The organism is Enterococcus sp. DIV0213h, assembly GCF_051711285.1.
In the GTDB taxonomy this organism is placed as follows: domain Bacteria; phylum Bacillota; class Bacilli; order Lactobacillales; family Enterococcaceae; genus Enterococcus_D; species Enterococcus_D casseliflavus.
This window is the reverse complement of the sequence record NZ_JBIOMH010000001.1, coordinates 1404559-1462229: the sequence shown is the minus strand read 5'-3', so window position 1 is coordinate 1462229 and position 57671 is coordinate 1404559. Positions and strand designations below refer to the sequence as shown.

Below are 57671 nucleotides of genomic sequence, written 5' to 3'. Positions count from 1 at the left end.
TAGAACAGTAAATGATTTCATCTAGGCACCCCTTTCCTTTGATTACTCCAACAGTTCTTGTCCCGTTTCAAAGCTCGATAGATAATACAGCTTGATAACGATACTTGCCGAAAACGCATCTGCTCCTGACGTATTGTTTCCTTGCCGGTATTCGACTGATTCAACTTTTAAAAAGCGATTCAGGTTTTCCATCCGATCAATAAAACGCACGATTCCTTCATTCGTGTCACTCAGGAGATCAAAGCCGATCCTTGTGACCCGAAATTGTGTGGCTAAAGGATTGTCACCAGTCTGATCCGCCATTTGTTCTGGTGTAGGATAAAGCATCTCCTCATTAAAGGTCGATTGCAAAATCGTGATCGGCAATTCCGTTTCAAGAGCAGCGAGATCAGTAAAATAAGACTCGATCGCCATGCCATTGGGAATGATCGGCACCTCATTGACCGTCTCTGATGAAAGAAGGTCTGGTTCCCCTTGCAGGTAGACTAGCTGTTCTTGAATGTCGCGGATCTCAGCTTCGATCCCAGCTAATTCCTGAGCCAATTCGATCCCTTCGGCACGTTTGGGGTTCAGTAAAAATAGCCAAAATATGAGTACGGAGGTAGCGAGAACTAGTGCAATCACCGCGGAGATGATGATGTGTTTTTTGGAGAAAAAGACTCTAGTCATCCGCTTCCACCTCGCTTTCTTCTTCGCTGTCTTCACTGATCACTTGTGGTGCATCGATTCGTGAGAGATAGACAGTGATGCGCCCATCTTGCGGCGTTGAACTATGAGAGAAGGATTGATAGGTCACATGATGTACCCAATCGATTGCTTCAAAAGCTGATTTGAGGCGAATCAGACTTTCATAAACATCCCCTTGGACCGCCAAGTTCACCGAAGGAAACAATGGCGTGCCGTCTTGGGCTGTTTCGGACGTTCCCGCATCGCTATTTAGCAGCAAATTATACGAATTGATGGTCACATCGATCCCTGATGCCACTTCCTCAAAGGTTTCCATAATAGGCGCTGTGAAATATTTCTCTTGCTTTTGCAGGGCGATGAATTCTTGTAGGTCTTGAGATTTTGACGCCAGCATCTCTTCTAACTGGCGCTGAAAGACGATACGCTCTGCTTGACTAGACATGATATTGCTTTGATTATTGGTGACCAAACGTTGATAATACCAAAAGCCTAACCCGCAAACCCCAACGACAACTAACGAAAGGAGAAGCGACACCGAAAGAATGACTTCAAACGCCCGATTACGAATAAACTTATTAGGCAATAGATTGATGTTCATAGTTACACCTCTTTCGTCGCTAATCCCGCAGCCAAGACATAGCGGTCGGGAATTTTTTTCTTGCTGGTTTCACTTACTTTTGCAGAAATCATTTTGACTGGCAAAGAAGACACGTCATGAAATATTTCTTGGACTTCTTTGCGCAGCATTGGATGACCGCCGACTAAGTAGATTTTTTTCAATTCACAATCAGGCGAGATTTCCTGATAATAGTAAGCAATGACCGAATTCAGGGTTTCTGCCAACCCTTCCAGTGCTTGGATCTCCGCGCTTTCCCTAAAGTTCACTTGCACAGATTGGGCTTTTTCAATATATTTCCAATTGGCTTGATTATAATCTTCATACTGCAAGTATGTCGGCACCAATTCTTCAAAAAAGGTAATATTGGCGATGCCAGCATCTAACTCGACCAGCACGAAATTTTCACTCCAGTTGATCTGTCGCTGAAACATACGACTATACGCCAGAAAACTGCAATCGACGCCCATCAGCTGATGGCCGCCTTTTTTCAATGTGTCGCCGAGTTGAATCAAAATCGGCTCGGATGTGACCACGACTGGCACATTGCCATTGATGGTAAACCGATTCCGCTGGATGACCACAGCTTGCGGCTCTGCTTTTTCTTCCTTCTTGCTGGCCCTTTTCTTTTTCTCTTTTGGCACTTTTTGCTTGTTGCCTTTGCCTAGGATCAGCAAATCAAAAATCGGGTTTTCAAAAGGCAAGGAGATGGACTCCCCCAATTCAAAATACAAGTACTCGCGAATCTCTTTTTCCGAGTTCATCTTGCCGATAGGTATCTGTTTGATCAGCAGACGAGAATTCAGCGCCGTGATCACCACACTCATCGTGCGTAATCCCAAGCGTTTGGCGATCTCATTGAAGGCGGCTTCAAGACTATCAGGATTGCGCAGCTTATCATCTTTAAAAATCGTACCATTCACGACCAGCTCGCCGTATTTGAGACGGTCACCTTTTTTGGTACAGTAACGGATGCAGTTTTTTTGGATGTCGATCCCAACTAAGCGGGGAATTGTTTTTTTGCCAAACATACGAGGACCTGCTTTCTTCTTGTTGGTTTTTATGAAGGAACCAACGTTATTTCTATGTACAACGCTTGCTTAGCAAATCAAGCAAACGCCAAGGTCAGCAACCCGATTCAAAGGAACCAGCCGCTGCCAAGATAAACCATGCCAGTAGCAATGGCGATAAAGGGACCAAAAGCAATGTAGCGGCTTTTGACTTTGCCCCGTAGCATTTGGATCACGTAAAAGATCACTGCCAAGCAAGAAGCGACAAATAAAACGGTCAAGACTTGCACTGGGCCGATATACACGCCTAAGACGGCAAATAATTTGATATCGCCGCCACCCATGCCTTTTTTACTGAGCTCCGCTAAGAGATACAATGGCAAGAAGCCAGCAAAGAAGCCAACGAGCCAATACCACCAAAATTCATTTTGCGGTTGGATCAACCGTAAACCGATCCCTCCGGCGAAAAAAGGGGCTAACACTTTATTGGGGATCAGCTGATAGAAGATGTCGCTGGCAGAAATAATGGCTAATAAGGCTAATAAACACCAAGCGGCAATCACTTCAGCAGTGCCCCAAAACAGCAAGGTCGTACCCGTAAATAGCATGCCGATCAACACTTCATAAAGAAAAGCAATCAACGGGATCTTTTTTTGACACTTGCGGCACTTGCCTTTTAAAATAAGGTATGATAAAACTGGAATGAGGTCCCTTGCACCTAATGTCTGTTGGCAGTCATCACAGTGCGAGCGAGTCAGCAGGGATTCCTTTTTGGGAACCCGCCAACCAACCACTAGGAAAAAAGAACCTAGACACATTCCTATGATGAAAAGATAACCAATGATTAGGCCCATTGGGATCTGTTGCAAAATTTCGTTCATAAAAAACTCCTTTTTTCCTGGGGGTTGAGTTGCCGTACACCTTAGGTCAGGTTAGTGACTTAAGGTGTTTTTAGTTTCTTTAGTCATCTGACTCTGATGGAAAGACCTGATCTCTTGTTAGACCAGTGATAAAGGCTTGGTCTACAGGCGCATCAGACTCTCCAATTTCAGCATTTCCTTTTTGACCGGCTCTTAAAATTCCAGCAGGAATATATACTCTCAATGAACCATCATCAGTGATGGAAAACTCCACATTATTTGGCGAATGCGAAGTTCCTGGTGTACCATCTGTATTCGGAGTACCAACCCAAGAATTACTATTAAGTAATCCATCGTCCATTACATCTTGTAAGGTAAATTCCAAAATTGAATCCGCTGTTCCATCATTCAAATTACTATTAGTTGATTGGTAGAGTACTGCTGCTGAGAAAGCTTGCTGAATATCAGAAACTGCTGCATCTTCACGAGCATTTTGAATCACGTTGCCGATCGCGATAACCCCGATCCCAGCGATGATCGCTAAGATAACGACTACTGCAAGCAACTCGACCAAGGAGAGGCCGCGCTCGTCTTTCAATAATTTATTCAATCGATTGTCTGTTGTTTCTTCTGCTAAAATTGCATCAATCATAGTTTGTTTACTCCTCCTGTTTCTTCCATATATATTAAACAAGCCGTCTAGGTGGCTTGATAATACCAAAATCATTACCCCTGAATCGCACCGAATAAATCGAACATCGGAATCATGATCGCCGCAACGATCAAGCCAACGATCACACAGATTATCAAGATGACAATCGGTTCCATGATCGTCTTCAGTCGCTTACTGGTTTCATCAACTTCTTTTTGATAGATGATACTCAATCGTTTCAGCATGTCCTCTAGGGAACCAGTACTTTCGCCAATCTCGACCATCTGGGTCACTAACATCGGAACCATCATGTTGCCGCGAAAGACATCGCTCATCTTGCCACCTTCTTCAATTTGAAAGGTACAATTATCGATGATTCGCTTGATGTATTTATTGGAAACGACATCCCGACTCATATTCAAGGCAGTCACCATACCGACGGAGCTGCTGAGCAGTGTCGACATGGTTGTCATAAATAATGAAAAACTATTTTTGGTGATCATATCGCCAATCAGCGGAATGCGTAATAGAAAACTTTGAAAAGCGAAATCGAAGGTTGGATTGCGTCGCGCGATCCACAGTCCGACGAAAAATCCGACGATCAAGACGGCTAAAACCCACCCTCTGGTCTGAAGGAATTCGCTGATCGCCATCGTTGCGACGGTGATCGTCGGCAGATCGGCATCAAATCCTTCAAATACTTCCACGAACATCGGAACGATCATCACCAATAAAATGATTCCTACGATAAAGGTTAAAATCACTAAAATAATCGGATAGACCATCGCGGTGACGATCCCACTGCGGTTTTCGGCGCTTTTTTCATAGTAATCCGCCATATCCGTTAAGTTTCCTTCCAGTGTTCCAGACATCTCGGAAACAGCGATGACACTGGTCAAAAGTGTCGGAAAGGCATTGGGATGATCTTTGTAAGCTTCTGAGAGCGGGCGTCCGCCGTCAATCTCATCCCGAACTTCACCGAGAATTCTCTTGAAATTTGGGTTTTTTTGCTGTTCTTCCAGCATTCGTGAAGCATCAACGATCGTGATCCCCGAAGCGATCAATGTCGAAAACTGGCGCAAATACCCTACCAGCAGTTTTAACGAAACTTTTGTAAAGAGTTGAATCTCTTTATTCGCCAAGGTTTCTGGCTGTTCGATCAAGCTGCTGACTTTGATGTGCTTTTGGCGCAGTTTTTGGCGGGCTTCGACGGAGGAATTGGCACGTAAGCTGCCAGAAAACGTTTCGCCACGGACATTGGTGCCTTGATAGGCAAAGAGTGCCATCGGCTATTCGCCCCCTTCCTCCATTAAGTTATCTGCCACATCGGCATCGACCCGTTCCGCAGCAACCAGTTCTTCTAAAGAAGCGCTCATGGTATGCATGCCTTCGTTTTTTCCCATCTGCAGCATATTATGGATCTGGTGGGTTTTCCCTTGACGGATCAAGCTGGCGATCCCTCGGGTATTGAGCATCATCTCAGTTGCTGCTACCCGTCCGTTGCCATCGATCGTGGGCAGCAAGCGTTGGGACAAGATCCCTAGTAATGCGCCAGCAAGCTGTGTGCGAATCTGAGTCTGCTGATCGGCAGGAAAGACATCGACGATCCGTTCAATGGTCGCAGGGGCACTTGACGTATGCAAGGTTCCTAATACCAAGTGTCCCGTTTCCGCTGCCGTCAAGGCAATTGAGATCGTTTCAAAATCCCGCAGCTCCCCTACTAAGATGACGTCTGGATCTTGCCGCAGGGCTGCTCGTAAGCCATTGCCAAAGGACATGGTGTCGCTGCCGACTTCCCGCTGGGCAACGATGCTTTTTTTGTGGTTATGGATGTACTCGATCGGGTCTTCCAACGTCAAAATATGCGTCTTTTTGGTGTCATTCAAATAGTCCAGCATCGCAGCAAGTGTCGTTGATTTCCCTGAACCGGTCGGCCCTGTAACTAAGAACAAGCCTTGGCTTTTATGGATCAGGGTCCGCAAGACGGTCGGCATACCGAGTTTGCTTAATTTCGGGATCTCGATGGGGATCTGCCGCAAGGCGATCGAAACGGTATCTTTTTGACGGAAAATATTGACCCGAAAGCGGCAGATGTCGCCTAATTCGTAGGCCAAATCGGTTTCGCCTTTTTCCTTGAATTCCTCCCATTGCCGTTGGTTGCAAAGGATTTCGGCAATGGCTTCGATGTCCTTGGTGTCGATGGTCGGGACCCCTTCGATCGGTAGCAAGTCGCCGTGGCGACGAAAAATCGGCGGTACGCCTTCGACTAAATGGATATCTGATGCTTTTTGTTCCACAGCGATCATCAGCCAATGATCGATCCGCTCTTTAGGTGACATGGCAGCAAACTGCGCAGCTTCGTTGCGATTGACGCCCTGTGTACTGCTGGCAGTCGTCGTTTTTGTTGCTGCTTGCCGTTCTGCTTTTTGAATGATCTCCCGCGTTGAGACAGATCGGTCTTGATCGCTCTGGCGATTGCGGGCACGTTTTTTTTCTCTCAGTTCACGATTTTCACGGATGCGGGTACGGGTCGGAGCTGTTTTTTCTCTCGTCGCCCTTTTGGTTGCTCGCTCTTGTGTTGCCACTCTCGTTTGATCCATTAAACCAGCCCCTTTCTATGTGCATTTCCCTTTAAAACAATGTATGTAGTTCTTCGGTGATCCCTAGATCACCGATAAATCAATCCGTGCCTCACTCTTCTGCGGCGACCACCTTCAAGACTTCTTCGATGGTGGAAAAGCCTTGTTGCACTTTGTCTAACCCATCATCCAACAAAAAGCGCATCTTTCGTTCCTGAACATAATCCATCAGCTGGTCGTTGGTCGCTTTGTTCGTGATCATACGGCGCAGCTTGGCATCGATCGTCAACAGCTCTTGGACGGCCATTCGCCCTTTGAATCCTGTATTGCCACACTTTGGACAGCCCACAGGCTGTGCCAGTTCCGTAACCGTGATGCCATAGGATTCAAATAACTGCTTGTCCTTGTCGCTGGCTGGTCCCACTGTCTTACAAGAAGAACAAAGGGTTCGGACGAGCCGTTGAGCTAAGATGCCTTCTAACGCATTGGCGACCAGAAACGGTTCTACCCCCATATCGACTAAGCGATTGATGGTACTGACGGAATCGTTGGTATGAAGGGTGGATAATACCAAGTGTCCAGTCATGGAAGCCCGAATCGCAATCTCCGCCGTTTCGCCATCCCGAATCTCTCCCACCATCACGACATTGGGGTCTTGCCGCAAGATCGACCGTAACCCAGCGGAAAAGGTTAAACCGACGTTGCTGTTAACTGCCACTTGGTTGATACCTTGCAGCTGAAACTCTACTGGGTCTTCGACGGTGATAATATTGATCTCGGGCGTGTTCAACTCTTGCAGCGCCGCATACAAGGAAGATGATTTCCCTGATCCTGTCGGCCCAGTGACAAGAATGATCCCGTGGGGTTTATGCAAAATCGCTTTAAAGGTTGCCAATACATTCGGTTCAAAGCGAAACTCATCTAGGCGTCGAATGCCACTGGAGCGATCCAGCACCCGAATCACGACTTTCTCCCCATGAATGACAGGTAAAACCGAGACCCGCAAATCAACCACGTTGCCCCCGTTACGAATCATTGCCCGACCATCTTGTGGCACACGTGTTTCGGTGATATCCAAGGAGGAAATGATTTTCAGTCGTGAAGTAACCCCAGTCTGAATACTCTTAGGCAAGTTTTCATGGGTACGAAGCTCCCCATCGACCCGTAAGCGGACGACTAATCCTTTTTCTTGGGGATCGAAATGGATATCACTGGCGCCCCGATCCACCGCATCTTGCAGCAGGGTATTGACCAATTTGACGATCGGCGAATCATCTAATTTTGAGTCGCCTTCTGGATCGACGGTTTCAACGAGAGAGTCGTTCAAACCATCCAAACTGATCTCAGAAGGGTAATCGCGAACGATCAGTTGTTGGATATCGGCATTGTGGGCTTTTTGCGGACGAATCAATAACCCAGTGATCAAACGCATTTCATTGATCGCCGCATAATCCCCAGGGTTTGCCATCGCAACGGTCAAACGATTGCCTTTTTTCTCTAACGGAAAGACGCTGTGCTGTTTGGCAAACGAGCGGGGGATCAGGGACAAAACCTCTGAGCTGATCTCTAAGTCAAACAGGTTGCCCGTTTGTGTTTTCTCAGCGGTGGTTGAACTTGGACTACTCTCTGACTTTTTGAGAGGCCTTCTAGGTTTTCTACGTGGCGTTCTTTCACTTGATTGCGGCAACTGGCGCCCTCCTTTCAATAATCGAGTTTGTTGATATAGTCAAACATTCGTGTAACGGTTAAATATGCTTCATCATCAGACCACATGTTTCGATCCAAAAAACTTCTGAGGACCGTTACCTCCCCCGGTTGCGCCTGGCTTTCAAAGTCGCGGACGCGATAATTGACGCCTAATTGTTGCAGTTGATTTTCCAGTTCCACCTGGTCATCCATATAGTAAGGTACGAGAACGACCGTCCCTTCAAGACGACGGTTATGAGCCCCTGTTGCTAAAAACGTCGGGTCAAATAATGCCAAATCTGGCAGGATTTCCATGACAAAGGTCGACTCTCTATCCACAGCTAAATGAAAGGGTTCAACGCCTGTATGACCCAAGATCAGCTGGGCACCATTTTTTAAGGTGATTTGATTCCAATACGCTGGATCTTCATAGTAAGAATCAAAAACCGCTGAGCTGCCTGCTTCTGCTAATGCCAGTCTTCGAGCAGTCTTCGGCGCATCGATAAATGAAAGCCCGTGAACCTCCATCATGGTATTGCTGCCATCCAATGTGATTCTTGACGGGTCATGAGGCACTGTGAATTGATTTTGATTCTGAAAATACGAGAAATCATCGATCGTTCCACCACTAGGCATCATCGTATTCGTCAGCATAAAATCACCATAAACAGTAATCCTTCGTTCCGTATCTTCGGTACTATGCACGATCGAGCCTTCCGTGACTGGCCCTGCATAAAAATTGCTGCTCGTCAGAACCATCGACGGCTTCATAAACGTCAAACTACCATCTGCAGCAGGGTTTTGTTTCGTGGCTTCTCGATGATAGAAATTAAAATAATTGCTATTTAATTCGCCTAATCCAGAGCCCGCATCTGGTGAATTTGCAGAAACATTCAGATGACCTTCAGCAAAGAGAACTCCTTCTTGCTCAACTCTCGAAGCCGAACTATTGGTATTGTTGATCCAAAGGTTTCCAGCAGAAATATCCGTATAGGCTTGTGATAAGACCAAGCGGCTGCCAGCTCGACTGCCCAAATCGATATACATTCCTAGACCCGCTTGCAAGAAGACGTCTTTGATCAAGTTCAACCCGTTGCTAGGCTGCCCGCCGTCATTCTGGATCGCAAGCAGACTTTTTGCCGAAAACTGCCCGCTTCCCTGTCCTTCCATCTGGATCCCATGATTAAAGAAAAAGGAACCATCGAAATGCAGCCAGTTAAGAATCGGCTTTGTTCGAAAATCTAAAAATCTGCCGTCTTGAAAATCTTGCAGGACATTGTTGGCAAACCCGAATTGCAAGAAGTCATCCGATTCAAAGGCGAGATAATCAAATGATGGGCGTACGCGCTGGAAATCGGCGACTTCGAATAATTTTCGAACCCAAGTATCGGCGGATACCGCTTGTCCTACTGTAGAGGGTAAGTAATAGGGATAAAAAATGTTTCGCCAAATATCCAGCTGTGTTTGTCTTTGTTCGAGGTCTTCTTCTTCAAGCTGCATTTCATAGATATATTCGGCAGAAGCTGTATGTACTCGCGGCTGTCCCTCAGCCAGTTGCGTCTGATCCGTGACTTGTGATTGAATTTGAATAATGATTTGAAGATTGGTTTTATCTGGCAGCATCGAGGCTGCTTGGATCCATCCTTGCTCCCCACCAGATTTCGTCATTACATAAGGGGCGATCTCATTATATTCATAGTCAACGATAGAGGAGGTAAAAGAAAATTTATTATCGATGGTCTCATTCACATCGACTTCGTCCAGCACAGATCTCAATTCGTTATCCAGATTGTCTTGCCAGTCATTATTATTAGAATAGAAGCCGCCATTCTGCATGGTTCGAGTGATTAAATCATCTATTCTCAGTTTTAGGTCTTGAGAAGCGAGTTGAAAGGAATATTCGTGTACATCTTCCACGCGACGGAAGCTATCTACCGTTCGAATTTGTGAATTGACATTTCGAGCAACTAGGAAAACCAAGCCAATCATCAAAGAGGAAAGAATGATCGCCGCGAGGGCATAAATCAGCGCAAAACCCGCTTCATTTTGTCTACCATCGTCCATTCCCCGGTACCCCCCCTCTTGCTTTCTCATTGTCCCGATAATTGATCGTAAATTCTCGTCTATAGATAATCTGCTCGTGGTAATCAGTGACCAGATCCTCCATCTGCCACCAGCCAGTCAAATCATCATAATAATCCGCAAAATTGATCGTTTCCGTGTAAAATAAAACGAAAAATTTGGTCTGGATACTGAACGTATCGCGATAATTTGGCGTATAGTGATGGGTCAGCGTCGCTTCATTCTCATTTTTTTGTTGAATGATCTTTAACTTAATGGTAGGGTCTTTCGTATCATAGACTCTGGCACGGATATTGTTGGTATCTGTGATATCCGTCACAACCATTCGCGGACTACCCTCTTCCGTAATTGCTGCCCCTAAGGTTCCTTCGGGCATGGTTTTGACAATATGTTCCTCGTGGAAAAGAAGACTATCATATTTTCCTAAATACCCCGCATGCTCATAGATGCCGTCAATTTTGGCGATTTGGTCTGCTTGCGCCATGATTTCATTCGCTATCCCTTGAAAGGCAGCAATTCGACCTTGACGGACAGAGGCTTGGACGATCAGAAAGAGTGTCCCAGAAAAGAGAGCAATGATAATGCCGAATATCACGATCGCCCCTAACAATTCGACAAGCGTGACTCCTTGCTCATCCTGTAACCGATGCTTCATCTGCGCCCCTCCTTTGCAACTTCCGCAAGAACAGCCAGCCCTTTCAATAGTCAACTACCCAATGCAGATACGTTTCTGTCAAAAATGCGCCCGTTTGTTTATCGAAGACCTGAATAATAAGTCCGATGCCCAGCTGCCGACGATCATAACTGTCTTCTCGCAGTCCATGCCTGGGGTCTTCACGAATGGAGACCTTGACTAAATAGTTGGTGGTTTCTTCATTCTCCGACAAGTACGTTCCCATATAGAGGCGATTTTCTTCCGAATTTGCCAAGGGCTGCGGCAAATGAGCGCCAGAATGATCGTATACCACTTTGCGAATAAATCGTCCCCGATTGAGATCATCTACAGCAATCGGGATTTCTTCATACATCGGTTGCCCTTGCGCATTGTATTGAATCCCTGAATTATCGAGGACCAAATGGTGTCTGCGAATTTCTGAGGGGTCATCTGGATCGCCCATCATCCAAGATGGTCGAGCAGTAAAGATCCCGATATTCAAATCCGCCAAATCTTGGGTCTGCGCTCGGTAGATTAGCCATTCCTTGACGTCATCTCGTGCTGCGATGGCCTCTTCCATTCGGGTATTGTAGCTAAGGATCAGGTTGTTTTGGATGATCAGCATGGCGATCATGACCATCGCGATCCCGAGAATGACGATCGCTCCAAGGATCTCAACAAGGCTGAACCCTGATTCATCAAGTACTCTATGTGCTTGTCTGCCGTTTTTCAGTTTCATCACCTGCTTTTTGCCTAGCCCCCGATCAAGGAGAATCCTTTTCTTCTAGCTGGTTGATACTTGTATCTGGGTCAAGAAAAGATAATTTGCTAAGGGTGAACCCCCAGTGAATCAGTTTATTGAAATCAGGGTAGTCAGCTAATGGAATACTTTTTTTGGCTTTGCGTGTGATGCGGATTCGTTCCCTGATATAATGATACCTTTCTTCTTCAACCAGTCGCTGAATCTCTGCGATCCCTTTTTCAACATCAGGATCTTCGACATTCGCTTGCATGTATTGTTGGTAGAAATAATCCAAATACTTCCCGTATTGAAGAAAATAACGGTATTCAATTTCTTCAATGACCATTTTCACGTGAATCTCTCCTTGACTTATTTTCTAGCAACTTATTGAAGTGAGTGCAAATGCCGATAGATGATCGCAGTGGCACTCTCTGGCCGATCATTGTCTAACTGAAAGACCTCCTTTAATGATTGTCGATCAGAAGCCTGAATGACTTCGACTTTCGGTAAAAGTTCGTAGGCAAGATGGCTATCGTCTGCGACACTTGTATCGATCATCACTTGTTCGATCAGTGAACGGGTGACGCCATAACCGTCTTCACTTTGATAGGATCGGTCCAAAGGGAAACTATAATAAAACCAGCCATCATCGGGATTATAGATCCAAGTATTTCGATCGATCTGACGGTAATCGCTCAAAGAGCCGAATTCGATCATGATGGCTTCTGAGTCGATCTGGGCGGGACTTTCAGACACAAAGCTGCTTAGCGTTTTCACCGTTTGGGTCGGATACAACCCAGCAGCATCGGGAAACGCACTGATCATCTCTGGCAATTGAAAGGCACTGCCTAACCCAGATTCTGTCGTCGTGTAATCAAATGACGACTGGTCAATCATTCCTTGTTCTCCGAGATACGTGAATCCCGTAGGTTCTTCATTGGTGGAAAAGGGGCTGGCTAGCTGCGACTCCGCCCAGTTTCGAACAAAATAACGATACCCTTCAAGATAATAACTATAGGTCAAGTTGGCTGCTTCAAAGGTCCACTCAGCAACCGGATCAGCAGGATTGAGCAGCAGCAGTTCACCACTCATTTTCTGCATGACCGGTTGTTGGTTTCGTCGAAAGGAATAGCTGAAGTGCGCTTCGACAAGGACCGGTTCTTGCCAGAGATCTGGCGGACCATCGATCAAGTCTGATGACGGTTGCTCCTCCATTTCTTCATTGCCTTCGGTGTGATCGTAGAAGTTCTCAGGATTATCCTGTCCTTCAGCGTCTAATTCCCCCAATAACTCCTGCATCTCTTCGCTATCGAAGGCATCCAAGGCAGGCGTGGGTGCCAACTCTTCGATCGTCTCATCGCTGATCCAAACCATCACTTGACCATCAAGAGCATTTCCAATGAGTTCTGGGATCTGCTGGGTCACGTTCTGATACCCTCTTGCTAAAATTTCGTTTTCATCAAAGCGAGACAGTACTGGTAATAAGTCTGGCGCATCACTCGCATCTGCCGCCTGCTCAAAGGCTGCTTCCTGACTGTCTGGCGCGATATAGCGCAGCACTTCTTCAAAGCTTGCTCGAACAAACACTGGCACTTCACTGGCGTTCATTACCCGAACGGATCGTTGGATCGTCGTCCCTGTAAGGGTCATTCGTTCCTGCCATTCTTCCAAAATCTCGATTTTTTCGAACACTTCATTTTCATCCGCTAAACGACGAATGTGAATAGACTGATTATTCTGCCAAATCAAGATGCTAAGCAACAAAAGAAAGAAAAGCAGACCCGCGATACTATTTCTTAACACTATTTTTTTTTGCAACCTTGTTTCCTCTTTTCTCAAGTAATGACGGCTCTCAAGTAAAGAGATAAATGCCTAATAGAATGAATAAGGCGATCAATGATACACAGAAGATGATAGATAATATCAAGTTTTGATCAATAAAACGAAACACATCTGCTACATGGTTGATACTCATTGAGACTTCCCCAACGAAACGGTCTGCTTCAATGGCTTCTTCCCCAAATGCCTGTCCATCACCAATGACGGATAAATGATAGCCTTGCTCTTCGTCAGCCTCGATCGATAGCACTCGGCGGGCAATATAGCCTGTTCCTGAGCTATTTGTAAAGACTCCGATCCCGTTTGGCTGTACTTGAGTGAAGGCTTGTTCTCTTAAAATGATCAAATCTTGTGTGCGTAATGCGGAGCTGTCAAGATTCGCCATCCCATTATCTGATAAACGCACCACCCGATGATTGAAAACCGTCATCTCGTTTTGATCAGCTACATATAAGCCGATAAACGTAAAGAGGACAGTCATGCTACAAACCAAGAAAATCAGATAAATGATTTTCAGTACGAGATCACCAGATTTCTTTTTAGCTGTTGGTTTCTTCGTCGCAGCTTTGCCTTTTTGCGGGGTTGGTCGTTTCTGGGAAACCTCCGCTGGTTTTTTGCCTTGCTTGTGGGTCCCTTTTGATTTGGCATTCGGATTACTTGATTTCTTAGTTTTCCCCTGCTCGTTGCGCTGGCTTGGACGTGCTTGCTGCGGTGGACGCTTTTTCTTTTTGCGTGGTGCTTCACTGGTCGTACTGGCAGCTGCTCTTTCTTTTTGCTTGCTAGGATGCTGCTTTTCGGTCGGTAATTTGGGGCGATTCGCTGTGCTAGCCGCTTTTTTTCGTTTCTTTTTCGCAGGCGCCTGTCCTGTCGGTTCTTTTTGAGGTGGCTTTTTTGGTCGTTTCTTGCCACTTGAAGGGCTGGCTTGCTTGCCTTGCGCTTGAAACTTTTCGATTCGGGGATTTCTCGGTGTATCCTCTGGTTGTTCTCGTTTTTTTTCACGTTTGGCAGGCTGTGGCGGACGTTTTTTTCTTCTAGGTGCTTGCGACTGATTACTCATTGGCATCTACCTCGCTGCCCGCTCGTTCCATCCCTCTTAATTGGTTTGCATAAGTATTGGCATTGGCGTTTTCCTGCAAGCGATCCTTGACAGTCCGAATGGACGCAGGCAAATTCCCTGAGCCTCGACGATTTGCCGAGCTTCTTTGCAAGTCTTCAAACAACGAACGGGTCGTCTTAGCTTCTTCCTTGCGGGCTGCTTCGATTGCTTGTGCACGTGTGCGTTCAATCTCTTCCAAGACCTCTTCGGTCGGCTCGTTGTCATAGATGGTTAGATCATAGGCCTCGATCAACGCATTCAGCTTTTGGTCATAATGGATGTCCGTGGCATAGCGCCCTGTCAACCATGCAGTTGCTTCCCGATAGGTTGGGGCATTTTCTTTCCAAACGGGGGCATAAAAGCGCGGGTTGCCTGTGATGCCTCCTCTTAGTAAGCGAGCGTAATCTTCGATGGATTCACGGTAACTTGGGTATTTACGGAAATTGGAAGAGATCGTATACCACGCACCACTTCCATCATCTTCTTGCGTATTGAAGGTCACTTTTTGCCCACGAAAGCTGCCCTTGATGCCAAAGAGATTGTGGTTTGGCGGACTGGATAAGGCACTATTTCCTGAGCCAGTCTCCAAGATGGCTTGTGCGATCATCACTGAAGCATAAAGATCATTGTTATAGGCAACATCCTGCGCGTCAGAACCGATCTCATTGATGAATTGTTGTGTCGTTAGATTACGTGAAACCGAAAACTGAAAGTTGCTTTCCCGCTCTTCTTCATCGATCGGCGATTCGGGTTCTTCAGTGATTGGATCGGGATCTTTTTCTTTGTCCTGATTGGTTTGATTCCCATTTGATTGGTTGTTTCCGCTATTGTTACTGCTGTTCGTATCGTTGGTTTCTTCCTCATTCGTTTCAGGTCCAGCAGGCTGATTCGGCTGTTGATCGCCTTCTGAAGGCTCTGGCGTCGACGGAGCTTCTTCAGTCTCTTGGTCTTCTGTTTCATCGGTGCCACTCTCTGTTTCTTCCTCGTCTGTTTGCCCATCATCTGCCGGTCGTTCAATATCATTTACGACTTGGACTTCCGTTCCTTTTTCGGCCTGCTCCGATTCTTCTGAGAGGCTTTCATTTGTTTGTTCTGGAGGAGTATCAAGTTGCTCCGTTATCCTGTCAGCTCCTTCGTAGGAGACCGGTCGGAGGGTATCCGTTATCGATTGCCCACGACTTTCTCGTTGTGCATCGATGGTTTCCATATAAGTAGATGGTTCTACACCTAAGATCGATCGAACCATGGCTTCAGAAATCGTTTGATTATTGATGATTCCGATAAATGCTCCGATCGCTAACAGACTTTTTACGTTTCTTCTGGGCTTTTTCATCTTCTTGATCCTCCTCCTTGGGGCTGTTCTTGCTGGTGCCTTTTTTTGGTCGTTCATGGTCTTTGCTTTCATTTTTCTCAAGCTGCACAAGCAGCAATTGATAATGAAAGGCATTGTTCCGCAAATACATCGTAAAACCTAGCAAAAGAGCGAGTAAAAACAAATGACTGATAGTGACATATTCTCGAAAGGCAGAGAGATAAAAATAGGCGGTCAGCTGCAAAAATACCGCTAATGGGATCAAAGAAGCAATAAAGTAGATGCGGTATAAGAATAAGAATCGTTGTTTTTGCTTTTGGGTTCTCATAGACTGCTCCTAACGTCTGTATTGCCTTCGATCAATGCTTTTTTTTCTAATAGATAGCTTTCGCTTTGGAGAAGATCAAAGTAAGCGGCTTTTCGTAAAAGATTGTCATAGTCCATCTTCATAATGCGTGCGTAAGGTTTTCTAAACCATGGTCGCTCATACAATTTGACCCGTGATTCAATCACGCTGCATTCATAAAAAACCAAGCTGATATCTTTAGCAGAAAGGTTGTTGTCGACCACTTGCTGCACTTGCCCTCTCTCATAGGTCAACTCTTTTTCGTTCAAGGTCATCTTTTCGATCTTTTGTACGAGATTGTCATTGATGCGCCAAACCTGTTCTAGGTATTTGGCTTTTTGAAAAAGATAGGTATATTCTCGTAAGCTAATCTTCAATTGCGTATGCCAGTTCTCGTCTTCTTCATCGGTCAAGCTGTTTAAATAGTGGATACTATTTTTGATCAAAGAGGCTTCTAAGTTTTCGATGTAGATCTCAAGCTTTTGATTGGCCAAGCGCAAACGCTCTTTGCTTGCTCGTTCTCGCTTTGCCTCTTCCTCCAACGCTAATTCATTGGCGTTGACTTTGGGTAATTGCTTGGCTTTTTTTGACTGTTTTTTTTTGCTGCTTTTTTTGCGAACTTTCTTTTTGAACTTTGGTGGCTCATCCGCACTGACCTTTTGGAACTCGACTGTGTCTTCCAGCTCTTTTTTCACTGCATCGGTTTTGCCTTGCCGTTTTTCTTCATGGACTTGCGCTTTCGGGCGACTCACAAACGTGACATTTTGTTCGTCGATCACGCTTTGTACGATTTTTGCCAGTTGCTCTTTAAAGTCGTTCGCATCACTTACACCAGCCGAGGCTTGCTGCTGCAAGCTGGCATCCAACTGAATCGTAAAGGGAAACTCTTCTTCTGTGTAAGCGATCGGTACAAACTCCAAAAACAGATTGCTTTTTTCATCGGACACATGATTGATGCCGATTTGCGTCCACACAAACTGAGGAAATTGCTGTTCCAAGGGAATGCGTAATTTTGAGTAATCGATTTTTTTCCGTAAGATCTCCATCTCGATATGATGGGTGAAAGCTTCGATGGAATAAAATTGCTCAAAGTAATGCGTCACTTGTTTGCGAATCGACGATTTGAGCGGCCACTTTTTTTGATAGAGGTTATCACAAGCAGTGATTACTGATGGAAGTGCCTCTTGTTTGTAAAATAATTCCTCAAGATTTGGACTCAAGGTTGGATAGATGGCAATTTTTAAAATATCATTCGTCACATTCGTCCCAATAACCAACATGCTCATAAGAAATCAAGTCGTAGTTGATGCTCGTGATTTCTTATACAGCATGTATGGTCCTAGTGGGTTTCCCTCCTTTGTCGTGTCGCTCTCGGAAATTATTCAGCAGACCTTTTCGTCTATTCCGACTCATAACCTTCTTTTTAGTCTGGAAGATTCAACACTTTGCTATGCTGGATCAACTGCTCAAACAACCCTTTCGACTCATGATGAAACGCCGTAAGTCGTTCTTGGTATTGCTTGATCTCTTGACGGATTTTCATCACTTCCATCGATGCTTCTGAAATGATTTTGTGAGCTTCATTTTCCGCCACTTGACGTCTTCTGTCGGCTTCCAGTTCTGCTTCAGCAGCGGTTTCCCGTGCTTTTTCTTTTGCTTCGATCAAAATCGTCGCCAGCTCGTCCTTCATTTGTTCGACCTTAGCCAGTTCACGTTCCAAGTCACGCTGTAAAACATTCTTATCTGCCAGTTGTTCGACTCTTGAACGTTCAAGATCCCGATATTTCGCTTCCGCTTCTTGCAAGCGCAAGTTCAACTGTTGATTTTCATTTTCAAGCGAAGTGATCCGCCGCATGCTTTCGACTTCTTTTAATTTGTAGTTTTCGATAATCGCTGCTTTTTCTTCTAAATGAATCGCTTTTTCTTCAAAAGCTTGGACTTGCTTGCTTTTCTCTTCTAATTCTTTTAGCAGTTCATCTTCTCTTTGACGCAATTGTTCGAGTTCTTCTTCTACTTCGATCAATTCGTCTTCTTGACTTGTCAACTGCTCAATTTCCTGCTCATAATTGGTTTTGAGGGCTTCTTGTTGACGTTCTGCTTCTTTTAACTGCTGCTGTAACTCGTTGTAACGCATTTGCAGTTGCTTGTTTTCATAAATGATACTTTCTTGTTGCGTCGCTTGTGAAGCCATCCGATTGATGGATTCTTGTTTGTTTTCCAATTGCTTGGTCAAATGTTCGACGGTTTTGGTCAGTTGTGAAACGGTATTTTCTAATGCCAGTAGCTCTTCTTGGGCATCATCTTCATACTCATCTTCCTCATATTCCTCTTCCTCGTACTCATCATCCTCGTACTCGTCGTCATCATATTCTTCATCGTCGTACTCATCGTCATCATATTCTTCATCATCGTACTCGTCTTCGTCGTACTCTTCTTCATCATATTCCTCGTCGTAGACATGAACGCCTTCGTAAGTTTCTTCATCTTTCTTTTTGCGAAATAATGCCATGTTACCCCTCCTGATTCCTCACTCATCGATGATTTGATTCGTTGAACAATTTAGTGTGTCTACAAATGGGTCTGCTTGAACGTCTACTTTCGTGAAAGTTTGCACTTTGGCTGTTCTATCCGCGGTCGTTCTTTCAAACGAGCTGACGTTTCTGCTGTGACCTTTTGAGCAGTGATGTCCGTTTCCTTCTTGCCGTCATTCGCTCAAAAAAGAAAGCAAAAACCACCACATCCCATCATTTCCACGATCTCCAATTATTTTGGAAGATAGAAATCAAGTAAGTGAATCGGCCTGTTTCTCAATAAAATAGCCATTAAACGAAAAGACGGCTTCCGTTCGCAGAACATCTGTTGTCTATTTGATAGTATCAAAGCAAAAACAGATTGAAAAATCAGATATTTCTTCACTTGATGAAATATTTGTCAGAGCAAGCCGATTATCCACATGATATTGTTAAAAAATGAGCAAAATATCTCGTATTAAGGAAACGAATGGTCTTCTTTAAACGATCTTTATCTTGAATCAACAATCACGCCTTCTTAACCGCTGATCAATCCCCACAAAAAAATCAGCGTCCTTATAAGCCAAGGTCGCTGATCGATTCTTTACCTATTATATAGTTTTACTGCTCAGTCATCTTTCATCCATTGGAAGCGATCCCTTTTTTCTCAGTTTGAAAGCAAGTTCCAGTCCGCTGCTCCGCAACTGTAAGTTTTTTTCTCCCTAATGGGCTGCTTTTCACTTGCCTTCAAAAAAAGAAAGAACCGTTTCTTGAAAATCAGTTTTCTTTAAACGAACAACTTTTTATGCATGTATAATGTCGCCATCCGATAATCATAATGGATCATCGAAAAGGCTAATAGCTCCCCATTTCTCAGATAGCTGTCGTCTCGTACGATCAGTGCGGGCATGCCTTCTTCTAGATGAAAAAACGCAGCTTGTTCCTGTGATAGCGGTTTACTTTGGATGAACTTGTCGATGAAGGCGACTGTCAGTTGTTTTTCTTCTGCCAAAGCTTGGAACATTGACCCCTCCATCATTGTTTCGGAGATCTCCCCCACGATTTCAGGTATATAATAGGAACGTTCAATCAAATAGGGTTTGTCATCTAATGTGCGAAAACGTTGGACTTCGATAAAGTGTTGATCTTTCGCAAATTGTTTTTGACTTGGAAGAAACAGCGCCTCTGATACTTTGACCAGCCGCTTTGAGGCTTTGACCGTTCGAATGTTTTTCTCGCCCCGTGTCAAGTCTTCATTGAAGCCAAGATCACCTTGTTCAATGGCCGGTTTTTGGTTGTTTTGAAAGCGAATATACGAGCCGCGGCCTTGCATCTGGTAGATCCAGCCCATCTTGCTCAATTTATTGAGGGCTTGACGTAACGTATAACGAGAAACTGGATAAATCGCCAAAAGCTCTCGTTCACTAGGCATCTTCCCCTGCTCATTTCCTATGTCACCCGCTTCGATCTTTCTGATCAATTCCGCTGCTAAGTCTTCAATACTGAGTTTCGTCATTTGCCTACTCCTTTCCTTCGGATTCTCTACTACTATTATCATCTTTGGCGTAAAAAAAGCCAGCTATTTTTCATAGCCGGCTTATCAAAAAAACGGATTGATTATGCCTTCGTTGCGTTTGCTTGTTCGTCCTTGTATAATTTGCCATCATACATTTTGATGAATGGGAACCAAATCAAGAAAGCAACGACTGCACAGATGATTGCTAAGACAAAGGCACGCCAGTCACCACCTGAACCAATAAAGCCAGATAATCCAATTGGGGTCGGCCACGCTACTTGAGCAATCGGTGGGTTAACAAAGCCTAAGTTGATGCCAAAATAAGCAACGGACATTGAAGCCATTGGTGCTAAGAAAAATGGGATCGCTGTGTACGGGTTGTATACCACTGGCATCCCGAATAAAATCGGTTCATTGATATTGAAGAAGGATGGCACGATCGCTGCTTTTCCTAAAGCACTTAACTGCGCTGATTTTGCAAAGAAAGCGATGAAAATCACCATTCCTAACGTCGCTCCTGAACCACCGATCGTAACAAAACTGTTGTTAAATTCACCCGCAAAGGCAATGTTGGCACCATTCTGGTTTTCCACCATATTTGACAACACGATTGGCGTCAAGAATGAGGTCACGATCGTTGCCCCATGAATACCGACGATCCATAGTGCATGCATGAAGAAGTAGATAACAAGCAGTCCGATCCAGGTACTGGTCAATTGCGTCACGAAACTAAACGGAATCGCAATGACTTTGAAAATATCTGTGCCCATTGCGACTAATGCACCATTGATAATGATCACAGCTAATGAAGTCAGTGCCGTTGGAATCAATGCCGTAAAAGAGGAAGATACTCCTGTTGGCACTGTGTCAGGCATTTTAATGACAATATTGCGTTTCACACAGAACGCATAAATTTTTACGGCAATGATCGCCATGATAATCGCTGTAAAGATCCCAGTTGTTCCTAAACGAGTAACGCCGCCAGCCATTTCCCAGCCATCGATGATTTTTTGGTCATCAGAAATCACATTGACTAGTGTTGCCATACCGCCTTCAAAAACTAATTGCGGCAAGCACATAAAGAACGCCATCATAGAAAGTAATGCTCCATTGACTGGGCTTAAAACAAGTTTTTCTTCTTGTGCTTGAATCTTAGTATACTCATATCCAAAAACAATACAAAAATATAGTGCTAAAATCCCCATTGTTGCAGTGTTACCCAGCATATAGAGATTAACTACTTTATCAAATGATGTACTCCAAATGCCCTCTAATACAGGAAAACTTTGTGGCAAAACGCTGATGATCAAGAACATCGATCCTACGATAGTGAAAGGAATCGACGCCATCCCGGCTGCCATGACCCCACGAACGATCCGTAATTGTGAGATTTTCCCCATTGGACCCATTAAGTAGCGGTCCAAGAAGGCAAACATTTTGTTATTTTCTGAATCCATTGACTGTTCCTCCTTGAGTTTCAAATGTAGTCAAATACGTGAAATATTTGTCGCGGTCATGCTCGATCAACCACGCTTTACGCTGAATGAACAAACACGCCATCATGCCGACAGAAAACAAGGCAAGTAAGATCCCTCTACCCGATTGATTCATAAAAGGAATCAACGTTGCTTGCTGCCCGATCAAAATACCAAAAATTGCAATGAGATTGACGCCGAATTGGAGCCAATAACCGATCTTTGTCACCAGTAAACGATTCGATTGCTGCCAATATTTTTGAGTTTGTTCAATAAGTATAAGTCCATCAACGATCAATAAGGCAATGGGAATCAAACCAGCCCATGTCCATTGAGACAGACTCAATAGGGTCCAATAAAGATTGACAAAGAAAAAGATCGCAGTCATATAACGAAAAAGTAAAAAACGATTAAACCGCATACTTTTGTTTGCATATTCTTTCTTGGCTGCTTGGGTTACCGGTTTCCTTTTGGTCACAAGTCCTCCTCCTTTCGTTTTGCTTTCGCTCAACAACTTGTTCGAACAAGTTATATTCTAGCAGAATTCTTGTTGAATGCAACCGATTTCTTTTTGAAAGTGTTCTCTGAAAATAATCTGCTTTTTCATTCGTTATTTCTGAAAAGTTAAGCTAATCTCAAGGAACCTTGCAGGATAATGAGGGAATGTTCCTGACTCTTGGCTTTTGTTCGAGTAGAAAAAAGTTATTTTTAGCATTCGTTTTTGCAAACAGTGTTTGTTCCTGAAGGCTTTATCCCCCAAACAAGGCAACAGGTTTGTAAACTTGCTAACTTTACAGTACACTCTAAGTAACAAAATGTTTGATTTCGAACACGCGTTATTTTTAGTGATCGACATTCCCTGTACTCGTTCCTTAAAACGAAAGGAGATCCTCCCAATGGATGTATTAGAAACTTACTTAACCAGCATTGAAGAGCCAGTAAAGCAAGAAAAACTGCGTGCCTTATTTGCCGCTATTACCAAGAAATTTCCTGACCTCGTTCCAGTCATCAAGTGGAATCAGCCGATGTTCACCGCCCATGAGACCTTTATTATCGGTTTCAGCGTTTCAAAACCGCATTTTTCTGTCTCCCCTGAAACCAAGTGTCTTGAACAGTTTGCCGATGCCATTGAAAACGCCGGTTACAGCCATACGGATAACATTTTTCGCATCAAGTGGACTGAGCCGATCGATCAAGGATTGATTGAGGACATGATTGCTTTCAACCTGAAAGACAAAGCGGAGATGACCCGCTTTTGGCGCTGAGCCAATCGAGACTTCGTAAAAGAAGAGCAACCCAAAAAACCGCAGAAGCTGGTTCGCTTCTGCGGTTTTTCTGACTATTATAAGCCTAATTCTGGCGCCGGATCAAAGAATCCAGACCATAAGCTTGTTGACATCCCTAAATGTAGATGGACGCCAGTTGAATTCCCAGTCGTTCCCATACCGCCAACATATTGTCTAGCTGAGACGCTTTGTCCGACCGAAACAGCTGGCAGCGTACTAAAGTGCATGTAGTAGCTGTAAACGCCATTGGCATGTTTGATGATCACATAGTTACCAGTTGACGGACCATAGCCCGCTTCAACGACTTCGCCTGCTTGGATCGCATAGATCGGCGTTCCTGTGCCCCCAGTAAAGTCGATGCCATTATGTTGATTTCCTGATGCACCTGTTGGATCTGTTCGATACCCAAAACGACTCGAAATATGAACCGAATCGACTGGCATTTGCCATCCACCTGTGCTTGCTTGTTCCTTTGGCTCAGCTGCTTGCTGCACAGGTGCAGGCGTAGCTGCAGTTTTTTCTGACGACACCGATGTTTCTGGCGCCACTGCGGCTTCCGTCTTCGGCTGGGCTGCTGCCACTGCTGCTTGTTGAACGGCAGGACTTTCGGCGGTTTCAGCTGACTTGGCTTCTGCTGCTTGCTGACGTTTGGCTGCTTCTTCTGCTTCTTTGCGCGCTTTTGCTTCTTGTGCTTCTTGTTCAGCCAGTTGCTTCAACGCTGCTTCTTTTTGCCGTTGTGCTTCTGCTTTGTCCGCTTCCAATTGGTCTTTTTTCTCTTCTTCGGTGTTCAACGCCAGGGCAAGGTCTGCTAGTGCAACTTCTTGATTCAATTTGACATCAGCTAATTCCGCTTGTTTTCCTTGCAATGCGTTTGACTGCTCTTCGATCGCAACCAATTGTTCCTGCAACTCTTTTTCCAATTTCTGGCTCGTTGCGATATCTTCTTGCTGTTGTTCGACGATGCTGTTGCTGGCATTCATGATCGTTACTGAAGCGATCGCCCGTTGAATAGCTTCTCCGATGGATTCAGCGTCAACGATTTTTTGGAACAAACGATTGGAAGGTTCCGACGTTTGAATGTCACGCGCTTGATTCGCCAGTACTTCTGTGCGCTTGATGATTTTCTCTTCAAGGACTTGGATCTCTTGTGCCAAGGCATTGACTTCTTCTTCCGTCGCCGTTTTCTTTTGTAGGATTGCTTGGATTTCTCCTTCAATCGATTGAATCTCTACCTCTGTAGATCGTTTCAGCGATTCTAATGAGGTGGATTCATTTTTTATGTCATTGATTTTTTCATTTTGCTGCTGGATCTTCTGATCAAAGCTGTCTGCGGATACCGTCACGACAGGCAGCGTCAGCAAAACAAGTGAACTTGCAACCAAAAGTGTCTTCTTCATTTTTTCTCCTTAACTAGATGTGTCTTATCGCTTTCTTTAGCATACCGAAAGATGTCACTCTTGGGGCTGTTTTCACACAAATAACATCTGGCTGCAAGAAATTGACATCTAGCTGAAACAAAATTGTTAGAATATTTCAACGAAAAAGATTGCTTTTCTTCGTCATTTAACCTTCGTTACTTATCAATTGGTTGATCTCCTGTCCGATTGCCTACGAAAATGCCGCGATTTGCAGTAATCAGCAGTGGACCTATGCTATACTGAATAAAAAAACGGAGGTTCTCATGATACAACAAGTGACCCAATTTACCGATTCTGAGTTAGAAACTATCGCCCAGATTTGGCTGCAAAGCAATTTGGATGCCCATGACTTTATTTCAGCTGCCCATTGGCAAGATAACTATGACTTTGTGAAAAAAGCCTTTGCCGATGCCCTTATCTACACCTATTCGGTGGATGATCAGCCTGTCGGCTTCATCGGGATGTTGGATGAATATATCGCTGGTATTTTCGTTTTGAAAGACTATCGTGCCCACGGCATTGGCAAGCAGCTTTTACAAAAAGTACAAGCAGAACACGAGAAGCTGACTCTGAACGTCTACCAAAAAAATACAGCTGCTATTGCGTTTTATCTCAAACATGGCTTTACCATCGTTTCTGAACAAGTGGATTCTGATACCAATGAAATCGAAAACACCATGGAGTGGCATCGTTGATGCTGCTTTTTTTCCAATTTTTTGTACTTGTTAGTTAACTATCCTTTTGGAAACTATTTAATAAAAAAGTATGACTGATCAAACAACCTATTTCCCAGCAATAAATATAGAACAAATGTCAAAAATTTAAACAAGCGACAGGATTGATTGGTTTCCCCCTCTTGTAACTCCTTCACCACTGGGATACTACTATCCGTGCATTCTTATGGTATAAAGTATGAAGACAGACGCCTCCTATCAATTAGGAGGCGTCTGTCTTCTGTTGAAACGAATTTATTCAGAAGGCTCTGCTGGATACTCCCGCAAGCGATACCCGACGCCGATTTCAGTGATCAAATATTCTGGCTGCAGCGTATTGGTTTCGATTTTTTTGCGAATGTTTGAGATATTGACTCGCAAAGTTTGTGCATCCGCTGCAAAAGGTCCCCAGACTTCGCTAGTCAGGGTATCGTAAGTGACGACTTTGCCTAAATTCTTGAACATAACTGCCATGATGCGGTATTCGTTTTTGGTCAAATGGATCTCATTTTGATTCTTGTACAGGATTTTTTTCTCAAAATCGATCGTTAACTCCTTGTTTACGAGAATTGGGCTGCTGCTAAAGGCAGCTGTCTCCTTGTGCCGTAGTGCCGTGCGAATGCGGGCAAATAACTCATTGGTACTGAAGGGCTTCGTTACATAATCATCGGCACCGAGGTCTAATGCTTGCACTTTGTCTTGTTCATCTTTACGAGCAGAGATCACGATGATCGGTGTGTTCATGCGCTTACGAATGATTTTCAACAGCTCCATACCGTCAATGTCCGGTAAGCCCAGATCCAGTAAGATGAAGTCGATGGTTTCTTCCTGCAAGAGCATCAATGCCTCCATGCCAGTGCCGACTGACGTAAAGTTGTAATGCTCTCTTTGCAAGACGACCTCCATAAAATCAACAATATTCGAATCATCTTCAATCAATAAAAAATGTCGCTGCATGTTCTCCCTCCTTACTGCTTTAAATAAATACGAAAGATCGTACTGCCTGCTTTCGTTTCGATCGCCAATTTGCCTTCATGGGCATGGATGATGGTTTTGACGATACTCAGTCCGATACCTAATCCATTTTTTGAATCCACCGGCACTTCGGTGTCATTGGTCAAATTCGCTTGGATTTTTTGGTATTGTCCTAAAGGGATCTCCCCTTGGTTTTCGATTTCAATGACCACTTCTTGCTCTTGAGAAACTCGCAAGAAAATCGGTGTATCGGCGGTTCCATGGCGAACCCCATTTTCAATCAAATTAAACAAGGCTTGTTCGATCAAGATGGGATCGACTTGGACAAAAATCAGCTGATCAGGCATCTTCACGATGATTTTTTGTTGCGGATAGACTTTCTTTAGGTGTGTCAAAACCGCTTCAATAATTTCTTCGATTGGTTCTTCACTGCGCTTGACCGCCATATTGGTCAAGTTGATGCGGGTCACCGACAATAAGTTTTCAACCATGCGGATCAACCACTGGGATTCACTTTGGATGTCTCCTAGCAGCTTTTGTTTCGTTTCCTTTTTGATCACGCCTTCGGTTTCACTCAATGTTTCGGCAATGCCAGAAATCGTCGTCAAGGGGGTCCGCAAGTCATGAGAGACCGCACGTAGTAGATTGCTGCGGACTTTTTCCCGTTCGTTTTCTAATTGGATCTGTTCTTTCTCACTCGCTAATGAGACTTGTTCCAACACGGTCGCGATTTGGGTGATCACAAGGCGCAAGTAATTCAATTGACTATTGGCCAACTGATGTTCCTCGTTGCGTTCTACCCCAAGGGCGCCTAGTGGTTTGCCGTTTAAAACGATCGGCAAGTAGAACCCATTGGCACCAATCAGAGTATCTGTGCCGCGACCAGCTTCTTTTTGATTTTTCACGACCCAAAAAGCGACGGCTTTCTCATCCTTGCCAGTCAGTTGAGACAGTGTTTCTCTTGAAGAATGCAGACTTCTCAAGTGGCCTTCTCTGTCATATAACGCCACTTCTCGCTGGAGTAAGCGTGCCAAATAGGTGGTCGTACTTTCATAGATTTCTTGCTCATTCCGCGTTTCCATGTATTGTTTGTTCAGTTCATACAATATCTCCATTTGATGCTCTTTTTCCTTGGCATTTTCTGCTTGGGTCTTCAATCGAACCATCAAGTTACTGATCATCAAGGCAACGATCAGCATGATCACTAATGTGATTGGATAACCTGCTTTATAGACCGTCAAGGAATACAAGGGTTCGACAAAGAACCAGTTGTAAGAAAGGACACTAATGATCGATGCCATGGCACTCCATAGATAGCCACTCGTGTAACGGGCCACTAAGAGAACAAAAAAGATGTAGACCAGCATCAAGTTCTGCTCGCCGAAATGCAGATACTGCATGCCTTCTGTCACTAAGGTGGCGAGCATGATCAGCCCAAAGGTCAAGGTGAAATCTCGACCGCCGCCTTCAAATAATTGCGAAAACGTCAGCCGTGGTCGCTGCATTTTTTCTTTAAAAGGAATCAAATGGATCTCGATGTCATCAAGGCGGCGAATCAAGCGGTCTTCTAAATCCTCGACAAACAATTTTTGGAACCACTTTTGAGAAACCTGTTTCCCCATGATAATGTCACTGGCACCCGTCATTTTGGCATACTCTACGATGGTTTCAAAACTGTCATCCGCTTCAATGTTGATGACTTCTGCACCCAAACGCTCTGCCAACGGCACTTCGGTAGGTGTATCATCTAACGATCGAACTTGGATGACCGTCCATTCGGCACCGACTCCTTGGGCTAAGCGAGCGGTCCAACGAATGCATTTTTCTGCCATTTTCGGCAAGCGATCATCAATGATCGTCAAAAGCTTGCTTTGAACTCGTTTTCGACCGCCGTTCATTTGATTGATATGATTGGAAGCTTTTTGGATCGCTAATCCCCGCAGATGATCAAGTTTTTCTGGCGTAAAAAAATTTTTTAGCGCTCGTTTGGCATTTTCGTCGGCATAGATTTTGCCTTGTTCCAATCGATCGATCAGTTCGTCTGGTTCAACATCCACTACCCGCAAGCTGGCGTGTTGGAAAAAGGTGTCGGGGACTGTTTCTCTGACTTCCACTTCCGTGACCTTTTCCACGATATCATTGAGACTTTCGATATGTTGGACATTGATGGTCGTGTAGACGGTGATTCCTGCATTCAATAATTCATCGACATCTTGGTAACGTTTTTTGTTTCGGGCACCAATGGGATTGGTATGTGCCAACTCATCGATCAAGACGATATCTGGTTTTAGTTGGATCAGTCGATCGATATCTGGCTCATAAAGAGTCAATTGCTTGTGCTGGTATTGCTTTAATGGTACTTGTGGTAACCCTTCAAGCAATCGATTGGTATCGGGACGTTTGTGGGGTTCGATATAGCCGATCACCACATTTTTGCCCATGAGCAAACACTCATGGGCTTCGGTTAACATCGTATAGGTTTTTCCGACACCGGCAGCAAAACCGAAAAACACCCGTAGTTTGCCACGTTTAGGTCCAAAGCCTGCTTGCAGCAGCATCTCTTCTGGGATCGTCTGCTGGTTGTTTTCACTCATAGATGCTTCCCCCTATTCCTCGGGTAATTGATTGAGCTGCTGATTCAAGGTCATGATATTGACGTATTCTCTCGTGGAGAACAAATCAGCTACTTTATTCCTGTTTATTATATCATGAATTGTTTGTTCATCGATGCCTCTTGTGTCAGCGATCCGCGGTAGTTGAAAAAGTGCCGCTTCGACACTGATATCAGGATCGACGCCACTACCCGAAGCGGTCACGAGATCGATCGGCACACTGGTTTGGGTTGGATTTTCTGCCAGCAACGCCGCTGTCCGCTCAGCTACAGTCTTTTTTTGGGTCGTATCATAGGGCGACAATTGTGAAACGGTTTGATCACGCCCTTGGAAGTAACCTGCTTGGTCAAAGGGTTGCGCAAGCAGCTCAGATCCTTTGACCGCTCCGTCTTCCACGATTTGACTGCCGTTGGCTTGATGGGCAAAAAAGACTTGTCCGACACCAGTGACCAACAATGTATAGAGACCGCCAAATAGCACGGTACTAACTAGTAAAAATTTGATACTTGCAAAGAGGGTGTTCTTCATCATGTTTTCCTCCTAAATGACTCCTTGACTCTGATGGATTTTTCTTATAGCAGAACAGCTGACAAAAGCAAATCTACTAGCTTGATGCAAATGAATGGTGCGATGATGCCGCCTAGGCCGTAGACGACCAGATTGTGCCGCAGCATTTGGCTGGCTGGTTTTTCTTGGTATTTGACCCCTTTTAACGCCAAAGGGATCAAGGCGATGATCACGACTGCATTGTAGATGACTGCGGACAAAATCGCAGTTAAGGGACTACCAAGATTCATGATATTCAGCGCTGCGAGTTCTGGATAAATCGCATAAAACAGAACAGGGATCACTGCGAAATATTTGGCGATATCATTCGCGATACTAAAGGTCGTCAATGCCCCACGGGTCATCAGCAGCTGTTTACCAATTTGGACTACTTGCAGTAATTTGGTAGGGCTGGAATCAAGGTCGATCATATTGCCCGCTTCTTTGGCTGCTTGCGTACCAGTGTTCATCGCCATTGCCACATCGGCTTGGGCGAGTGCGGGTGCATCGTTGGTTCCATCCCCCGTCATCGCCACCAAATGCCCTTTTTCCTGATATTCGCGAATCAGGTTCATTTTGTTTTCTGGTGTTGCTTCGGCTAAGAAATCATCGACGCCCGCTTCGGCGGCAATAGCAGCTGCCGTCAAGGGGTTGTCCCCAGTGATCATGATCGTCTTGATGCCCATCTTGCGCATGTCGGCAAATTTTTCTTTGACGCCGTTTTTCACGATGTCTTTTAAATAAACGACTCCAAGTACCTGGCCATTTTTTACTACGACCAATGGGGTTCCACCAGCCTTAGCGACTTTTTCTACGATCTCGTCACACGCAGTGGGATAGGTCTGCCCTTTTGCCGTCACATATTGCTTGATCGTATCCGCAGCTCCTTTACGGATCTCATCACCACGATAGTCGATCCCAGACATCCGTGTTTTGGCACTAAAATCGATCCAATGAACATCGGCTTGCTGAAATTCCCGTTCACGAATATTGAAGGCTTCTTTGGCTAAAATCACGATACTGCGGCCTTCCGCCGTTTCATCGGCAAAAGATGCCAACTGCGCTGCATCTGCCAACTCTTTGGCGGTGACCCCCGGTACCGGCAAGAACTCACTGGCACGGCGGTTTCCCAGAGTAATGGTTCCTGTTTTATCCAGCAGCAAAACATCCACATCTCCTGCTGCTTCAATCGCGCGTCCACTCATGGCGATGACATTTTCTTTGGTCAAACGACTCATTCCAGCAATCCCAATCGAGGAAATCAAGGCGCCGATCGTGGTCGGTGCAAGACAAATCAGTAAAGCGATCACGATCACACTGGAAATCGCCGTTCCCCGACCAGATAACTGACTGCTAAAATCGGTAAAAGGAATCAATGTGATGGAAACTGCCAAGAAGATGATGGTCAGTGTCACTAAGAACAGCTGCAAGCCAATCTCATTGGGTGTTTTTTTCCGCTGTGTCCCTTCCACCATCGCAATCATCTTATCCAAAAAAGAATGACCATTTTCAGCGGTCACTTTGATGACCAAGTAATCGGAAACGACTAACGTCCCTCCCGTGACTGCACTGCGGTCGCCGCCAGACTCACGAATGACAGGGGCTGATTCTCCTGTGATGGCACTTTCGTCCACCGAAGCAGCACCTTCCACGACATCCCCATCGGCAGGAATTTGTTCGCCAGAAGGAACGTAAACCAAGTCGCCTTTTTTCAAATCGGAGGATCGGACTTCGATAAAAGCCTCCTTGGCGACATCTTCCAGGGACATGACTTTGTAGGTCATGATTTCTTTTTTGGCTTGCTTCAAACTATCCGCTTGTGCTTTGCCGCGCCCTTCTGCCACTGCTTCGGCAAAATTGGCAAACAACAAGGTCAACCATAAGAAGACGGTCACACTGATACTAAACCACAACGGGACCGTTTGTTCTTGAAAACATAAAATCGTTGTCAAGATCGCCCCTAAGTAAACCACAAACATTACGGGGTTTTTGATTTGTTGGCGAGGGTCCAATTTCTTAAAGGATTCGCCGATCGCCCATTGATAGATTTTTTTCATTTTTTCTCTCTCCTATTTCGTTGTAAAGAAGTCTGCGATTGGACCTAAAGCCATCGCTGGTAAAAAGCTCAGTGCACCGATCACGATGATCACAATGATCAGCATCGTGACAAATACTGGACTCGTGGTTGACAAGGTTCCTTCATTACGAACGGTTTTCTTTTTGGCCCCCATGTTTTCTGCCAGATACAAGATGGCTGCGATGGGAACGAAACGTGAAACGAACATCAAGATACTACCCAAACTATTCAGGAAAACAGTATCTGCGGTCAAGCCGCCAAAGGCACTCCCGTTGTTGTTGCTAAACGAAGTTGCTGCATACAACAGTTCGCTAAAGCCATGGGCGCCTTGGTTGGTTAGCCAGCTCATGATGTCAGGGTGCAAGGTCATCAACATAGCCCCGAAAAGCGTCAGTAGCAATGGCGTCAAAATAACGATACTCGTCATTTTAATGTCAAAGGCTTCGATTTTTTTGCCGATATATTCGGGTGTTCGTCCGACTAATAAACCAGCGATAAAGACCGTCAATAATAGAAAAGCGATCATGCCATAAAGCCCGCTACCGACACCGCCAAAGATGATTTCCCCCAGCTGCATCAAGAACATTGGGATCGCACCCCCGAGTGGTGTGAAACTATCTAGCATGGCATTGACTGATCCACTGGAAGCGGCGGTGGTACTCACTGCCCAGAGACTCGACCAACCGACACCGAAACGTACTTCTTTGCCTTCTAGATTGGCATTCCCAAGCACTTGACTGAATTGCGGTCCATAAGCTTCACTGATCACTACGCCAATAAAAGCTAGGATCAAAAAGACGGTTGCGGTGATCAAGATCGTACGTCCTTGTTTCCACTCTTTGATCCAAAAGCCAAAGGCAAAAATCAAAGCAGCTGGCAGCAACAAGATCGCTAAGTTTTCTAAAAAATTACTGAACATCGTTGGGTTTTCAAATGGATGAGCAGCGTTGGCGCCAAAGAAACCGCCGCCGTTGGTCCCTAATTGCTTGATGGCGATTTGACTCGCTACTGGTCCGAGCGCCATCCAAAAGGATTCCCCCTCAAATCCATTGACTTCCACGCCGCTGCTCAACGTTTGGACAACGCCTTGAGACAGGAGCAAGATCGCTAACATCAATGAAAGTGGCAAAAGGATATAGAGCAAGGAACGGGTGACGTCTTGCCAAAAATTCCCTACCGTACGTTTTTGCTTTTGCTGCAGCCCACGAATCAAGGCACACAATACGGCTAGTCCTACTGCCGCTGATAAGAAATTTTGCACCGTTAATCCTAATGCTTGGGAAAGATTGGTCAGTGCTTCTTCCCCAGCGTAAGCTTGCCAGTTCGTGTTCGTCACAAAACTGACGGCTGTGTTCAATGCTAAGTCAAAGGACATATTCTCAACGGCTGCCCCTTGCGGTAACCAGTGCTGAACCATCAATAATCCGGTCAAGCCGATGATGGAAAAGACACTGACGGCCAAGACGGACAATAGATAGGTTTTGGCGGTCATTTCTTTTTTGCTGACCGAACCAATCACTCGATAGGTCAACCGTTCAATGGGTTGAATAAAGCGGACAAACCGCGGTGTTTTTCCTTGCATGATTTCTTTGATATACCAGCCCAAAGGAACCGCGGCTGCTAGTAAGATCAGTAAAAATAAAAAGCCTTGCACAAAATAGCTACTCATCGTTCTTCCCCCTCAAACAAGTACCAAAAGAGATAGATCATTACGATCACTCCGATTATTCCTAAAACAAGATTCATATTCTTCACTCCTTCATGACGTAAGCATACGCAAAAAGAAATAAAAATAGTGTAAATCTTCTGCTAGCATCTTTATATCTTCTTTATACGGCTGCTTATCGGACAAGAAAACCGCAATACAGCAGGTATTAAAAAAAACAGCGGATATCCTTCACGATATCCGCTGCTAGAGTCATTGCGACTTATTTCGTTTTTCTGCTTTTGTTCGTGTGTTTCTTACGAAAGAAGACGATCCCCGCTAGAGCAACAAGGCTCACTCCTGCAATCGAATAGCCTTGAGTGATGGCTGTACCAGTCTTTGGTAGCACCCGTTTGTCCTTTGCGGTCGCTTTGGTTTGTTTGTCAGTCTGCCCTTCATCCGTTGGTTTTTGTTGCCCTTTGTCAGAATCATCTTTCTCTGGCTGCTGATCGTTCTCCTCTGGTTCTTCTGCTTTTTCAACGACTTTGATCGTCGCTGTGGCGGTGACTGCTTCTAGTGAGCGAGTACCAAATAAACGTGCGAAAAAGTTAGGAGTTGCTGCTTCATCAGTGACGATTGAATAAGTGACTTGATAGGTGCCCGTTTTCTTCGTATCCACCGAACCGTCCACCAGCAGTTGCTCCAATGCGAGTGACTTACCGTCACGATCTGTAGCGGAGACAAAATTGTCGGCTGCTGTCCAGTTGTCACCGACATCAATCACGCTATCTTTCACAGTCACAGAGGTCTGGTCTGCCAACACGGTGATCGTGGCAGTTGCTTCGGCTTTGCCATTTCGATAAATGACTTGGTATTTTCCAGGCACATCAGTATTGACTGTACCGCTAATCAATACTTGATCATAATCGACTGCTTGTCCGCTTTTATCTGATGCCGAGACAAAATTATCGACGGCTTGCCATTTCTCTCCTTCATAGATTGTACTATCTTTTGCTACGACCGTTTCTTCGTGAGCAACCACAGTGATTGTCGCTGTGGCGCTGACTTTTCCATTCGTATAAGTGACATCGTATGTGCCTTCTTGACTGGTATCGACGGTACCAGTAACGATTACTCCTGATAATTCAACCGTTGCTCCCGCTTTGTCTGTGGCTGAGACAAAGTTGTCGGCAGCTTGCCATTCATCGCCGACGTATAGGGTACTGTCTTTGGCTTTGACACTCGTTTGATCTGCCAATACGGTGATCGTCGCTTTCGCCTCGGCTTTGCCATTGCGATAAATCACTTCATATTTCCCTGGTGTGGCGCTATCGACTGTGCCTACTGTTGTGATATCAGTCAGTTTTACTGCGTTACCGTCTTTATCTGTTGCCGATACAAAATTGTCGGCGGCTTGCCAGTCATCGCCTTCATAAATCGTACTATCTTTAGCAACTACCGTTTCTTGGTTGGCAACGACCGTAATCGTCGCCGTTGCTTTGACATGACCATTTTGGTAAACCACTGGGTACTCGCCTGCTTTGGAGGTATCGACTGAGCCACTAACGGTTACTCCTGATAATGGTAGGCTTGCTCCCGTTTTGTCTGTGGCTGAGACAAAGTTGTCGGCAGCTTCCCAATCGTCGCCGACATACAGAGTACTGTCTTTGGCTTTGACACTCGTTTGATCTGCCAATACGGTGATCGTCGCTTTCGCCTCGGCTTTGCCATTGCGATAAATCACTTCATATTTCCCTGGTGTGGCGCTATCGACTGTGCCTACTGTTGTGATATCAGTCAGTTTTACTGCGTTACCGTCTTTATCTGTTGCCGATACAAAATTGTCGGCGGCTTGCCAGTCATCGCCTTCATAAATCGTACTATCTTTAGCAACTACCGTTTCTTGGTTGGCAACGACCGTAATCGTCGCCGTTGCTTTGACATGACCATTTTGGTAAACCACTGGGTACTCGCCTGCTTTGGAGGTATCGACTGAGCCACTAACGGTTACTCCTGAAAATGGTAGGCTTGCTCCCGTTTTATCCGTTGCCGAAACAAAGTTGTCGATTGCTTGCCACTCGTCACCAACATATAAGTTACTGTCTTTGGCTTTGACACTCGTTTGATCAGCTAACACGGTGATCATGGCTTTCGCTTCAGCTTTGCCATTGCGATAAATCACTTCATATTTCCCTGGTGTGGCGCTGTCAACTGTCCCTACTGTTGTGATATCAGCCAGTTTTACTGCGTTGCCGTCTTTATCTGTTGCCGACACAAAGTTGTCGGCGGCTTGCCAGTCATCGCCTTCATAAATCGTACTGTCTTTAGCAACTACCGTTTCTTGGTTGGCAACGACCGTAATCGTCGCCGTTGCTTTGACATGACCATTTTGGTAAACCACTGGGTACTCGCCTGCTTTGGAGGTATCGACTGAGCCACTAACGGTTACTCCTGAAAATGGTAGGTTTGCTCCCGTTTTGTCTGTGGCTGAGACAAAGTTGTCGGCAGCTTCCCAATCGTAGCCGACATACAGAGTACTGTCTTTAGCTTTGACACTCGTTTGATCAGCTAACACGGTGATCGTGGCTTTCGCTTCAGCTTTGCCGTTGCGATAAATGACTTGGTATTCTCCTGGTACTTTCGTATCCACGTCACCACTGGTGGTGACTTCTGCCAAGCTTAACGGTTGTCCCTTCTTATCCGTTGCTGAAACAAAATTATCCGCAAGTTCCCATGAATCTCCAACATAAAGTGTACTATCCTTGGCAACGACTGTTTCTTGATTGGCAACCACGGTGATCGTCGCTGTTGCTTTTTGATTGCCGTTTTGATAAACCACTGGATATTGACCTTCTTTGGAAGTATCAACTGATCCACTAACGGTCACATTTGAAAATGGTACATTCGCTCCTGATTTGTCCGTGGCTGAAACAAAGTTGTCGATTGCTTGCCAGTCATCTCCGACATATAAGGTGCTATCTTTGGCTGTAACTGAAGTTTGATCAGCTAGAACAGTGATCGTCGCTTTCGCCTCAGCTTTGCCATTGCGATAAATGACTTGGTATTCTCCTGGTGTGTCCGTATCAACTTCGCCGTTGATAGTCACTTCTGCGATTGTCACTGCATTGCCGTCTTTATCCGTTGCCGATAGAAAATTATCAGCTGCTGTCCATGCATCGCCCACATATAACGTGCTGTCTTTGGCTGCTACCGTTTCTTGGTTGGCAACCACGGTGATCGTCGCTGTTTGACTAACACTGCCGTTGATGTATTTTACCTCATAGGTGCCAACGTTTGTCGTGTCGACCTCACCGTTGACGGTAATTTCCGAGAAGGTCATCGCATTGCCATGCTTGTCTGTTGCTGAAACAAAGTTGTCTTCAGCATGCCATTCATCTCCCACGTAGATCGTGCTATCCTTGGCGTCGATCGTCGACAAGTCTTCTTCTGGTGTGATGCCGACAGAAAGATGATTGCCCGTCCGGTTCACTTGCACCTCTTTACCAAGCTGAAGTTCCTGTGGTATGTCGTAACCTTCTGGGACGTAGGAAACATAAAGCGTATAGTTCCCCGTATAAATATCAGTTAATTGGTATTCTCCATTTTCATCCGTTACGACAGAAACGATATCTCCAGTCAATTGATTCCAAAGCGTTAAAGTAACCCCCGCAATCTTCTCAGTTGGTTCTTCGGTATTATAAACATCAAGCGTGGCATTGGTTTTGTAGATGATCCCGCTGGAATCGCCTGCCGAAAATTGCAGATTGGCCACCGTCGAGGTAGCCGTCCGTTTGGCTTCCGACAAGGTATCGATCGTATCAGAAACGATCGTGGCTGAGGCTGAGATTTGGCCGGCGTTTTGTGAAAGGACATTGTAACTGATTTCGATATTTTTCGTTAGAACATAGTTTGAAAAGACAAGCTGTACGTTCCCATCAACTTCTTTGACTTCATAGCTGTCATCTGGCACATTCGAAACAGCGATTGATCCTAAATCGATTTCGCCATTGGTGTTCCCTAACGATTTTAAAAGGATCGTTGGATTTGCTACTTTTTTCGAGCCATCATCGATATTTTTTGTCGTGACCTTGACCTGCGTCATGTTTTTCGTATTATTGACGGTATTTTGCGTAATGCCAATAATATCTGTCGCCGTATTGGATACTGAAACTGTGGCTGTGCCTTGTTGATTATTTGATAACGGTTCTTTTGCATAACCAGGTACATAAATCGTACTCATTTCCTGCCATCCATTGGCGTATTGATAGGAAATAATGTAGCGCCGATTGGTCGTCCCAAAATCAAAGGTATAATAGTTGGTTTCTTCATCATGGGTGATCGTTGGATAATTCGGATCGCTTTCCTTCATGGCTTGGTTATCATAATAACCGCGATCCCAATACTGTGGATAAATGCCACTGACTTGTTCATTGGAAACATCGATGATCGAAAACACGACATCGGTATTTTTCGGTACATGAGTTTCAACAGTCAAATCACTGATGGTATCTTGACGCGCGTTGACTAAAAACTGATTTTTACTACTTTGGAGCGTGCGTTCAGAATACAGTTTTCTTCCGGTATAGACGGAGGTATGAACCGTGTCAAGTCCCGTTGCGGAAATCGTGATTGGAATTGTATCGTTAGGAATCGATTTTGTCGGTGCTAAACTGTCTGGCACGTAATTGAAGCCAATATCAAATTGAACGGAATAGGTAATGGGCGACGTAAAGGTGACCATCGTTCCTCCTGCTACTTCTTCAATCGTATAATCTTTTCCTAATGTGTAGTAAAAACTGACTTTTGGTACCTTTCTCAAAGAAAGATACTCTGGGTGTTCAATAAACATTTGTAAATTTTCGATTGGTTGTGAGTTACTGCCTTCGATGTTGATGGAAGTATCACTCATGTAAGCACCATTTTGATCATAATTTCCCCAAGCCGTTTCAGCATTGTTGGGATTAAGAACACTGATTGGTTCGACATAGTTGTCTTCAACGATTTTGAATTCTCTATTGGCGATCAACGGTGTCGAGACATTAAGAATGATATCTTTCTGATCAAAGGGTACGGTTACGTTCGTGGAACCAAGAGTGAGATTGCTGTCTTTTGTAGCGGTCACAATCAGTTTGTCCCCGTTATTTTCGACAGAAAAATAATCCGCAAAAGTCACATTTTGATAGAAGGCATCTCTTGCTGTTAACTGTTTCGCCGTGATCGGCTGTCCGTTTTGACTCGAAAGGATGATTTGTTGACCAGCTTTCATCTCCGTCGGCATTTGATGAATTGATACATAGTAGTTTCCTTTAGAAAGGCCATTCATAAAACTGGCAGAAGCAACCCCCATATAATACCTAGAATCGACTTCTTTTTCATCTTTGCTGGTTTTTGCGATAAAGGAAAACCCTCTGTTTTGGGCAGTTGTTTGTTTTAGCTGTACCGAACCAAATCCGGTCGTTGGATACCCTTTTGAAAAAGAAGCAGTATAATCCGTCAGCTCGGTCAGGCTCATCGTAAATTGATAAGAAACCCCATAAGCCTTTTGTTTGTCCATCTGTTTGATTTCAACAGCAGTATTGTAAAGACTATTTGAGGTGATCATATAGTCCGTCCCTTCGACTAATGCTGTCTGTGTTTCTGGCTTGATCTTTCCTTTGATATCCACCTCATAGCTGAAAACTTTTAACGGTTGGGTCTCAATCTTTTTGAAGGAAGCTCCCGGCGTATCAACCAAATTCAGTGAAAGAGTTTCCGTTCCAGATAATGTCCGATCGGTATTGTAGTAGACCATTCCTTCCATCCCAAAGACATTTTTTTCTGACACATATTGAATCGGATCGACCTCTTCATACAAATCAATCGCATAGCTTGTCTGGTTTCGATCGCCGATCTCAATCGTTAGCTGAGGCTTATCTTCTGAATATAGATAACTAGTCAACTCGATCGAAAAAGAGGCATCATGAACCGATTGATTAAACGTGATCATCAGTTGATGAGCTGCACTATCTACAGCCCACGATGCATTGATCGCTTCATTGGTTCCTTGCACATCACTAAAGCCAAGGCCTTGCGGCAAGTCAAAAACAGCAGTGGTGCCAGCGAAATAATCTTTGTCATTGATTTCAAAATCCAATTTCAGTTTCACTGGACTATTGTTTAAGATTCGTGTTTCTTCCGTTCGGCTGAATTCTTCACCAGCAATGGTCAGCAGGGTGCCTTTTTCCAAAAGTTCTTGGTCATTGATGCGCGTGCTGACACGAGGTGTGTGTTGCTCTTCTTTGGTTTCTTTTGAATCGGATGTTGAAGAACTTTCTTGTCTCGCATGGCTAGAATCTTCCGTTCTATTTGAGGAAGCCGATGTGGTCGTTTCACTTGGTTCCGTGTTTTCTGAACCAGCTGATGATTCCTCTTTGTTCGCTTCGGAAGAATAATCTGTTTCAGCATCCTCAGCTGCTTGTGCTTCGTTTCCGTTAGCATCATTTGTCGATTCAGTCATCGTTTCTAGTAGTTGATCGGATTTGTCTAGCGTGTTGACGGTCTGTTCTTGTTCGGTTGTTTCCGCTATCGCCATGATCGGAGTGATCACTTGAGTGATTCCTAGTGCGGTAACAACGATCCCATGACGAATTCTTTTGCTTCTCTTATTCATTTTTTCCTCCAGTAAATGTATGTAGTTTTAACTGATTGCCTTACGGATTTTTTTCCCGACTTCTAACTCTTCTCCATTAAAAAAGCACAAAACATTGTTTGTTCGATCGATCATTTTGATTTGTCGCGCATTGATAATGTAGGATTTGAAGACGTTATAATACTCTGGCAGCTCTAATTGTTTGATCACCTTCAAGGAAGTTTCGAGGAATTCGATCGACTTTTTTTGGTGAAAAGCGACTCGGTTTCGCTCTCCTTTGATCGTTGTAATATAGTTGATTGCTTCTGCATCAACCACCATCAACTCTCTTTTACTGACGATTTTTAATAAGTGCTTTTTTCCGAGTAATGATCGTTTGACTTCGATCGCTTCCGTTAATAAATTTCTTAGCTGCATTGCCACCTCCTTTTCTTTTGTATCGATGATCCCTAAAGGACAGATAAGATTCAGCTTCTTGATTTCGATTTTGGAGGCATAGGCACCATAAAAAGCGATTTGACACTTTTTGCATTGTTCCCTCAAACTTCCTGCTAATTGAAAACTTCGATCAAATCCTTTCATTTCAATGGAAAATAAGAAGAGATCGTTCACATCTGTTAGGTATCCGTCAAGAAAAGAGGCTAATTCTTCAGGTGAAAGAATCTGCACTAAAGAATGCGGAACACGACTTTCCGTAATCATTTTCTTCATCAAATTCCCATTAAAAAAGTTGTCATCTACTATATAAACAGCGAAATTGCTCAAATTTGCAGACATCTTAATTCTCCTTTTTGCATCATTTCTAATTGTATTCTTAATCAAAAATGCCTGCTTGCACTTTCAAACGAATTAAAGAAACATTCATGCAAAAAAGGTAGTTTAAATTAAAAACAAAGTAAGAAAAGACGCTGTAATTGGTCTAAACCTATTATAGATAAAAAGACACGCTAAAGAGTTTTCTTAAAGCTTTTATAAGGGAGTAAGCGTAGCCAACAGAAAATTATTATGTTTTTTTAACAATATCTACGAAAGACTTTAAGGGAAGCGGAAACATTATTATTTAAAGTTTTATGATAATTTCATGTGAAAAAAACGATCAGAACCCAACATCACAAACGTTATTTATTTTCCACTGGATGCTTCTCTCCTTTCAACGATTGAAGAACAATTATTCATCAGTGATGACATGACCTCCTATTGGTGAATGTCAAAATTTCTTCTTCACTGTTCTCAACAAAACGTGCGGAACACGAAAAAACCATTTATTCTCAATGATAAATGGTTTTCTTTCCTGATTCTTTTTATGAGTGGTACTGCTTTTAGCTATTTGAAAACATTTCTTACTATAATAGTAGACTTTTCCTGCAACCACCGTTGATTTCCACTACCTGCTAATCATCACTTTTATTCAATGCTCGCTTCAGCTTACGATTATGCCAAATCAAATAGGCGATGATCAGACATAAAACACCACCGATCAATAAATAGAGAAGGATCGACGAAGAGGTTTCTTCAATACTGACATCTTGCTCGTTTCTTTCTTGCGCTTCTTGCCTTTCAACTTGGAAAGTGGGCTCTCCTTGCCATTGTTGATCAGCTGCTTTGAGGGTCGTTTTTATTTCATACTCTCCTGATTGCAGCTCGTTTCCATCTAATGGCAGTGCGTAATTCATTAACGCATTGGGCGCTAATTGGACCTCTTTTTCCCCTTTGATCGCTGTTGCTTGTCCATCATGAAACACTTCATAAGCAAGCGTGGCCTTACTAAGATAATTTGCCGCTGTATTTTCCACCGCTACGATGATGACATTGCGGCGATTGATTTCTTCCAGATGGGCTTCCTCAATCCGAACCGCTGGTGGGATGTCGGTCTCTTTGTTACGGAGCAACACCGCCACTTCTCTGGCTAGTAGGTTTTGGACATTTCCTTGAAATTCTTCACTGCCGGTTTGCTGGACGTATAGTCCCCCTGCCAAAATCCCATCAAAGGATTCAGATGGCATCTGGACTGTCAAGGTGATTTCTTTTTGCTCATTAGGGGCTAACGAAAGAGTTTCATCACTTAAAGTGACGAGTTCTTCGATCGCGTATGGAGCAGAAGGCGTTGCTTCCTCATTTGCCCCAGAATACTCAACGACGCCCGTCATATTCGTGACCGCTCGATTAAAGGATAGCTGTAGATTGATTGGTTGCTCGCTTTTATTGGAAACCATGACCGCTAGTTTTTCTTCTGCCTTGGGCTCCAGCAACAAATCATAGTACATCAGCTCTTTGTCTTGCTGTGACTCTGGCAATTTGATTTGAACATCGAAGGTATCAAGTGAATCTGCTGCCCCCGTACTGCTCGTACCAATGAAAAATAAGACCGTTAGAATACTTACTACCCAATACTGAAATCCTTTGCCTCGAACTTTCTTCTGATGCATCCTGTCAGATCCTTTCTACACAAAATAGGAAAGAAAAATCAGCTAGCATAAAAAGCAGCCGCTCAGGCAAGCTGCTTTTTTTCTGCTAACTGTTACGCAATGACTACTGCCCTATGGGGTCGTCGGCGCACTGCTGATCGTCCAAACGAGGGTCGTTTGGTAGGTTGCTGATTGTTTTTCCGTATTGGCTGGGATCGAAAGGGTAAATTGTTCTAAAGGCATCGACGTTTCACCAATCCCTTCGCCAGCATTGGCGGTCAAGAACGCATACTCATTGTTGATCGCCGCAAAATCAAGCTCGCCATTGGCAATATCACTGGTTCCTGTTGGCGGCGAACTCAAGTTATTGGTCAACGTCCCCGTATCTACCGTTAATACCGCACCGTCCAACGTGCTGTCTCCTGCCGTAAATTGGGTTGCTTGCCGTACTTTGATCGCCCAAGAAGAGTTCGCCTGTCCTCGGTTATCGCTGACCGCAACTGCCCCTCTTTGCAGCGTTGACCCATCCCCAGGTAGTCCAGTTCCATCCGTAGTAGCCACCCACGTTTCGGCATTTTCTGTTTGGATTTCATGGGCACCAAAATCTAAATTCGTTGGTAGCTGCGTATTGGGATCACTCCCGCCTTTATCCGGGTCAAACACGATGCCCCCAGAGGTATATTCTACGACACCGGTCGTGTCATCTGCTTGCACTGTCGCACCAATGCTAAGGGCAGTCAATACCCCCAATGCGCCTATTATCGTTTTCTTTGAAATCATTTTGCCATCCTCCTTTTTTTGATGCAAATGATCAATGTCAGACTAATGAAGAATCCGCCTATTACGGGCAGCCAAAAGTGATTGGTTTCTGCAAGCTGTGGCAGCGGTTCTTCTGCGTTAGTAACCGTTTCTTGACTGGTCGGTGGTTCAATTTCTTCATCAATGGAATCACTGCTAGCTGTTTCCGTTGGTCCTTCATAAAACTCAATGTTGCCGGTCGTCGTATTGGCTACTGCTGATGGAACGATACTGTAGAAACTGCCGATCATCAAAACCAGAAGCAGCACAAGGGAATTTTTTTTCATTCTGCTCTTCCTTTTCAAGGTGTATCGGAAACGGTCCACACGACTGTGGCGCGATACTGACCTTGAAATTTAGGTGTTTTCTCAGGTACAAATAAATTGAACTGGGAAAAATTAACAGTCAGTCCACCAGTCGATGCCGCATTTTCCAACGTCACCACATTTTTTTCGACATTTTGCTGCAGAGCAATCGTTGCATTATCAGGTAAAACCACTCGACCGTCTGTAAATGTCGAATTGACAGTTCCAAGCTGAACCCTTAATTCGGCAGCTGGCAATGTTCGCGTGCCATTGACCCAATTGGTGGATTGTCTGACCTTGACTTGCCATTTTTTCTGACGATTGCGGGTATCATTGATCCGTAAAATCCCAGTTGTAGCTGCTGCGCTTTGGTCGCCGTTGGCGGTTGCCCGCCATGTCTCACTCTTTTTCGTTTGAATGGCATGTCGGCCAAAATTCAGCTGAGTCGGCAGATTCGTCCGATCCATCGTCAGTGCTTCGACCATGAAATAAATCATGGTTTGGCGACTGCTGATATTTAGCGCACTAAAGTTCAAGAGATTGATGTCCGTCGGCTTTGCCTTCAACACAGAAGCCGAAAAATTGGCGGTCCAATTTGCGGTCAACTGTCCTGGACCCGAAAGTAGCGTAGGAATTTGAACATCCGTTGCTCCTAAAACGGCTGCATCCGCCATTTGTTCTTGGACGGTTGCCAAATTATTTAACGCTGACGTTACAGTGTTAAGCAGGGTATTCAGCAACCCTTGCAGCAATGCACGAACGACACCACCAATATCGATGCCGATCACTCGAATCTGGGTATTTTGAATTGCCGTGCTTAAATTCCGTAAAATTTGCGGGACATTGGTTCCTAAAACGACACCGAGGTTCGAACTCATATTGGCATACAACGCTTCTCTTTGGGTGGTGAACTGCAACGGACTGCTTATTTCTACATTTCCTAAATTACCAACGGTTTTTAGCAAGGAAATTTGCTGATTGACAGCCGTTAAATCGATTTGCACGATCCCGAGATTGAGATTTAAGGAGCTGGTCAAGGAATCAAGCGCTGTTAAAATCGCATTCAAAAGCGGGACATTGGCAATATTGACTGTGGTCGACGTTTTGATAGCTGCTGATCCATTGGCACTGATGCTAGCTCTCAACTCTGTGGGGATCGCCAATAAAGCAAATTTATCCTCACCGTTGACGTTGACAGAAGCATTCAAGCCCCCGTTCCCTTTGATCGAAAAAGTCACTGGTCGATTTGTCACACTGCCTGGCCAAGGGGCACTTGCTGAAGTACCACTTGTATTGGCACTCGTCAAATTGCTTAAAATTTCCACATCTAATACGTTCACAGCCGCCTCGGCTTCTTTGGTCGTTGTTAATAGATACAAATTGACGAAACTGATGCTGGTCAACAAGAAAATCAACTGAGTGATCGTCCATTTGTAAAAACGTTTTTCCCTCCTTCTGCTTTCCATACCATTTCTAACCCTTTCTTTACGAAACGATGATCAATGCTTCAACGTTTTGATTCACTAGAGATACCAGCGGAGGATGTCCACTCCGCTGGTAAAGTCATGCTATTTTTGCTGGTCTTTTTTCTTTCTTGCTTTGAAGAACAAGCCGATTCCTCCGACAACGAAGACTGCTGCTCCAATCACTGAAGCATACCAAGTTCCTTCTGATCCCGTTTTCGGTAAGAATTTACTTCCCCACCAGCTTTGGTTGTTATTGTTGCTGTTCCAATTATTGTTTCCCCAATTGCCCCAGTTGCCCCAAGCGCCATTGCTTCCGTCGGTACCATTCGTACCATCAGAACCATTGGTGCCATCCGTGCCATCGGTTCCGTCCGTACCGTCAGTACCATCTGAACCATCCGTGCCATTGTCACCCGTTGGTACCACGATTGGTGTAGCTGCACTGCGGTATTCTCTGCCACCTGCTGTAACGATCGCCACAACGTTAAGGGTTTCTTCTGGTGAAACATCCTCTGGATCTAATGTGATGCTAAATGCACCATTTCCATTGGTCGTTCCTGTTCCGACAACGTCACCCGCTTCATTCAAGATTTCAATCGTCGCATTGGCTGGTCCATTCCCGAAGACTGGATAGCCATCGGTAGGATTGCCAGTGATCGTAGCAACCGGTGCATCAACCGTCAAAGCATCGACTACGGTCGTCGTCGGATCACTTAAGGTTTCGCCATCTGCTAAAGCAAGAACCGTAACGGTTTCACCTTCCGTCGCTTCCGCGGATAGCTCAACACGCCAGTCGCCATTTTGATCGGCGATCGTTGTGATTGGTCCTTCAGCCGCGAAGATGGTCAGGAATCTACTTGTTAACGGATCGCTGATGGTAACGGTGATCGTAGCACCTGGCTCACTCGTTCCGCTGATCGTTGTATCACCAGCCGTAACTGGGTCAATGGTTGGTGTATCTGTCTTGATGCTTTCATCATCGACAGGTACGACGATTGGCGTCGCATTACTGCGGTAGTCATCCCCACCAGCAGTGACGATCGCCACAACCGATAAGTTTTCTTCTGGTGCGACATCCTCACTAGTCAATGTGATCGTGTAGTCACCATTTTCATCGGTAGTGCCTGTTCCAACGACATCCCCCGCTTCATTCAAAATTTCAATCGCTGCATTGGCAGGCCCGTTCCCAGTTACTGGATAGCCTTCTTGGGAATTCCCAGTAATGGACGCTGAAGGTGCGTTGACCGTGATGCCATTAACAACGGTCGTTGCTGGTTCACTGGCGGTTTCTCCTTCGCTTTGCGCCACTGCTGTTACGATTTCATCTCGAGAAACTTCCGCAACGTCCACTGACCAATTTCCTGCTTCATCTGCTTCGGTTTCAACCGCTTCTTCTCCTGTTACCGTCACGGTGACCATCGCTCCCGCTACAGCAGTACCGGTAATGGTCGTGTCACCAGCTGTGACTGGTTCGATGATTGGTGTAGCGGTTTGATCGATCGTATTCTCAACGGGCACTACGATTCGTGTCGCATTACTCCGATAGTCTTTGCCACCAGCGGTGATGATCGCAACGACATTCAATGATTCTTCAGGAGAAACAGCTTCACCAGAAAGCGTGATCGTGTAGTTGCCATTTTCATCGGTAGTGCCTGATCCAACGACGTCTCCCGCTTCATTCAAGATTTCAATCGCTGCATTTGGTGCTGCCATCCCCGTCACTGGGTAACCATCCTCTGGATTGCCAGTGATGGACGCGGTCGGTGCTGAAACCGTGATGCCATCCACACTCACTGTGATTGGTGCACTAGGATCTTTTTCAGGTGATTGTGCCACAACAGTGACGGTATCACCCTCCTCAACTTCAGGTACCTCAACTGTCCAATTGCCCTCTTCGTCCGTTTCGGTCGTGATCGGTTCATTTTCACCAATCGTTACCGTCACCGTTGAACCTGGTTCGGCAGTCCCGCTGATCGTCGTATCGCCAGCTTTGACTGGATCGATCGTTGGTGTTGCAGTTTGTTGCTCTTCTTGATCCAAAGGTACCACGATCGGTGTCGCGTTACTGCGGTATTCCTTGCCGCCAGCTGTCAGAACTGCAACGACGGTTAAGCTTTCCGCTGGTGCAACAGCTGTTGGTTCAAGAGTGATACTGTAGTTTCCTTCTGCGTCTGCAGTTCCTGAACCGACGATTTGTCCATCGCTATTCAAGATTTGTACGGTGGCATTGGCTGGTGCCGTTCCAGTTACTGGATAGCCGTCCGTGCTATTGCCTGTGATCGTTGCACTAGGAGCAGTGACCGTCAACGCACCAACACCAACTGTGACTGGAGCGCTTGGCTCTTTGTCAGGTGATTGTGCCACAACAGTGACTGCATCGCCTTCAGAAACTTCTGGTACTTCTGCCGTCCAATTGCCTTCGTCATCCGTTTCAGCCGTGATTGGTTCAGCATCTGGTACGGTGATCGTCACGGTTGAACCTGGTTCAGCCGTTCCGCTGATGCTGATATCCCCCGCCGTGATTGGATCGATCGTTGGTGCTGCTGTCTGATCCACTACCGTATCTGCTGGTACGATGACCGCTGTTGGATTACTGCGGTACTCTTTCCCACCAGCTGTAACGATGGCAACGACGTTTAAGGTTTCTTCTGGGTCGACAGTTTCAGTAGTTAAGGCCACTGTATAGTTGCCGTCTCCATCAGCAGTGCCTCTTCCAACGACTTCATTGGCTGCGTTCAAGATCTCGATCGCTGCATTGGCTGGTGCTGTACCAGTCACTGGGTAGCCATCCGTGCTGTTGCCGCTGATGGAAGCTGTTGGTGCTGCGACAGTCACTCCTTCAACGATGACAGTGATTGGATCACTTGGGTCTTTGCCGTCACTGTCTGCGACGACTGTGATGGTATCCCCTTCAGACAATTCAGGCACATCGACACTCCAGTTGCCTTCGTCATCTGTTTCGGCGGTTTCTTCTGTGCCATCCGGTAGTGTTACAGTTACAGTTGAGCCTGGTTCGGCCGTTCCGCTAACTGTTTCATCGCCTGCTTTGATTGGATCAACCGTTGGTGCCGTTGTTTGGTTTTCACCCGGTTCAGCTGGCACCATGATCGGCGTCGCTGGACTGCGATAATCCTTGCCACCAGCTGTGACCACCGCAACCACCGTCAAGTTTTCTTCAGGAGAGACGTCTTCACTGGTCAAATCGATCGTGTAAAGCCCTGCATCATCGGTCGTACCCGTTTCAACTATCTCGCCAGCTTCATTCAAGATTTCGATGGTCGCATTCGCTGGTCCTGTTCCAGTCACTGGATAGCCATCGGCTGCATTGCCGCTGATGGACGCACTAGGCGCCGACACCGTTAATGCCCCGACCGTGATCGTTGCTGGTGTACTTGGTGTTTCATTTTCTATTTCTGCCACTGCCGTAACAGTCGTTCCTTCGGAAAGCGCTGGTACCTCAGCTTGCCAATTGCCCTCATCGTCAACTTCAGCGGTGATTGGGTCTTCCTCACCGACCGTCACACTGACTGTTGCTCCTGGTTCGGCTGTTCCGCTGATTTCTGTTGCGCCAGCCACTGCTGGATTGATCGTTGGTGTCGCCGTTTGATCCGCTGGCACCACGACAGCCGTTGGTTGACTACGGAAGTCATCCCCACCTGCTGAAACGATGGCAACGACACGGACCGTTTCCCCTGCTGATACATCTTCACTGGTCAAGGTAACGGTGTAAACGCCATTCTCATTGGCTGTCCCTGTGCCAATCACTTGATCATCAGCATTTAAGATTTGGATTGCCGCATTGGCTGGTGCTGTACCAGTTACAGGATAACCATCTTCACTATTGCCAGAAATCATTGCCGTCGGTGCTGCCACGATCAGCCCTTGCACCGTCACTGTAACTGGTAAACTTTCTGTTTTGCCGTCTGCCAAGGCAGTAACGGTCAAGACATCATCTAGAGAAACCGTCGGCACAGTTGCCGTCCACTCACCTTCGTCATTTGCTGTTGCAGTGTAAGTATTGCCGCTTGGCAGTTCAACGGTTACCTCTGCTCCTGGTTCAGCCGTTCCGCTAACGGTTGTATCCCCAGCAACCACGGGTGCGACAGTCGGTGCTGCTGTTTGGTCTTCTGCGTTATCTTCTGGCACCACGATAGTAGTTGCTGGACTGCGGTATTCTTGTCCGCCAGCTGTTACCATTGCCACCACTCGCAAGGTTTCTGCTGGAGAAACACCTTCTGTCAAGGTGATCGTATACTCACCGTCTCCATTGGCAGTCCCACTGCCCACCACTTCACCCGCATCATTTAAGATCTCAATGGCTGCGTTGGCTGGTGCTGTCCCTGTAACTGGATAGCCGTCAGTACTGTTGCCAGTGATCGTTGCCGTTGGTGCTGCCACGTTCAAGGCACCGACACCGACACTGATTGGTTCACTTGGGTCTTTGCCTTCAGCTTCCGCAACCACTGTGACCATGTCGCCTTCTGAAAGCTCTGGTACGGTGACTGTCCAATTGCCTTCCTCATCCGTTTCGGCAGTCACTGGATCTTCTCCAGGAATCGTTACCGTCACCGTTGAACCAGGTTCGGCCGTTCCTCCGACGGATGTATCCCCTGCTTGCACTGGATCGATCGTTGGTGCGGTCGTTTGATCTGCTGGTACCACGATGGAAAGCGGCGCACTGCGGTATTCATCGCCGCCAGCGGTTACCACTGCCACCACCTGAAGTGGTTCTGAAGGATCAACATCACTACTGCTCAAGGTGATGCTGTAGGCACCCTCCTCATTTGCTTCGCCACTGCCGACAACCTCATCGGCTGCATTTAAAATCTCAATCGCTGCATTCGGCGTTGCCGTTCCTGTAACTGGATACCCATCGGTACTATTGCCGCTGATCGCTGCTGTCGGTGTCGCCACACTACGTGGATTTACGACGACCGTTGCTGCGTCACTTGGCGTTTCCCCATCAAGGGTCGCTACCACGGAAACTATTTCTCCTTGAGAAACCTCGGGCACCGTTGCCGTCCAATTGCCTTCGTCATCTGCTTCGGCAGTGACTGGCTCTGCGTCACCAATCGTTACCGAAACTGTCGCACCAGGTTCAGCCGTTCCGCTGATCGTGGTGTCGCCGGCTGTCACCGATTCAATGGTTGGGACTGCGGTTTGATCCAATGGTACTGTGATTGGGGCAGCCGCACTGCGGTAGGCTTGACCACCGGCTGTGACTACCGCCACCACCCGTAAGGTTTCAGCTGGAGACGCATCATCACTCGTCAACGTGATCGTGTATTGGCCTTCGTCATTGGCAGTGCCAGTACCTACCACCTCGTCATCGGCATTCAAGATTTCGATGGCTGCATTGGCTGGTGCCGTTCCCGTTACTGGGTACCCATCGGTACTATTGCCACTGATCGTCGCGGTTGGCGTAGCGATCGTCAACCCATTGACCCCAACACTGATTGGTGCACTTGGGTCTTTGTCTGGTGCTTGTGCGACCACTGTGACGGTTTCTCCTTCAGAAACTTCAGGAACTTCAACCGTCCAGTTGCCCTCGTCATCGGCTTCACCAGTCACAGGTTCTTCACCTGGGATCGTTACCGTCACCGTAGCGCCTGGTTCGGCAGTCCCACTGATCGTCGTGTCCCCTGCATTGATTGGGTCGATGGTTGGTAATGCTGTTTGTTCAAGCTCATCTGCTGGGACCGTCACTGGTGTGGCAGGACTGCGGTACTCATCCCCGCCAGCTGTTACGATCGCAACGACAGACAAGGTTTCTTCTGGTGCTGCATCGGCTGGTGCGATGGTTACCGTATAGTTTCCATCCCCATCGGCTGTGCCAGTACCAATCACATCGCCTGCTTCATTCAGTACTTCGATCGCTGCATTCGCTGGTGCAGTCCCCGTGATTGGATAGCCATCGGTACTATTGCCGCTGATGATCGCTGTTGGTGCTGCCACCGTCACTCCATTGACTCCAACGCTGATTGGTGCACTTGGCTCTTTGCCTTCAGCTTCCGCAACGACTGTGACTGTATCGCCACCAGAAACTGCTGGCACTTCTGCAAGCCAGTTTCCCTCGTCATCCGTTTCAGCCGTTACTGGTTCTTGATCGGTGATCGTCACAGTAACCGTCGACCCTGGTTCTGCCGTTCCGCTAATCGTGGTATCACCTGCTGTGACCGGATCGATCGTTGGTGTCCCTGTTTGTTCAATGTCTGCTGGTACGGTGATTGGTGTGGCATTACTGCGGTAGTCTTGACCGCCTGCTGTCACAACTGCCACCACCTGCAAGGCTTCTTCTGGCGCCACATCGGCTGGATCTAAGGTCACGGTATAAGCACCCGTGTCATCCGCCGTCGTGCTACCAACAACATCGCCTGCTTCATTCAAAATCTCAATTGCCGCATTCGGTGTCGTTGTTCCGCTGACTGGATAGCCATCCGTGCTATTGCCTGTGATGGAAGCGCTCGGTGCACTGACCGTAACACCATCAACGGTCACGGTAATCGGTGCACTTGGATCTTTGCCTTCGGCTTCGGCAACGACTGTTACCGTATCGCCTTCTGATAGTTCAGGAACCGTCGCTTCCCAGTTGCCTTCGTCATCGGCTTCTGCCGTGATCGGATCGCCTTCAGGAAGCGTGATCGTCACTGTTGCCCCTGGTTCAGCCGTTCCGCTAACAGTCGTATCCCCAGCTGTTACTGGGTCGATCGTTGGTGTTTCCGTCAAGTTTTCTACATCATCTGCAGGAACTACAAGTGGTGTACCTGTACTGCGATAGTCTTCACCACCAGCCGTCACGATCGCTTCCACCCGCAAGTTGTCGCCAGCTGCCACCTCTTGAGGATCAAGGGTGATCGTGAAGTTGCCATCGTCATCGGCTGTTCCACTACCAACGACATCGCCTGCTTCATTCAAAATTTCAATCGCTGCATTGGCAGTCGCTGTTCCCGTTACTGGATACCCATCTGTGCTATTTCCAGTGATCGTAGCTGTTGGCGCCGCCACAGTCAAACCGCTTACACTCACGGTGATTGGGGCACTTGGATCTTTGCCTTCAGACTCAGCTACGACCGTCACGGAATCGCCTTCTGACAATTCAGGAACCGTTGCTTCCCAGTTGCCTTCATCATCGGCTTCAGCCGTGATTGGATCGCCTTCAGGAAGCGTGATCGTTACCGTTGCCCCCGGTTCGGCTGTCCCACTAACGGTCGTATCTCCAGCACTGACTGGATCGATCGTTGGTGTTTCCGTCTGCAGGATATCTGCAGGCACCACAACAGGTGTCGGGTTGCTTCGATAGGTTTCGCCGCCAGCGGTCACAACTGCCGTCACATTCAAGGTTTCTTCCGCGGCAACATCTGCTGGATCTAACGTCACCGTATAAACGCCATTCTCATTGGCAGTACCTGTTCCGACAATTTCGCCATCCGCATTGGTGATCTCAATGGCCGCATTTGGTGCAGCTGTTCCAGTCACTGGATAGCCCTCTTGACTATTTCCTGTGATCGAAGCCGTTGGGGCATTGACCGTCAAGGCGGACACGGTGGTACTTGCTGGCTGACTTGGTGTTTGTCCTTCTAGTTCGGCGACAGCTGAAACCGTATCGCCCTCTGACACTTCGTCCACGTCAACACGCCAATTGCCCTCTTCATCGGCTTCCGTCACGATCGGATCTGCACCGTTGACGGTCACAGTAATCGAGGCACCAGGCTCAGCCGTTCCGCTGACGCTTGTATCCCCGGCAGTCACTGGTTGGATCGTTGGTGTTCCCGTTTGTTGCTCGGCATCGTCTGCTGGAACGACGATTGGCGTATTGCCACTGCGGTACGTTTGACCGCCAGCAGTAACGATTGCAGCAACATTCAAGTTTTCATTTTCTGCTACATCTGCTGGGTTCAACGTGATACTGTAGTTGCCGTTCTCATTTGCCGTCCCAGTGCCAACGACTTCACCCTCGGCATTGGTGATTTCAATGGCTGCATTTGCTGCGGCTGTCCCCGTCACAGGATATCCATCGGTGCTGTTTCCTGTAATCGAAGCCGTTGGGGCATTGACCACTGGTGCTGCTACCGTTGCCGTCGCAGGTTCACTCGCTGATTCCCCATCCGCTTCCGCTACTGCTGTGACTGTATCACCTTCTACCAATTCAGGGACATCGGTCGTCCAATTGCCGTCACCATCTGCGGTTGTGGTAATAGGTGCACCGCCGTTGATCGCCAATGTTATGACTGCGCCTGGCTCAGCTGTTCCGCTGATCGTCGTTTCCCCTGCTGTCAATGGATTGATCGTTGGTGTATCGGTTTGATCTTCTGGTGTGTCTGGTGCAAACCAAATCGAGTTATTGCCGTCAGCATCCGTAAATAAATCAATGGTGATGAGGTCAAGCTGAGACATCGTTGCTTCGAAGCGAGCTTCGTAAGGAGTGGAAGGATTCGCCACCCCATTTTCAACCAATTGCGCATAGGTCGGACTGGTAACATTCGTTGGAATCACCACGTTGGTTTGACCTAAAACAGAAGCAGAAGCAACCTGATCTGCTAGATTGGTCGTAGCATTCAAGACATTTTGAGCAGTTTCAACCGTGCCATTTAAAGTCGCTTTGGCGGTATTGACCGTCGTTTGTACCAGTGTATTGATCCCGCTGATCAAGGTACCAATTCCTGGGATGCCGCTGGCACCATCTAGAATACTGACTTGGATCTGTGCCGCTTGTAAATTATCAAGAATTTGATTGATGCGCTGATTGACAACGATAAATAAACCATCATCCACATTGGCAATCAGGGCACGTTCGTTTTCGGTTAATCCAGCTGGAACTTCAAAATTCGCTTGGCCAAATTGTCCAAGTTGATTTAATAAGTCTAACTGGGTCGTAATTTCAGCTAAGTTGACGGAGATCACTTCGCTAACATCCACGATTGAAGCCGCCGTATACAACGGATTCGGCAAGCCACCAATGACTGTTGGCGGAATATCCAATGCGTCAGCTAAATTTTGATTGACGATCCCATCCACCGTGCTGATCAAGGTATCGACTGCTGGTGTGACTGTTCCGATCAATGTTTGCAAGGCTGGGAAATTCCCCAGTTGTAGTGTCACATTGGTCGAAATTGATGCATTTCCTGCCGGTTGAACCAAACCAGTAAGTCCTTGAGGAACCCCAACCACCGCGACTTTATCCCCGTTCAAGACATCAACCGTTACTGCATTTGATCCAGAAATCGAGAAATTGACTTGGTTCGTTGCCCCAGGCGTTGCATAAGGTGCAGACGCACTCGTGCCTGAGTTATTAGACGCTGTGATATCTGAGAAAAGTTCAGCTGAAACCAAAGCAGCTTCAACCGTCGTTGGTGCCCATAACAAACTTGCTGGCACGACCACCGTACTCGTCAACAACATCCCACTGACAGTTAAATTCGCAATAATGTTTTTCTTTGTTCGAACGCGTGTGTTTTTCTTTGAATCCATGAGCTTTTTGTAATTAATGCCTTTCATTCATTCTCCTCCTGTTCGAAAAAATTTAACCGACAAAAGATAAAACTGATGATCTCTGGAATGATTCCTGCCCCCTTTTAAACCAGATGAAAATCTATTTCAACCCAACACCCAAAGGCATAGAGAGAAAACAAAAGTTACCGATCGCAAAGCGAAGATTTTTCCGCATGCTTTCTGAAAAACCCAGTGATTTTTGTTCAAATCGTTTCACAGCATTTTAGAACGCACTTGTGAAACTCAAAAATTAAATAACTAAACAAACACACTGTGTACCAAAATTCTAGCAAATTTATTTCTTTCCAACAAATTATAAACACGATAAATAATTAAAAAAACACTGAAATTAACGTTACAAAACATAAAATATTTATTTTATAAACAAGCACAGATTATTTATATTTATCTTATAAACAGGTGCATAACGATAAAAATTTATCATTTTTTATCAAAAAAAGCACCTTACTCCTTATAATTAATCAATACAATGAATACGATTACATTTGTTTCTTTATACTCAAGAAGAGAGAAAAACGATGATGTTGTTTTTTCTTGTCTTCAACCCCGTTTTTTACCTACGAAAATAAAAAAACAAAAATAATTCAGGCGTTTTTCACGATATTGTCTAAAATAACTCTTACCGACGAAAAAAATGGGCTCGAAAAGCTCCCAGAACGTTCTGTGAAAAAAGGAATGAAAATCTCCTATTAAAATCGAGCGTGAGCAATCATGAAATGAAATTTCTTCAATCGCCATTTACTTTTTTCTTTCAGGGAAATTCTTCCGTAGCTATTTGGTCTTATATTTTGGACGTAAGCGTTCATTCGCTTCTTTTTGTTTATACTTGCTGGTAAGAAGGAAACGCTGCTGCCCAATCGTCTTCTTCTAATACCACATAAGGAGCATGAGAAGATGGATTGGTTAGTAATGATTCTTGTATTGATATGTCTTAGTTTTGTCTGAGAAAAAAGCGTGAGAACGAATCGTTCTCACGCTTTCTTATTATTTCACGCCCTCTCTGGGTGCACATTACCGCGAAACATCCTTCCATCAAATCAGAAGCGGTCTGAAATATAAGACCTTTTTAATTCCTACACTGGACTTGTTTTACTATAATGGGGATACATGATTTCATTAATTCAATGAGAGCGGAGGCTTTCTTATGTATGGCGAAACGATCAGACAAATCCGATTGAAAAAAGGCTTCACCCAAAAAGAAGTCTATGGCACGATTATTTCAAAATCCTATGCCATCGAATTTGAAAAAGGCAAGCACCAGATTGCTGCCAACCTGCTGTTGCAAATCTTAGAAAATCTATCAATGGATATCGATGAATTTCTCTATATCGCGAATGGCTATCGGCTGGATGAGCAAAACAGCTACAACCATCGGTACACACAATATTCAAACAAGCACGATATCAACCAGTTACAAATTCTATTACAGGAGCTGCAGCAAACCTCTAGCCGACTGAACAATGTCCGCATTGCAGAGGTTCGCTCACGGATTCGCATGCTGCAATGCTTGGCAGAGCATGGCGTCTATCGGAAACGTGCGATTTTGGAATGTGATCGTCAAACGATTATCTCCTATCTCGTTGATGTTGAGAGCTGGACGTTACAAGAAATCCAACTATTTGGCAACACCATCGATCTTTTGGACAACGACCATAATTTCCTCTTCTTCAAAAAAGTATCCAAGATGCTCGAATACTACATCGATATGGAAAAAGGTCGGGAAATCTATTGCGCACTACTGATCAATTTAATCGAATATACGCTAAAACACCAGCAATACGATGTGACGGAAGTTCTCGTCGTCCAATTAAAACTTTTGGCGACAGACTACAAAGAATTTTTCCACCAAGCCGTCTGCAAGTTTTTCCAAGGCGTGTTGCTCTTAAGAACCGGTGACAAAAAAGCAGGCAAAAGGATTACCACAAAGATGCTAGCTATCATGCGAGAATTGGATCAAGGTGCCCTTGCCGATGATTTTGCTTTACTGCTGGATGATGACTACCTCCGAGCATTTGCCTCCTCCGAGTGATAAAGCGGCAACTGCAGCGTTCGTTTAATAAAAAAAGGAAGTGATGATTGCCATCACTTCCTTTTTCAGCTATTAGCTCACACTGCGCTCATCTGTTGCACCAAAATATTGATACATTGGTTTTTGGCTGCCATTGAGCAATTGATCGACCGTCACAAATTCATAGCCTTGTGCTTTGAGCGCTTTGATGATGCCCGGCACGGCTTGAACAGATTTCGGATGAATATCATGTAACAAAATAATCGATCCATCGTAAACATTGTTTTGGACAACCTTCAAAATCTTGTTTGGATCTTTCAGCTTCCAATCCTCGGTATCAACACTCCATTGAATGATCGATTTTCCTGCCGCTTGGGCGCTTTGTTGATCGATCGCTCCATATGGCGGGCGCAAATTCTTAGGCAAGACCCCTGTCGCCTGATAGATGGCTTTGTCCGTTTTGGTTATTTCCGCTTTGACCTCCTCTGGCGACAACGTATTTAATTGGGGATGAGAATAGGAGTGACTGGCAATTTCATGCCCTTCCTCATGGACTTTTTTCGCGACCTCAGGGTATCGATCCACCATCTGGCCCAATTCAAAGAACGTTGCCTTCACATCATTGTCTTTCAAAATTTTTAAGAGATCCAATGTCGAAGTATCATTTGGTCCATCATCGAAAGTCAACGCAACATATTTTTTGTTTTCGTCTAACATCGCTTGTTGCTCTTTCAATTGATCCGCATTGACCAGCTCTGGATCAATAAAGGGCGCAATCTCTTTGTAAGCCAAAGTGATCTCGGATACACCTGTTTGATTTTGCGGCAACTGGAGCGTTATTTTTTCAGGATCATAAGTAAATTTTGAATCATAGGTGATTCGGTCCATCCCCAAGACCGCATCAATGAGTTTAGTCGGTTCTTTGGCTTGATTCAAAAGCTTTTGTTGAATCACTTGCTGGATCCCTAGCAAGCTGCCTTCATCTGGAACCAAGTCTTTTAAGGATAATTCATTGCCGGTTTTCTCGGAAATAAAAATTGGATCGGCAACCACGCTATCCGCATCTTCAAACCGCCCAGTCTCCCGATTCCAAACATAGCTGTCCGCTTTTAAGGAATAGGTTGACACTTTTGATGCAACTGCTTGTGCTTGAATCCGAGCGATCGTAACGGTCTCTTTGTCGGCGTGCTTTTTGCATAGCTTGTTCGCCATGGTCGATAATTTCTGACTTGCATCCTTTACAGGGATGGCATTTTCTTCTTTTGGTCGGAAAATCAATTCTTTTTTGTCCCCATCAGACAATGTTTCAAGTTTTGCGGGAATTCCCTCTTTGGCCTGCTCTTCTTGGATCGACGCTAATAGCTTTTGTGCGGCAGCTTCATATTTTTCCCGTGCCAATGCTTCTTGCTGCTTCAAAGTAAATGCGATATAGCCCCCAGTGGCGATAATGACGATTGTCAGCAGCGTCATCAATGAAAAGAGATACTTGCGATGGGTTGGCTTCTTTTTAGAAACTTGACGATTGGCGGTTGGCGTGCGTCTTGTCGTTCCCGTTGTTTGCTTTTGATGTGATTCGACCCTTGAAGTAGGTGCTTGTTTTTCAGAAGTCGCTTCTC

The 57671-nt window shown here is 45.6% G+C and carries 39 protein-coding genes (2 of these 39 only partly in view); 3 read left to right on the top strand and 36 right to left on the bottom strand.

The window, feature by feature from the left end; all coding sequences use genetic code 11:
* From IGI77_RS06565 to IGI77_RS06460, 22 genes are all read right to left on the bottom strand, one after another.
* Positions 1 to 21: the start of a pectate lyase-like adhesive domain-containing protein gene (locus tag IGI77_RS06565; RefSeq protein ID WP_438769745.1), read on the bottom strand. 4023 nt of this gene lie to the left of the window's left edge; the window shows 21 of its 4044 coding nt (coding positions 1-21); it begins with the start codon at positions 19 to 21; its stop codon lies off the left edge, out of view.
* A gap of 21 nt (positions 22 to 42) precedes the next feature.
* Positions 43 to 669, bottom strand: a complete 627-nt coding sequence (locus IGI77_RS06560; RefSeq protein ID WP_413125989.1) for a hypothetical protein — start codon at positions 667 to 669, stop codon at positions 43 to 45.
* Positions 662 to 1285: a hypothetical protein gene (locus tag IGI77_RS06555; RefSeq protein WP_422700477.1), complete on the bottom strand. Its 624-nt coding sequence runs from the start codon at positions 1283 to 1285 to the stop codon at positions 662 to 664. Before IGI77_RS06555 ends, IGI77_RS06560 begins: the two co-directional genes overlap by 8 nt.
* Positions 1286 to 1287: 2 nt before the next feature.
* Positions 1288 to 2334, bottom strand: coding sequence for a type IV pilus biogenesis protein PilM (gene pilM, locus IGI77_RS06550; protein ID WP_438769744.1), 1047 nt, complete (start codon positions 2332 to 2334; stop codon positions 1288 to 1290).
* A 107-nt stretch (positions 2335 to 2441) separates the two neighbouring features.
* A complete protein-coding gene (locus IGI77_RS06545) occupies positions 2442 to 3194 on the bottom strand; it encodes a prepilin peptidase (protein ID WP_008378680.1) in 753 nt (250 codons plus the stop codon).
* A gap of 79 nt (positions 3195 to 3273) precedes the next feature.
* Positions 3274 to 3825, bottom strand: a complete 552-nt coding sequence (locus IGI77_RS06540) for a type II secretion system protein (RefSeq protein WP_142967757.1) — start codon at positions 3823 to 3825, stop codon at positions 3274 to 3276.
* Positions 3826 to 3899: 74 nt separating this feature from the next.
* Positions 3900 to 5111 (bottom strand): type II secretion system F family protein, encoded by a 1212-nt coding sequence (locus IGI77_RS06535; RefSeq protein WP_438769743.1) that lies wholly within the window; start codon positions 5109 to 5111, stop codon positions 3900 to 3902.
* Positions 5112 to 5114: 3 nt separating this feature from the next.
* On the bottom strand, positions 5115 to 6425 hold the full coding sequence (locus tag IGI77_RS06530; protein WP_438769742.1) for a type IV pilus twitching motility protein PilT: 1311 nt from the start codon (positions 6423 to 6425) through the stop codon (positions 5115 to 5117).
* Between the two features lie 91 nt (positions 6426 to 6516).
* Positions 6517 to 8091, bottom strand: a complete 1575-nt coding sequence (locus tag IGI77_RS06525; protein WP_413142299.1) for a GspE/PulE family protein — start codon at positions 8089 to 8091, stop codon at positions 6517 to 6519.
* A gap of 14 nt (positions 8092 to 8105) precedes the next feature.
* A complete protein-coding gene (locus tag IGI77_RS06520) occupies positions 8106 to 10154 on the bottom strand; it encodes a type II secretion system protein (RefSeq protein WP_438769741.1) in 2049 nt (682 codons plus the stop codon).
* Entirely contained in the window at positions 10141 to 10827 is a 687-nt protein-coding gene (locus IGI77_RS06515) for a type II secretion system protein (RefSeq protein WP_074536892.1), read from the bottom strand. Before IGI77_RS06515 ends, IGI77_RS06520 begins: the two co-directional genes overlap by 14 nt.
* Positions 10828 to 10870: 43 nt before the next feature.
* Positions 10871 to 11566, bottom strand: coding sequence for a type IV pilus modification PilV family protein (locus IGI77_RS06510; protein ID WP_061054319.1), 696 nt, complete (start codon positions 11564 to 11566; stop codon positions 10871 to 10873).
* 25 nt (positions 11567 to 11591) lie between these two features.
* Positions 11592 to 11915 (bottom strand): hypothetical protein, encoded by a 324-nt coding sequence (locus IGI77_RS06505; protein WP_016610400.1) that lies wholly within the window; start codon positions 11913 to 11915, stop codon positions 11592 to 11594.
* A gap of 38 nt (positions 11916 to 11953) precedes the next feature.
* Positions 11954 to 13408, bottom strand: coding sequence for a hypothetical protein (locus IGI77_RS06500; protein WP_438769740.1), 1455 nt, complete (start codon positions 13406 to 13408; stop codon positions 11954 to 11956).
* Positions 13409 to 13421: 13 nt separating this feature from the next.
* The gene (locus IGI77_RS06495; protein ID WP_061054321.1) at positions 13422 to 14465 is read right to left on the bottom strand and encodes a hypothetical protein; all 1044 of its coding nucleotides are present in this window, start codon (positions 14463 to 14465) and stop codon (positions 13422 to 13424) included.
* Positions 14458 to 15837, bottom strand: coding sequence for a glucosaminidase domain-containing protein (locus tag IGI77_RS06490; RefSeq protein WP_438769739.1), 1380 nt, complete (start codon positions 15835 to 15837; stop codon positions 14458 to 14460). The genes IGI77_RS06495 and IGI77_RS06490 overlap by 8 nt, the downstream gene beginning before the upstream one ends.
* The gene (locus IGI77_RS06485) at positions 15770 to 16144 is read right to left on the bottom strand and encodes a hypothetical protein (RefSeq protein ID WP_005235091.1); all 375 of its coding nucleotides are present in this window, start codon (positions 16142 to 16144) and stop codon (positions 15770 to 15772) included. The genes IGI77_RS06490 and IGI77_RS06485 overlap by 68 nt, the downstream gene beginning before the upstream one ends.
* Positions 16141 to 17448: a hypothetical protein gene (locus tag IGI77_RS06480; protein ID WP_438769738.1), complete on the bottom strand. Its 1308-nt coding sequence runs from the start codon at positions 17446 to 17448 to the stop codon at positions 16141 to 16143. Before IGI77_RS06480 ends, IGI77_RS06485 begins: the two co-directional genes overlap by 4 nt.
* A gap of 137 nt (positions 17449 to 17585) precedes the next feature.
* Complete coding sequence (locus tag IGI77_RS06475) at positions 17586 to 18671, bottom strand: DivIVA domain-containing protein (RefSeq protein WP_167826742.1); 1086 nt, start codon at positions 18669 to 18671, stop codon at positions 17586 to 17588.
* A gap of 788 nt (positions 18672 to 19459) precedes the next feature.
* On the bottom strand, positions 19460 to 20188 hold the full coding sequence (locus IGI77_RS06470; RefSeq protein WP_015509421.1) for a GntR family transcriptional regulator: 729 nt from the start codon (positions 20186 to 20188) through the stop codon (positions 19460 to 19462).
* A 101-nt stretch (positions 20189 to 20289) separates the two neighbouring features.
* Complete coding sequence (celB, locus tag IGI77_RS06465; RefSeq protein ID WP_438769737.1) at positions 20290 to 21645, bottom strand: PTS cellobiose transporter subunit IIC; 1356 nt, start codon at positions 21643 to 21645, stop codon at positions 20290 to 20292.
* The gene (locus IGI77_RS06460; protein WP_015509419.1) at positions 21629 to 22141 is read right to left on the bottom strand and encodes a hypothetical protein; all 513 of its coding nucleotides are present in this window, start codon (positions 22139 to 22141) and stop codon (positions 21629 to 21631) included. The genes celB and IGI77_RS06460 overlap by 17 nt, the downstream gene beginning before the upstream one ends.
* Before the next feature lie 418 nt (positions 22142 to 22559).
* On the opposite strand from IGI77_RS06460, the gene IGI77_RS06455 reads away from it, so the two are divergent.
* Positions 22560 to 22928: an iron chaperone gene (locus tag IGI77_RS06455; RefSeq protein WP_428206399.1), complete on the top strand. Its 369-nt coding sequence runs from the start codon at positions 22560 to 22562 to the stop codon at positions 22926 to 22928.
* A 77-nt stretch (positions 22929 to 23005) separates the two neighbouring features.
* On the opposite strand, the gene IGI77_RS06450 is transcribed toward IGI77_RS06455, so the two are convergent.
* Complete coding sequence (locus tag IGI77_RS06450) at positions 23006 to 24346, bottom strand: peptidoglycan DD-metalloendopeptidase family protein (protein ID WP_438769736.1); 1341 nt, start codon at positions 24344 to 24346, stop codon at positions 23006 to 23008.
* Between the two features lie 284 nt (positions 24347 to 24630).
* Here IGI77_RS06450 and IGI77_RS06445 point away from each other — a divergent pair, with 284 nt between their 5' ends.
* Positions 24631 to 25062, top strand: a complete 432-nt coding sequence (locus tag IGI77_RS06445; RefSeq protein WP_438769735.1) for a GNAT family N-acetyltransferase — start codon at positions 24631 to 24633, stop codon at positions 25060 to 25062.
* 273 nt (positions 25063 to 25335) lie between these two features.
* Here IGI77_RS06445 and IGI77_RS06440 read toward each other — a convergent pair whose 3' ends face one another.
* The 12 genes from IGI77_RS06440 to IGI77_RS06385 all read right to left on the bottom strand — a co-directional run bounded on the left by IGI77_RS06440 (position 25336) and on the right by IGI77_RS06385 (position 54032).
* Positions 25336 to 26037, bottom strand: coding sequence for a response regulator transcription factor (locus IGI77_RS06440; RefSeq protein ID WP_311949733.1), 702 nt, complete (start codon positions 26035 to 26037; stop codon positions 25336 to 25338).
* 11 nt (positions 26038 to 26048) lie between these two features.
* Positions 26049 to 28649 (bottom strand): sensor histidine kinase, encoded by a 2601-nt coding sequence (locus tag IGI77_RS06435; protein WP_087627245.1) that lies wholly within the window; start codon positions 28647 to 28649, stop codon positions 26049 to 26051.
* A 12-nt stretch (positions 28650 to 28661) separates the two neighbouring features.
* On the bottom strand, positions 28662 to 29198 hold the full coding sequence (locus IGI77_RS06430; protein WP_438769734.1) for a potassium-transporting ATPase subunit C: 537 nt from the start codon (positions 29196 to 29198) through the stop codon (positions 28662 to 28664).
* A 41-nt stretch (positions 29199 to 29239) separates the two neighbouring features.
* Positions 29240 to 31270 carry a potassium-transporting ATPase subunit KdpB gene (kdpB, locus tag IGI77_RS06425; RefSeq protein WP_005225658.1) on the bottom strand — a complete coding sequence of 677 codons (2031 nt, stop codon included), beginning with the start codon at positions 31268 to 31270 and terminating at the stop codon, positions 29240 to 29242.
* Between the two features lie 12 nt (positions 31271 to 31282).
* Positions 31283 to 32959, bottom strand: coding sequence for a potassium-transporting ATPase subunit KdpA (gene kdpA / locus IGI77_RS06420; protein WP_438769733.1), 1677 nt, complete (start codon positions 32957 to 32959; stop codon positions 31283 to 31285).
* Between the two features lie 259 nt (positions 32960 to 33218).
* Positions 33219 to 39584, bottom strand: coding sequence for a bacterial Ig-like domain-containing protein (locus tag IGI77_RS06415; RefSeq protein WP_438769732.1), 6366 nt, complete (start codon positions 39582 to 39584; stop codon positions 33219 to 33221).
* Between the two features lie 27 nt (positions 39585 to 39611).
* Entirely contained in the window at positions 39612 to 40340 is a 729-nt protein-coding gene (locus IGI77_RS06410) for a LytTR family transcriptional regulator DNA-binding domain-containing protein (RefSeq protein WP_438769731.1), read from the bottom strand.
* Positions 40341 to 40954: 614 nt separating this feature from the next.
* Positions 40955 to 41989 (bottom strand): DUF916 and DUF3324 domain-containing protein, encoded by a 1035-nt coding sequence (locus IGI77_RS06405; protein ID WP_438769730.1) that lies wholly within the window; start codon positions 41987 to 41989, stop codon positions 40955 to 40957.
* A 111-nt stretch (positions 41990 to 42100) separates the two neighbouring features.
* Entirely contained in the window at positions 42101 to 42748 is a 648-nt protein-coding gene (locus tag IGI77_RS06400; RefSeq protein WP_074535099.1) for a WxL domain-containing protein, read from the bottom strand.
* Positions 42745 to 43053: a hypothetical protein gene (locus tag IGI77_RS06395; RefSeq protein WP_201705886.1), complete on the bottom strand. Its 309-nt coding sequence runs from the start codon at positions 43051 to 43053 to the stop codon at positions 42745 to 42747. Before IGI77_RS06395 ends, IGI77_RS06400 begins: the two co-directional genes overlap by 4 nt.
* 14 nt (positions 43054 to 43067) lie before the next feature.
* On the bottom strand, positions 43068 to 44537 hold the full coding sequence (locus IGI77_RS06390; RefSeq protein ID WP_438769729.1) for an adhesive domain-containing protein: 1470 nt from the start codon (positions 44535 to 44537) through the stop codon (positions 43068 to 43070).
* A 102-nt stretch (positions 44538 to 44639) separates the two neighbouring features.
* The gene (locus IGI77_RS06385) at positions 44640 to 54032 is read right to left on the bottom strand and encodes an Ig-like domain-containing protein (RefSeq protein ID WP_438769727.1); all 9393 of its coding nucleotides are present in this window, start codon (positions 54030 to 54032) and stop codon (positions 44640 to 44642) included.
* 1159 nt (positions 54033 to 55191) lie between these two features.
* On the opposite strand from IGI77_RS06385, the gene IGI77_RS06380 reads away from it, so the two are divergent.
* Positions 55192 to 56076, top strand: a complete 885-nt coding sequence (locus IGI77_RS06380; protein ID WP_438769726.1) for a helix-turn-helix domain-containing protein — start codon at positions 55192 to 55194, stop codon at positions 56074 to 56076.
* A gap of 72 nt (positions 56077 to 56148) precedes the next feature.
* Here IGI77_RS06380 and IGI77_RS06375 read toward each other — a convergent pair whose 3' ends face one another.
* A protein-coding gene (locus IGI77_RS06375) for a polysaccharide deacetylase family protein (RefSeq protein ID WP_438769725.1) crosses the window boundary here: on the bottom strand, positions 56149 to 57671 show its 3' portion. Its footprint extends 40 nt past the window's final position; 1523 of the gene's 1563 nt are visible here — the last part of the coding sequence; its start codon lies off the right edge, out of view; its stop codon occupies positions 56149 to 56151.

Coding starts and splice junctions, on each gene's coding strand:
- IGI77_RS06560 (WP_413125989.1), bottom strand. CDS start 669: ATGACTAGAGTCTTTTTCTCCAAAAAACACATCATCATCTCCGCGGTG.
- IGI77_RS06555 (WP_422700477.1), bottom strand. CDS start 1,285: ATGAACATCAATCTATTGCCTAATAAGTTTATTCGTAATCGGGCGTTT.
- pilM (WP_438769744.1), bottom strand. CDS start 2,334: ATGTTTGGCAAAAAAACAATTCCCCGCTTAGTTGGGATCGACATCCAA.
- IGI77_RS06545 (WP_008378680.1), bottom strand. CDS start 3,194: ATGAACGAAATTTTGCAACAGATCCCAATGGGCCTAATCATTGGTTAT.
- IGI77_RS06540 (WP_142967757.1), bottom strand. CDS start 3,825: ATGATTGATGCAATTTTAGCAGAAGAAACAACAGACAATCGATTGAAT.
- IGI77_RS06535 (WP_438769743.1), bottom strand. CDS start 5,111: ATGGCACTCTTTGCCTATCAAGGCACCAATGTCCGTGGCGAAACGTTT.
- IGI77_RS06530 (WP_438769742.1), bottom strand. CDS start 6,425: ATGGATCAAACGAGAGTGGCAACACAAGAGCGAGCAACCAAAAGGGCG.
- IGI77_RS06520 (WP_438769741.1), bottom strand. CDS start 10,154: ATGGACGATGGTAGACAAAATGAAGCGGGTTTTGCGCTGATTTATGCC.
- IGI77_RS06515 (WP_074536892.1), bottom strand. CDS start 10,827: ATGAAGCATCGGTTACAGGATGAGCAAGGAGTCACGCTTGTCGAATTG.
- IGI77_RS06510 (WP_061054319.1), bottom strand. CDS start 11,566: ATGAAACTGAAAAACGGCAGACAAGCACATAGAGTACTTGATGAATCA.
- IGI77_RS06505 (WP_016610400.1), bottom strand. CDS start 11,915: ATGGTCATTGAAGAAATTGAATACCGTTATTTTCTTCAATACGGGAAG.
- IGI77_RS06495 (WP_061054321.1), bottom strand. CDS start 14,465: ATGAGTAATCAGTCGCAAGCACCTAGAAGAAAAAAACGTCCGCCACAG.
- IGI77_RS06490 (WP_438769739.1), bottom strand. CDS start 15,837: ATGAAAAAGCCCAGAAGAAACGTAAAAAGTCTGTTAGCGATCGGAGCA.
- IGI77_RS06485 (WP_005235091.1), bottom strand. CDS start 16,144: ATGAGAACCCAAAAGCAAAAACAACGATTCTTATTCTTATACCGCATC.
- IGI77_RS06480 (WP_438769738.1), bottom strand. CDS start 17,448: ATGAGCATGTTGGTTATTGGGACGAATGTGACGAATGATATTTTAAAA.
- IGI77_RS06475 (WP_167826742.1), bottom strand. CDS start 18,671: ATGGCATTATTTCGCAAAAAGAAAGATGAAGAAACTTACGAAGGCGTT.
- IGI77_RS06470 (WP_015509421.1), bottom strand. CDS start 20,188: ATGACGAAACTCAGTATTGAAGACTTAGCAGCGGAATTGATCAGAAAG.
- celB (WP_438769737.1), bottom strand. CDS start 21,645: ATGGATTCAGAAAATAACAAAATGTTTGCCTTCTTGGACCGCTACTTA.
- IGI77_RS06455 (WP_428206399.1), top strand. CDS start 22,560: ATGGATGTATTAGAAACTTACTTAACCAGCATTGAAGAGCCAGTAAAG.
- IGI77_RS06450 (WP_438769736.1), bottom strand. CDS start 24,346: ATGAAGAAGACACTTTTGGTTGCAAGTTCACTTGTTTTGCTGACGCTG.
- IGI77_RS06445 (WP_438769735.1), top strand. CDS start 24,631: ATGATACAACAAGTGACCCAATTTACCGATTCTGAGTTAGAAACTATC.
- IGI77_RS06440 (WP_311949733.1), bottom strand. CDS start 26,037: ATGCAGCGACATTTTTTATTGATTGAAGATGATTCGAATATTGTTGAT.
- IGI77_RS06435 (WP_087627245.1), bottom strand. CDS start 28,649: ATGAGTGAAAACAACCAGCAGACGATCCCAGAAGAGATGCTGCTGCAA.
- IGI77_RS06430 (WP_438769734.1), bottom strand. CDS start 29,198: ATGATGAAGAACACCCTCTTTGCAAGTATCAAATTTTTACTAGTTAGT.
- kdpB (WP_005225658.1), bottom strand. CDS start 31,270: ATGAAAAAAATCTATCAATGGGCGATCGGCGAATCCTTTAAGAAATTG.
- kdpA (WP_438769733.1), bottom strand. CDS start 32,959: ATGAGTAGCTATTTTGTGCAAGGCTTTTTATTTTTACTGATCTTACTA.
- IGI77_RS06415 (WP_438769732.1), bottom strand. CDS start 39,584: ATGAATAAGAGAAGCAAAAGAATTCGTCATGGGATCGTTGTTACCGCA.
- IGI77_RS06410 (WP_438769731.1), bottom strand. CDS start 40,340: ATGTCTGCAAATTTGAGCAATTTCGCTGTTTATATAGTAGATGACAAC.
- IGI77_RS06405 (WP_438769730.1), bottom strand. CDS start 41,989: ATGCATCAGAAGAAAGTTCGAGGCAAAGGATTTCAGTATTGGGTAGTA.
- IGI77_RS06400 (WP_074535099.1), bottom strand. CDS start 42,748: ATGATTTCAAAGAAAACGATAATAGGCGCATTGGGGGTATTGACTGCC.
- IGI77_RS06395 (WP_201705886.1), bottom strand. CDS start 43,053: ATGAAAAAAAATTCCCTTGTGCTGCTTCTGGTTTTGATGATCGGCAGT.
- IGI77_RS06390 (WP_438769729.1), bottom strand. CDS start 44,537: ATGGAAAGCAGAAGGAGGGAAAAACGTTTTTACAAATGGACGATCACT.
- IGI77_RS06385 (WP_438769727.1), bottom strand. CDS start 54,032: ATGAAAGGCATTAATTACAAAAAGCTCATGGATTCAAAGAAAAACACA.
- IGI77_RS06380 (WP_438769726.1), top strand. CDS start 55,192: ATGTATGGCGAAACGATCAGACAAATCCGATTGAAAAAAGGCTTCACC.